The sequence below is a fragment of the Pseudomonas sp. A214 genome (genome assembly GCF_900156295.1).
GTDB lineage: Bacteria > Pseudomonadota > Gammaproteobacteria > Pseudomonadales > Pseudomonadaceae > Aquipseudomonas > Aquipseudomonas rhizophila.
On sequence record NZ_LT707062.1, the window covers coordinates 5,478,787 to 5,535,044 of the forward strand.

The following is a 56,258-nucleotide window of genomic DNA, read 5'->3' on the forward strand; positions in this document are numbered from 1 at the left end:
TATCTGGAGCCCTCCATGATCGACCTGTATTACTGGACCACGCCCAACGGCCATAAAATCTCGTTGTTCCTTGAAGAAGCCGGCATGCCCTACAAGGTGCACCCGATCAACATCGGCCAGGCAGAGCAGTTCAAGCCCGATTTCCTGAAAATCGCCCCCAACAACCGCATTCCGGCGATCATCGACCACAAACCCGCCGATGGTGGCGAGCCGATTTCGCTGTTCGAGTCGGGCGCGATCCTGCTGTACCTGGCGGAAAAAACCGGCCAGTTCATTCCAGAGAATTTGCGCGGACGGCAAGAAGTGTTGCAGTGGCTGTTCTGGCAGATGGGCGGCCTGGGGCCGATGGCCGGGCAGAATCATCACTTCAGCCGGTTCGCCCCGGAAAAAATCCCCTACGCGATCAAACGCTATGTCGACGAAACCGCTCGTCTGTATGGTGTGCTGGATCGCCGTCTGGCGGACCGTGAATTCGTGGCGGGCAACGAGTACAGCATTGCCGACATGGCGATTTATCCCTGGACCGTTTCACACCAATGGCAAAGCCAGCGGTTGGAAGACTTCCCGAACGTGCAGCGCTGGTTCAATCGCATCAAGGAGCGCCCGGCCACTGCCAAGGCCTATGCCCTGGTGGACAAGGTCAACCCGCCCAAGCCCTGAGCCCTCCTGATACACCCAAAACCCTGCTGTGGGTAAGCCTCACAGCAGGCTTTCATCGCCAAATCAACAAATAACCCCTGCCCCCGCTTGCGCGCCCTCCTCCTGCTCACTAACGTAGCGCCTTTATCGGTGTCCCCCCCTCCCGCAGGAGCTTTGCCATGGCCTCGCCAGCCTCTATTTTTCCCTTCCCCCGGCTCGGCGTTGCCGCCGCAGTGGCCAGTGTGCTCGGTCTGAGCGGTTGCCAGACCTGGAACGCCCAGGACACGGTTCCTCCGACGTCCGGCGTGCAACCGCTCAAGGGGCTGGCGCAGAACGTCTCGGTTCGACGCAATGCCATGGGCATGCCACTGATCGAGAGCAACAATTTCCATGACGCCCTGTTCAGCCTCGGCTACGTCCATGCCAGCGACCGCATCAGCCAGATGGTGACCATGCGCCTGCTGGCTCAGGGTCGTCTGGCAGAAATGTCCGGCGCCGAACGACTGGACGTCGATCGCTACATGCGTGCGGTCAACCTGAAGAAAAGCGCCGACGAGCTGTACAAAGCCTCCTCGCCGCGGCTCAAACGCTTCTTCGAAGTCTATGCCCGCGGCGTCAACGCGTACCTGTTCCGCTATCGCGACAAGTTGCCACCGGACCTGGCCGCCAACGGCTACAAACCCGAATACTGGAAACCGCAAGATTCGGCGCTGATGTTTTGCCTGCTCAATTTCAGCCAATCGGCCAACCTGCCGGAAGAAATCGCCGCCTTGGTGCTGGCCCAGACGGTCACCCAGGACAAACTGGCCTGGCTGAGCCCCTCGTACCCGGATGAACAACTGCCGATGGCCGAGGCCGATAAGCTCCAGGGCCTGCGGCTCAGCGGTCAGGTCCCGGGCCTCAACGAAGTCAGCAAGGCCAGCGCTCAGTTGTCCGAACTGAATTTGCTGAATATTGCTTCCTCCAGCAACTGGGCCATCGCCCCGCATCGCAGCCGCAACGGCAAGAGCCTGCTGGCCAGCGACAGCCATGGCCCATTGAGCGTGCCGTCACTGTGGGTTCCCGTGCAGATTCGTGCGCCCAAGTATCAGGCCGCCGGGGTTTCCGTGGCGGGCATCCCGATGATTCTGGCGGGGTTCAACGGCAAAGTGGCCTGGAGCATGAGCAGCGTGTTGGGCGACAACCAGGACCTGTTCCTGGAAAAAATCCGACGCCAGGGCAATGGTCTGTCCTACGAGGTCAACGGCAAATGGCAGCCGGTGATGGTCCGCAACGAGACCTACTTCATCAAAGGCCAGCGGCCGATTCGCGAAGCGGTGTATGAGACCCGCCACGGCCCCCTGCTCAACAGCGTCCAGGGCTCGGCCATGGCCAACGGTCTTGGCCTGGCCTTGCAGACGCCGAGCTTTAGCGACGACAAAACCCTGGACGCGTTCTTCGACTTGTCCCGAGCGCAGAATGTCGAGAAAGCCTCCGATGCCAGCCGTGAAATCCGCGCCATCGCGGTGAACATGATCTTTGCCGACGCCAGCCACATTGGTTGGCAAGTTACCGGGCGCTATCCGAACCGCCGCGAAGGTGAAGGCCTGTTGCCATCGCCCGGTTGGGAAGGTCGCTACGATTGGGATGGCTACGCCGACCCGATGCTGCACCCCTACGATCAGGATCCGGCCCAGGGCTGGCTCGGCGCCGCCAACCAGCGAGTCATTCCCGACGGCTACGGCATGCAGTTGTCCAATTCCTGGGGCGCACCGGAGCGCGGCGAGCGTATGGCCGAGCTGGCCGGGGCCGGCAAGCACGACAGCCGCAGCCTGACTGCCATGCAATATGACCAGACCACGACCTTTGCCGCCAAGCTCAAGAAAGTCTTCGAAGCCCCGGGCATGGCCCAACCGCTCAAGCAGGCGATCGACGCGCTACCAGTGGCGGACCGGGCCAAGGCTCGCGAGGCCTATACCCGGCTAATGGCTTTCGATGGCCGGCTCAGCCCAGGCTCCGCCGACGCGGCGATTTATGAACTGTTTCTGCAGGAAAGCATGAAGCAGATCTTCCTCGACGAACTGGGTCCGGACAGCAGCCCGGCGTGGAAAGCGCTGCTCGCCAACGGTCAGTTGTCCTACTCGGCCCAGGCCGATCACTTGCTCGGTCGCGAAGACAGCCCGTTCTGGGATGACGTGCGCACACCGCAGAAGGAAGACAAATCCGTGATCCTGGCCCGCAGCCTGGCAGCGGCCATCACTGCTGGCGACAGCCAGTTGGGCGGTGACCACAAGGCTTGGCAGTGGGGCAAGCTGCATCGCTACGAATGGAAGAACAGCAGCGGCCAAATCGTCCGCGGCCCCCTGCCCGCCGGCGGCGATGCCTCCACGCTCAACAGCTCGGCATTCGTCTGGGGCGAGAGTTTCAACACCACCCAGGCGCCGGCCATGCGGTTCATCGTCGACTTCGGCCAGCCCGAGCCGTTGATGATCCAGGGCGGCACCGGCCAGTCTGGCAACCCCGCCAGCCCGAACTACGTCAATGGCATTGATCCGTGGATCAAGGGGAACTATCAGAACCTGCCATTGCAGCCGCAGAACTTTGAGCGGGCGTACGGCAAGGCGCGCTTGACCCTGGTGCCCGGTAAGTAGGCTGTCCTGTGTGGCGAGGGAATTTATCCCCGCTGGGCTAAACCCCCTCGCCACATTTGTCCGCCCTGCCACCTGATCCTGCCGCACCAAACCCGATAGAACTTCTCCTCCCGCCCCCGCCTCTACCAGACAAGCCCATCTTCCCGGTGAATGCATGGATCTTGTCATTGCCCGCCCCGAAGGCCTGTACTGCCCGCCCGGAGATTTCTACATCGACCCCTGGCGTCCGGTGGAACGTTCGGTCATCACCCACGCCCACGGCGATCACGCCCGTGGTGGCAACCAACACTACCTGGCAGCGGCCCCCGGCGAAGGCATTTTGCGTTCGCGATTGGGCCAGGACATCAACCTGCAAACCCTGGCCTACGGCGAGCGCTTGCTGCATCACGGCGTGAGCTTGAGTTTTCATCCTGCCGGCCACGTGCTGGGTTCGGCCCAGGTGCGCCTGGAATATAAAGGCGAGGTCTGGGTGGCGTCCGGGGACTACAAGGTCGAACCCGACGGCACCTGCGCGCCGTTCGAACCGGTGAAGTGTCATACGTTCATTACCGAATCCACCTTCGGCCTGCCGATCTATCGCTGGCAGCCTCAAGCGCAGGTCTTCGACGAAATCAATCAGTGGTGGCGCGGCAACATTGCCGTCGGCCGGGCCAGCGTGCTGTTCTGCTATTCCTTCGGCAAAGCCCAGCGGATTCTCCACGGAATTGACGCGAGCCTGGGTCCGATCCTGGCCCACGGTGCGGTAGAACCCCTGAACCGGGTCTATCGCGAGGCCGGGATCCGTTTGCCAGCGACGATCTATGCCGGCGACATCAAAAAGAACGACCCAATCATGAACCAGGCGCTGATCATCGCTCCCCCCTCTGCCGGTGGGAGCACCTGGATGCGCCGTTTCGGTGACTACAGCGACGCCTTCGCCAGCGGCTGGATGCGCCTGCGGGGCACCCGTCGGCGACGCGGCGTGGATCGCGGCTTTGTGCTGTCCGACCACGCCGATTGGCCCGGCTTGCTCTGGGCCATCGAACAGACCGGCGCCGAGCGGGTGATGGTCACCCACGGTTCAGTGGGCGTACTGGTGCGCCATTTGTGCGAGCAAGGCCTGGATGCCCAAGGCTTCAGCACCGAATATGGTGACGATGAAGAAGACTCAGGCAGCGCCACCGACGAGGACGCGTCATGAAAGCCTTCGCCCAGTTGTATGCCGAACTGGACGCCACCACCTCCAGCAATGCCAAGCTCGCCGCCATGCAGGATTACTTCACCAAGGCCCCGCCCCAGGACGCAGCGTGGGCCGTGTATTTCCTGTCTGGAGGGCGCCCGCGACAACTGGTGCCGGTCAAGACCTTGAGGGAACTGGCGGTGCAGATATCCGGGTTGTCGCTGTGGCTGTTCGAAGAAAGCTATCAAGCCGTGGGTGATCTGGCTGAAACCATCTCACTGGTCCTGCCAGAATCACCTCAGCGTTCCGACGAAGGCCTGGCGCTGTGGATCGAAGAGAAACTCCTGCCGCTGCGCGGTGAATCGCCCGAGGTGCTGGCGGTGCGGTTGCCGGCGTTGTGGGCGCAACTCGACCGAGCCAGCCTGATGCTGTGCATCAAACTCATCACCGGCAGTTTCCGCGTGGGCGTGTCCAAGTTGCTGGTCACACGCGCGCTGGCGGCCATGGCCGGGCTGGACAGCAAACGGGTCGCCCAGCGGCTGGTGGGGTATACCGACCTGTCCCATCGTCCGACCGCTGCAGGCTACCTCAAGCTCATCGCTGCCGAATCCGCTGATGAGCACGCCCAGCGCGGCGGCCAGCCTTATCCGTTCTTCCTGGCTCATGCGCTATCGCAAGCGGTGGAGCAATTCGACACGACGCTGGGACCGGCCAGTGACTGGCAGGTGGAATGGAAGTGGGACGGAATCCGCGCCCAGGTGGTCAAGCGCGATGGCCATTTGTGGGTCTGGTCCCGGGGCGAAGAGTTGGTCACCGAGCGCTTTCCCGAATTGCACAGCCTGGCGCAGGCGTTGCCCGACGGCACGGTGATCGACGGCGAAATCGTGGTATGGAAAGCCGCGCCGCCATCCACCGCGGATGCCTTCGATCCGGATACGCCGCTGGAACCGAGGGTGCAGCCCTTTGCCCTGCTGCAACAACGCATCGGCCGCAAAACCCTGGGCAAGAAAGTCCTCGAAGACGCCCCCGTGGTGGTGATGGCCTACGACCTGCTGGAATGGCAAGGCGAGGATTGGCGCAGTCGTGTGCAGACCGAGCGCCGCGAACAACTACAGACCCTGATTACCCGCTGCCGCAGCGCGGTGCTGCTGCCCTCCCCGATCATCACCGGCAAGGATTGGTTCGACCTCGCCCGGCAGCGCGAAGCGTCCCGCAGCCTCGGCGTCGAAGGCATGATGCTCAAGGCCCGCGACGCGCTGTACGGCGTTGGCCGGACCAAGGACATGGGCGTGTGGTGGAAGTGGAAAATCGACCCGTTCAGTGTCGACGCGGTACTGATCTATGCGCAACGCGGGCATGGCCGCCGCGCCAGCTTGTACAGCGACTACACCTTCGCCGTCTGGGACAACCCGCCGGGCAGCCGCGAACGCACACTGGTGCCGTTCGCCAAGGCGTATTCGGGGCTGACCGATGACCAAATGCGTCAGGTGGACAGCATCGTGCGCAAGACCACCGTGGAGAAGTTCGGCCCGGTGAGCAGCGTCACGCCGACCCTGGTTTTTGAGCTGGGCTTCGAAGGTATAGCCTTGTCCAAACGCCACAAGAGTGGGATCGCCGTGCGCTTCCCGCGGATGCTGCGCTGGCGCCAGGACAAAAGCGTCGAGGAGGCTGACACGCTGGCGACGCTTCAGGATCTGTTGAAAGGTTGACCGTTCTCCTCCGAACAGGGCCAGCGTCGGCCCGTGTCATGACGCCCTCCACATCAAGGCGAAAATACTTTCACCCGGTACTTCAAAACGTATGCGTCCATCCCGGCACTGGACAGGGGCATCGCGCTGGCGGCTATCAGGACCGAAAAGGGCGAGGGATGGGCAGGCAGTGCCTGCGCCCTGCAGGCTGATCCGTTGCAGACGGTCGCCCTTGTTTACCCCCAGCACGCTGCGTTCGTTGCCGCGGGCCATCGCCAGGGCATCGACCTCGAACGCGCTGTTGTCCATACGCAGAACCTGATCGAGCCAGTGCGACTGGATGAATTGCTGCGCCAAGCCTACCGGTTTGAGCTCGAAGCGATCGGGTCCTGGCAGGCGGATCATGCCTTTGAGGTGGTGCGGATCGTCAGCGGCCTGAAACCAATTGAGCACGTCGAGCAAACCATCCTGGGCTGAGTTGATCGCAACCGAGGCCCACCAGAGCGATGCGAAGTGTGTCTCCTGTTCGTAGGGGCTCACGCTTGAGCCACTGGAGATATTGGTCTGGTCCAGCAACAACGCCTTGCGTGGCCGGCCATCGGCTTGCAGGCCGACGACTTCGGCAGCCCGGCGCACGGAGTCGCGGTAGACCCGTGTGGCCAGCAGGTCGCGAATCATCCACTCGTGCCAGGCCAAGGCATCGATTTGTGCTGCCGATTCGTCGAGCATTCGCCGAGCCCAGTCGATGCCACGGTGCTGGGCGCCTCGTCGCGTAAACGGGCCGTTGACGAAACGCGAGCTGGCGGGCATGGCGATGCGCACGCCGGCCTCCCGCGCCCCCGGGTAGTCGAGCACCTGACGATACATGGCGTCGAAGAAGTGCTTGTACGTCGCATAGTCGGGATAGTTGTAATTGGGTTCGTCGGCAAACGAGAGGTAGTGCGTGCCGCTACCCAGGGCCACGGTGGCCGCCAGCCAGGCGTTCAGGCCGGCGTTGCTCTGGCTGTCGGCCTTCAGGTCGGCCTTACGCCCAGTGGCGGCCAGCAAGGTGATGTTCGTATCAATGCCACCGCGTTCCAGGTAAAAACGCCTGAAGGCATCTTCGTAATGGGGGTCAGCGGCCATGATGTCGACGGCGCTGTAAAAACTGCCCGCACGGGGCTTGAGCGCGTCGAGCGCGCTGTAGCTTGCCGGCGGTGGAAGCAGGTAGGGCAAGGCCAAGCCCAGGCGCGGCGTGGGGCCCAGCATGTCGGGGTGCAGGGCCAGCTCGGTGCGGCCGCTGTCCTGCCGCAGCGGCTGCAGGTGCTGCGGGCGCTGGGCGAACAGGTTGGCGGTGCCGTCCAGCCAGAAGGCCGCTTTGCCTCTACCTTGCAGGCGCAAGCGCCAATCTTGATCCCTATCGCTGACGGGTAAGGCAACCTGGTCGAACTTCGGGTACTCCTGGTAGGGCTTGAGCCTCAGTTCGACTGTTTTGCCATCGCCCAGGCGCTCGGCATTCAGAGCCCTGACGCCGCCGAAATACTTGCCCGCCAAGATCGCCTGCTCGCCACCGCGGACCTTGAAATACAACTCGACGTTGGCGGCGGTCTCGACGCTGAAGTGCACTTTCGTCGGCGCGAACAGGGCGACGGTCTTGTCGTCGTGCTCGAAGCGATAGCGCCTGAAGCTATAGCCCGGGACTTCGACACGGTAACTGGCGGCGCTGGCGGGCAATGCCCAGTCTTGTTTGCCGCTCCCTTCGCTGGCGGGAATAAAACGCTCGTCGCGCAGTTGCCCCTGGCCGTCGAGCAAGTAGATGCGTTCTTCATTAGCGTCGGTTTGCCAGGCCGGCACCCAACTGACGCGCAAGGTGTCGTCGCGCCCTGCCTGCAAATAGAGGCTGCCGTCACGCACATCGCCCCAGCGCATTGGCGCGGCCTGGGCCAGGCTGCTGAACGCCAGCGTTAATATCACGGCGATGCGTTTCATAATGTCCTTTTCACCATCTAACTGAGGCGCGTTGGCGCTCTGCCATCATCGCTCTATACAGTAGTCGCTGTGTAACAGGCGTGAGAAAAATAGTGTGAATCGTCGATGAACGGTATTTAAAAAGTATGTATTCAGGTGGCGCTTTATGCGCCTCTAAAAAAACTATGGATGCCCCGCCCACTAGCAGTTTTTCTGACGCCGTAATTGCGTCATCAGGGTATCTATCACGACAATAAAAAACCGACTTGCTCTTTTAAAGAGCAATGCTAACGTGACATCAGAGCCCACTATTTATTTAAGTGTCTTAAACCGTCCAGATCCTGCGCCAGGCCCTTCATGCAACAGTGACGGGGATACCCTCATTCAGGGAGTGGGCAGCCGCCCTCCCAGGGTGCTGCCCCAATGACGTGGCGACCGGAGTGAAACCCAAGACGTGCCAATCGTACAAGCAAGGGAGCCTGACATGCGCGCAGAGCAGCGGTTTCATTCACTGGACAGTTTCAGGGGGTTGATGGCCATTTCAGTAATGCTCTATCACTTGCGCGTCAGCGGTAGTTTCACCGAATGGTTGTTATTCCGTCACGCTGAAGTATTTGTATCTTTCTTTTTTGTATTGAGTGGCTTTGTATTGACGCACGCCTATGGCAGCTCGGTAAAATTTAACTTTAGAAAGTTCTTCATTTCACGAACCTTCCGCTTGCTTCCCTTGCACCTCTTTATGTTGGGCGTCTTTATACTGTTAGAGTGCGGTCGATATTGGGCTGCGCAAAAAGGCATGGACTTCAACAATGCGCCATTCTCAGGAAAGTTCGCCCCTTCTGAAATCCTGCCGAATGCACTGCTGTTGCAATCCTGGACGCATTTGACTAACCCACTGTCCTTCAACTATCCGTCCTGGAGCATCAGTATCGAGTATTACACCTACATGATCTTCGCCCTGATCGTGTGTATCGCTTTCGGCATCAGGACATGGATATGGGCGACGGTGATGCTCCTGGCCTTGGCGCTGATGTATGCCGGTAATACCTTCTTCACCATCGAGTCGCTGCGCGGCCTCGCTTACTTTTTCACTGGCTGTCTGGCTTACGCCGTGTACCTGAGGCTCCCCCAGCCCAGCCGGGCCCAGACCTGGTTATTGAGCACGCTTGAAGTGGCGGCAGTGACAGTGGCGCTGATTTTCGTGATCAACGATTTTGCAGGCAAGCAGTTGTGGGCCAGCCCGTTGTTCGGTGTCATCGTTGTGATATTCGCCTTTGATCGTGGCGCCGTGTCGCGGCTGTTGGCGGGCCGTGGCTTCGGTTTTCTCGGCAAGTTGTCTTATTCCATCTACCTGACCCACGCGGCCGTTCTGTTTTGCGTAGTGTCGGCATTCATGGTGGCGAAGAAAATCGTTGGCGTTGACATTGCACCGGTGATCGACGGGACTCGCTACCTGGACCTCGGTAATGTACTGCTCAACAACCTCATCGCTTTGCTGGTAGCGGGATCGGTAGTCCTGGTGTCGATGTTCACCTACCGATATGTCGAAATGACCGGGCAATCCCTTGGTCGAGCGCTTAGCAGCCCACCCTCGCACAGCGGTCCGGTATTGAGACCTGATACCGAGGCCTGAAAAAACAGCAGAGTCCGCGCCATCCTGGTGCATCTTTTAAAGCCTGCTCATCCCCGCGCACCATCACGTCCCGCTGGCTGCCGCCAAAGTTTTTAAAACGCTTGTTCGGCACTCTGGTTCGGAAATTGCTACCTTTATGCCGTCATACCGTTCTCGCCTTCACCGGTAACAATACTTACGCGCCACAAGCGCTCATATTGGTTTTAGGGATTGAATAATGAAAAAAGCACTGCTGACCCTTTCTGCACTGGCGTTGTGCATGGCCGCCGGCGTCGCCACGGCCAAGGAATACAAGGAACTGCGTTTTGGTGTCGACCCATCCTATGCCCCGTTTGAATCCAAGGCCGCCGACGGTAGCCTGGTAGGTTTCGATATCGACCTGGGCAATGCAATCTGCGAAGAATTGAAGGTCAAGTGCCGCTGGGTCGAAAGCGATTTCGACGGCATGATCCCTGGCCTGAAGGCCAATAAGTTCGACGGCGTGATCTCGTCCATGACCGTGACCCCGGCCCGGGAAAAAGTCATCGACTTCTCCAACGAGCTGTTCTCCGGCCCGACCTCGTATGTGTTCAAGAAGGGTTCCGGCCTGAGCGAAGATGTCGCGTCCCTCAAAGGCAAGACCGTCGGTTACGAGCAAGGCACCATCCAGGAAACCTATGCCAAAACCGTACTGGACAAGGCTGGGGTCAAGACCCAGGCCTACCAGAACCAGGACCAGGTTTATGCCGACCTGACCTCCGGCCGCCTCGATGCGTCGATCCAGGACATGCTGCAGGCCGAACTGGGTTTCTTGAAATCGCCAAAAGGTGGTGACTATGAAGTCAGCAAACCCGTGGACAGCGAACTGCTGCCTTCCAAGACCGCCATCGGTATCAAGAAAGGTAACAAAGAGCTGAAGGCTCTTTTGGATAAAGGTATCAAAGCGTTACACGAAGACGGCAAGTACGCCGAGATCCAGAAGAAACACTTTGGCGATCTGAATCTGTACAGCGGCAAATAATGCGCAGCGCCCATCCGGCCTCGGATGGGCGCTTTTTTTCTGCCAAAGGCCTCTTCCATGTTCGAACAACTCCTACAAAATCTGGGGCTCAGCGCCTTCAGCCTGCAGGGCTTCGGCCCGCTGCTGATGCAGGGCACCTGGATGACCATCAAGCTGGCGGTCCTGTCTTTGTTACTGAGCGTTTTGCTCGGCCTGTTGGGGGCCAGCGCCAAGCTGTCCAGCGTCAAACTGCTGCGTATCCCGGCCCAGCTCTACACCACGCTGATTCGCGGCGTGCCGGACCTAGTGCTGATGCTGCTGATCTTCTACAGCCTGCAAACCTGGCTGACCTCTTTTACCGACTTCATGGAATGGGAATACATCGAGATCAACCCATTCGGCGCCGGGGTCATCACCCTGGGCTTCATTTATGGCGCGTACTTCACCGAGACCTTTCGCGGGGCGATTCTCGCGGTGCCCCGGGGTCAGGTCGAAGCCGCCACGGCGTATGGCCTCAAGCGTGGCCAGCGTTTTCGGTTCGTGGTGTTTCCGCAAATGATGCGCTTTGCCCTGCCGGGCATCGGCAATAACTGGATGGTGATGCTCAAGGCCACCGCGCTGGTGTCGATCATCGGCCTGGCCGATTTGGTCAAGGCCGCCCAGGATGCCGGCAAAAGCACCTACCAACTGTTTTACTTCCTCGTGCTCGCGGCGCTGATCTATCTGCTCATCACCAGCGCGTCCAATGTCGTGCTGCGCTGGCTTGAACGCCGTTACGCCGCCGGTGCACGGGAGGCGGTGCGATGATCGAACTTCTTCAGGAATACTGGCGACCGTTCCTCTACAGCGACGGCAATCACATCACTGGCCTGGCCATGACGATGTGGCTGCTCAGCGCCTCGCTGCTGATCGGCTTCGTGATCTCGATCCCGCTGTCCATCGCCCGGGTCTCCCCCAAAGTCTACGTACGCTGGCCAGTGCAGTTCTACACGTACCTGTTCCGCGGCACGCCGCTCTACATACAGCTATTGATCTGCTACACCGGCATCTACAGCCTCGAAGCCGTGCGCGCCCAGCCCCTGCTCGACAGCTTCTTTCGCGATGCGATGAACTGCACGATCCTGGCCTTCGCCCTGAACACCTGCGCCTACACCACGGAAATCTTCGCCGGGGCGATTCGCAGCATGAACCATGGCGAAGTCGAAGCGGCCAAGGCTTATGGCTTGACGGGCTGGAAGCTGTACGCGTACGTGATCATGCCGTCGGCGTTGCGACGTTCGCTGCCGTACTACAGCAACGAAGTCATCCTGATGTTGCACTCGACGACCGTGGCGTTCACCGCTACCGTTCCAGACGTGCTCAAAGTCGCCCGGGACGCCAACTCGGCCACCTTCCTGACCTTCCAGTCGTTCGGTATCGCCGCGTTGATCTACCTGACCGTGACCTTTGCACTGGTGGGCCTTTTCCGCCTCGCCGAACGCCGCTGGCTGGCCTTTCTCGGGCCGACTCACTAGGGCTTCTGTTCCAGGACATACACGCAAATGCGCCACCAGATTCATGACCTGCTGGCCCCACTGCCGGGGACCGCACGCGAGATCCACAGTTTTCACTTCGGCCCGGAAGAAGCCGTCGGCAAAATCTACATCCAGTCGTCCCTGCACGCTGATGAGTTGCCCGGCATGCTGGTGGCCTGGCACCTCAAGCAGCGTCTGGCCGAGCTTGAGGCATCCGGTCACCTGCGGCACGAAATCGTGCTGGTGCCCGTGGCCAACCCCATCGGCCTGGAACAAGTGCTGATGGACGTGCCGCTGGGCCGCTACGAAATGGAGAGCGGGCAGAATTTCAACCGCCGGTTCGTCGACCTCAGCGAAGAGATCGGCAACCAGATCGAAGGCCAGCTCACGGATGATCCACAGCACAACCTGATGCTGATCCGCGAACACCTGCGCGACGCCCTCGCCCGCCAGACCGCCAGCACGCAATTGCAATCCCAGCGCCTGGTCCTGCAACGGCTGGCCTGCGACGCCGACATGGTGCTGGACCTGCATTGTGATTTCGAAGCGGTCGCTCATCTCTACACCACCCCCGAAGCCTGGCCCCAAGTCGAGCCGCTGGCCCGCTACATCGGCGCCGAAGCGAGCCTGCTGGCAACGGATTCGGGCGGTCAGTCGTTCGATGAATGCTTCACCCTGCTCTGGTGGCAACTCAAGGAGCGCTTCGGCGAACAATTCGAGATTCCCCTGGGCAGTTTTTCGGTCACCGTCGAACTGCGCGGCCAGGGCGACGTCACCCACGACCTGGCGAGTCTCGACTGCCAGGCCCTGATCGAATACCTGATCCGCTTCGGTGCCATTGACGGCGAACCGATGCCCTTGCCCGACCTGCCCTACCCGGCTACGCCACTGGCCGGCGTGGAGCCGGTGGCGACACCGGTCGGCGGCCTGCTGGTCTACAGCGCCGTGCCCGGGGAGTACCTGGAGGCGGGGCAACTGGTGGCGCAAATCATCGACCCCATCAACGACACCGTCACCCCCGTTCATTGCTGCAATGCCGGGCTGCTGTACGCCCGCTCGCTGCGTCGCATGGCCACTGCCGGCATGGTGATCGCCCATGTCGCCGGCGCCGAAGCCTACCGCAGCGGCTACCTACTTTCGCCTTGAGGATGCATGCCCCATGTACAAACTGACCATCGAAGGCCTGCATAAGAGCTATGGCGAACATCAGGTGCTCAAAGGCGTTTCGCTCAAGGCCAGGACCGGCGACGTGATCAGCCTGATCGGCGCCAGCGGCTCGGGCAAAAGTACCTTTTTGCGCTGCATCAACTTTCTGGAACAACCTAACGACGGCGCAATGAGCCTGGACGGCCAGGCGATCCGCATGATCAACGACCGCCACGGCATGCGCGTGGCCGACGAAAAGGAACTGCAGCGCCTGCGCACCCGCCTGGCCATGGTTTTCCAGCACTTCAACCTGTGGAGCCACATGAGCGTACTGGAAAACATCACCATGGCGCCGCGCCGGGTGTTGGGCGTCAGTCAGCAGGAAGCCGAAGACCGTGCCCGTCGTTATCTCGACAAGGTCGGCCTGCCGGCGCGAGTGGCCGAGCAGTACCCGGCGTTCCTCTCCGGTGGTCAGCAACAGCGCGTGGCCATCGCCCGCGCCCTGGCGATGGAGCCGGAGGTGATGCTGTTCGACGAACCCACCTCGGCCCTTGACCCGGAGTTGGTGGGAGAAGTCTTGAAGGTGATTCAGGGCCTGGCCGAAGAAGGCCGTACCATGATCATGGTGACCCACGAAATGAGCTTCGCTCGCAAGGTGTCTGATCAGGTGCTGTTTCTGCACCAGGGCCTGGTGGAAGAAGAAGGCGCGCCGGAAGACGTGCTGGGCAATCCCAAAAGCGAGCGGCTCCAGCAGTTTCTCAGTGGCAACCTGAAATAAACCCGACAAACCTGAAAGACTGCTTCTGTGGCGAGGGAGCTTGCTCCCGCTGGGCTGCGAAGCAGCCCCCAGGCGCTGGATGACACACTGCTGGGGACGCTGCGCGTCCAGCGGGAGCAAGCTCCCTCGCCACAAAAGCGCCCTCGCCACGATTTTCTTCATTAAACCTTTCATCCCTCACCGCGGTCACTGAAAGAGGACTTTCAGGGCGCACGCGGCGGGTATGGCGACATCCAACAACTACGCAAACCAGTGGTTCAGCGCCCGCGGCTGGAAGCCGTTCGCCTTTCAAAAACAAGTGTGGGCTGCCGTCAAACGCGGCGAATCCGGGCTGTTGCACGCCAACACCGGGGCCGGCAAGACCTACGCCGTGTGGTTCGCGGCGCTCAACCGGTTCGCCCGCTCGGCGCCACCGTCGGATAAACCCCGTAAACGCAAACCAGTGACCGAACCGCTGACAGTCCTGTGGATCACGCCGATGCGCGCGCTGGCCGCCGATACAGGCAAAGCCCTCGAGGCACCACTGGCAGAGCTGCAGATTCCATGGAGCGTCGGCCTGCGCACCGGCGACACCAGCGCCAGCGAACGCGCCCGCCAGGGTCGGCGTCTGCCCACCGCGCTGATCACCACGCCCGAAAGCCTGACCCTGATGCTCGCCCGTGCCGATGCGCAAACGGCTACCTCGACGCTGCGCATGGTCGTGGTGGATGAATGGCACGAGTTGCTCGGCAACAAACGGGGGGTGCAGTTGCAATTGGCATTGGCGCGCTTGCGGCGCTGGCATCCCCAACTCATCGTCTGGGGTGTGTCCGCCACTTTGGGTAACCAGGCCCACGCCGAACAGGTATTAATCCCGCAAGGCAATGGCATCAGCGTGCAGGGGGCCAACGGCAAGGCGCTACGGGTCGATACGCTGCTCCCCCCGGCCCTCGAACGTTTTCCGTGGGCCGGCCACATCGGCCTGAAGATGCTGCCCCAGGTCATTGCTGAAATAGACGCCAGCAGCAGTTGCCTGGTTTTCACCAACACCCGGGCGCAATCGGAAATCTGGTATCAGGCCATTCTCCAAGCCAGGCCGGACTGGGCCGGGCTGATCGCGCTGCATCACAGTTCATTGTCCCGGGAAACTCGCGACTGGGTAGAGCAGGCCCTCAAGGACGGGCAGCTCAAGGCGGTGGTCTGCACCTCCAGCCTGGATCTGGGGGTGGACTTCTTGCCAGTCGAACGGGTCCTGCAGATTGGCTCGGCCAAAGGCGTGGCGCGGCTGATGCAGCGCGCCGGGCGTTCTGGTCATGCGCCGGGGCGGACCTCGCGGGTCACGCTGGTGCCGACCCACAGCCTGGAGCTGATCGAAGCCGCCGCCGCACAAGACGCCGTGGCTCAGCGGCGCATCGAACCCCGGGAATCGCCCCATAAGCCGCTGGATGTATTGGTCCAGCATCTGGTCAGCATGGCCCTGGGCGGCGGTTTCCTGCCTGACGAGCTGTTTGAGGAAGTGCGCGGCGCCTGGGCCTATCGGGACCTCAACGAAGCCGAATGGGCCTGGGCCCTGGCCTTCGTGCGCCATGGTGGGCTGTCATTGACCGCCTATCCCGACTACCGGCGGGTCGAGCCGGACGAACACGGCGTGTGGCGAGTCCCCGATGCGCGACTGGCCCGACGACATCGCATGAGCATCGGCACCATCGTCAGCGACGCCAGCCTGCAATTGAAGTTCTGGAGCAAAGGCGGTGGCGGCAAGACCTTGGGCAGCGTGGAAGAAGGCTTCATCGCTCGCTTGCGGCCTGGAGATGGTTTTCTGTTTGCCGGACGCTTGCTGGAATTGGTCCGCGTCGAAGACATGACCGCCTACGTGCGACGCAGCCAGGCCAAAAAAGCCGCCGTGCCGCGCTGGAACGGTGGGCGGATGCCGCTTTCCAGCGAGCTGGCCGGCGCCGTCGTGGCCCGTCTGAGCGAGGCCGCCACAGGCCGCTTCGAGGGCCCGGAGATGAGCACCGTGCAGCCCTTGTTATCGATTCAACAACGCTGGTCCGGTTTACCCACGCAAGAAACATTGTTGGCCGAGCGCCTCAAATCCCGCGAGGGCTGGCATCTGTTTCTGTATCCCTTTGCCGGGCGCCAGGTTCATCTGGGGTTGGCGAGCCTGCTGGCCTGGCGCGTCAGCCAACAACAGCCGGTGACGTTTTCCATCGCGGTGAACGATTACGGCCTGGAACTGCTCAGTGCCACGACACTGGACTGGACGCAGCACCTGGGGCCGGAACTCCTGAGCGTCGACAACCTGCTGGGCGATGTGCTGGCGAGCCTGAACGCCGGAGAGCTGGCGCTTCGACGCTTTCGCGAAATCGCCCGGATCGCCGGACTGGTATTTGCCGGCTATCCCGGCGCACCCAAAAGCACCCGCCAAGTCCAGGCGTCCAGCGGGTTGTTCTTTCAGGTGTTCAAGCAATACGACACCGACAACCTCTTGCTGGCCCAGGCCGGGGAAGAGGTCCTGCGTGAAGAACTGGATATACGTCGACTGGAGCAGACCTTGGAACGCCTCAATACCTTGAAGCTCGACCTGCATGCCATTAAACGCCCCACCCCACTGGGGTTTCCCTTGCTGGTGGAGCGATTCAGGGAAAGCATGAGTTCGGAGAAGCTCGCCGATCGCATCCGGCGGATGGTCAGCGAACTGGAAACGACCGCTGATCGTGGTGACGCCTGATGCCGGCGCCCTATCCCGTCAGCCTGGCCGGCGAAGAACTCTGGTTATTGCCGGAAAAAGCCCTGTACTGGCCTGCCCAGCAAACCCTGATGGTCGCCGATGTGCATTTCGGCAAGGCCGCTGCTTATCGCAGCCTAGGCCAACCGGTGCCCCATGGCACGACGGCCAGCAACATCGCCGTGCTGGACGGGCTACTGGCGAGCCTGCCATGTCGCCAGCTGATCTTCCTAGGCGACTTTCTCCACGGTCCAGGTTCCCATGCCCCAGGCACCTTGAAGGCCCTTTGTAGCTGGCGTGAACGACATCAGCACCTGGCCATGACGCTGATTCGCGGCAATCACGACAAACGTGCCGGCGACCCGCCGCCAGCGCTGAACATCCGGGTCGTGCCGGAGCCTTTGTTGCTCGGACCTTTCGCCGTACAACATGAGCCCGATCCGCATCCCAGCCGCCACGTCCTGGCGGGCCATGTGCATCCCGTCTACCACCTGAGCGGCAAAGGACGGCAACGGCTGCGCCTGGCCTGCTTCCGGCTCGCCAGCGACATCAGCCTGCTACCGGCCTTTGGCGCATTCACAGGGGGTCATCGGGTCGAACAGGACAATGACTGCAGGATCTTTGTCATTGGGGATAACGAAATATGGCCCGTCAGTTGAAGCACACGTGCTTTCCACTGACGGGCCATTTTGCGATCAGGCAACAGGCGCAGGAGGCGGCTCATCCGGCAGGGTGGGTTCACCGGGTTCGCTGGGTTCTAGGGGCTGTTCGTTGGGGGTATCGGGATCAGGCTGGCCTGGAATACCGCCCGCCGCTTCGGCAGGGTGGGCCAGCAATGACCAAGCCATGACACCGATCTGATTGGGCTCAAGCTTTGCCAGTTCGGCACTGATTCGCGGATCGATCTTCATAGAGCAACTCCTGGGCGAAGGCCCGCTGCGCTGAGGCAAAAAAACGGGCAGTACACCCCATAGAGTGCCTGCCCGCCCAGGAATTCAAACTGTTCGTCAGAATCAGGTACGCGGCAGCGTTACGCCGCGCTGGCCCTGATATTTACCGCCACGATCCTTGTAGGACACTTCACATTCCTCATCGGACTCAAGGAACAGCATCTGCGCCACACCCTCGTTGGCATAGATTTTTGCCGGCAAGGTCGTGGTGTTGGAGAACTCCAGGGTCACATGCCCTTCCCACTCAGGCTCCAGCGGCGTGACGTTGACGATGATGCCGCAGCGCGCGTACGTGCTTTTACCCAGGCAGATGGTCAGCACGTTGCGCGGGATACGGAAATACTCGACGGTGCGTGCCAGGGCAAATGAGTTCGGTGGAATGATGCAGACGTCGCTCTTGACGTCGACGAAGCTCTTCTCGTCGAAGTTCTTCGGGTCCACGGTCGCCGAGTTGATGTTGGTGAACACCTTGAATTCATCGGCGCAGCGCACATCGTAGCCGTAGCTGGAGACGCCGAAGGAAATCAGCCGATCGGCGCCTTCGCCACGCATCTGGCGCTCGACGAAGGGCTCGATCATGCCGTGCTCTTGCGCCATGCGGCGAATCCACTTGTCCGATTTGATGCTCATGGCGGTTTCCTGAAATAGCGAGGTGGAAAAAATACGTCCGGCATCTTACCGGGGCGCGAGGCCGGGTTCAAAGTGCGGGACGTAAATCTCGCCGATCCACCTTGATTTCCTGGTCCTGACGGCAATACCGCTGGCCGTCAGTCACCAAAACCGAGAAACCTTCGCAAAGACCATTGGCACATTCAGGAAAAAGGGTTAAGGTGACGTCACTGTGTTGCTTGTGTCACTGAGAATCTCTACACGATATGTTGAATTTCGATCCAACCATCTACAAGAATTTTTCCTGCTCTTTGCACTCAGTCTCGGCCAGGGTTCTTCCTGAGTCGCAGTTATCTTTGTTCAAGGAGTTACACCATGTCTAATCGCCAAACTGGTACCGTTAAGTGGTTCAACGATGAAAAAGGCTTCGGCTTCATCACTCCACAATCCGGTGACGACCTGTTTGTTCACTTCAAAGCAATCCAATCCGACGGCTTCAAAAGCCTGAAAGAAGGCCAACAGGTTTCTTTCATCGCTACCCGCGGTCAGAAAGGCATGCAAGCTGAAGAAGTTCAAGTTATCTAACTTGTCCTTGCTTTAGTAAAAAGCCCCGCCCTCAAAAGCGGGGCTTTTTTGTGCCTGTGTGTTTTTGCCCACGCACAAAAAAAATGTGGGAGCGAGCCTGCTCGCGATAGCGGCGTGTCAGTCAACGTTGATGTTGCTGATCCGCCGCTATCGCGAGCAGGCTCGCTCCCACACGGGTTGGTTGCTAGACCGGGATTACCAGGTCACGCCAAACCCGGCGGTGTAGCGCGTCTTGCTCAAGTCGCTGTCTTCGGTGCCCTCAATGACATCTTTCTCGGCCTTGAGGTTGAGCGAAGCCCAGTCGGTAACTTTGTAGCGCAGCCCCACCTCGGCGTCGTAGGCATATTCGGCAACACTGGACAGCGGCTTGCCGACTTCGCCATTGGTGAAGAATTCGACGCGCTTGCCAATCAGGTAGCGGTTGTAGTCCCACTTCATGGCGATGGAATAGAAGTTGTCGGTGCCACCGTCGCGGTATTCGTAATCGGTGCGGTTGAACAGCGAACCCAACGAGAAAGCACCCAGCTCGTCATCCCAGAACTGGTAGCCCGGACCGGTACCCACCACGCGCTGGCGAGCCAGCTCTTCGACTTTGTCGCGCTTGTAATTCAGGCGCCCTTGCCAGAACCATTTTTCCGTCAGGAAGCGGTCGAGTGAATACTCCAACCTCCAGTTGTCGGTGGAAACCACGTCATCCTGGAACTCACGGTTGTATTCGCCTTCGGCGGTATGCCGCCATCTGCCGTGGCGTGCCGAGGTCTTGAAATCGATGTCGTAGTCATCGGTATCGTTTTCCGCGCGCTGATAATCCAGTGCGGCGTCGATATTGCCCTTCCACACCAGATCCTCGACCACCGGTTTGGGTTTGAGGATCTGCTGGATACTGGCCAGCTCGACGGTTTTGGGTCCGTCGCCGTTGGCCAGGGTCACCTTGCCGTCCTCGGCAGCCTGCAGCGCCTTGGCTTTTTCGCCGGTGTAGGCATCCTGCTTGACCAGCAATTGCTGGTCGCTCTCAAGAGTCTTGACCTGTTTCCAGTCGATGGGAATCGCGCCGGCGTAATCGGTCTGGATCAGCAACTTGCCGCCATCGAAAACGGTGATCTTGCCGCTGAGCTTGTCGCCGTTCTTCAACCAAACGGTATCGGCAAGCAATGGCATGGAGGCGCTGGTGACAGCTAGGCATAGCAGGGTTCTAGACAACATAAGCGTATAAAGAGCTCAAGTTTGCGGTAAAAAGGCGGCATTATCCCCCGGGACGACACCTTAGCAAGGACTGACCGAAGTATTTGTAATGAGTTCATTTCTCAACCAACCTTGCGGGATTTAATCTACAAACGGCAATACGCCCTTGCCCAGGACACCTGAACGTGACTGATGCTCCCGCGGCCCCAGAGAACGCCGCCCAGATCCGCCGCACCACCCTGTACCTGACCCTGGCACAAGTGCCGGCCGGCAAGGTCGTGACCTATGGTCAGCTAGCCGAGATGGCCGGTCTGGGCCGAGCGGCGCGCTGGGTAGGGCGTACCCTCAGTCAGTTGCCGAACGACACAAAGCTGCCATGGCATCGAGTATTGGCTGCCGGCGGTCGGATCAGCCTGCCGGCCGGCAGCGCCTCAGGGGATGAACAACGCGCGCGCCTGCGCACGGAAGGGGTGAGTGTCCTGAATAATCGTGTTGATATTCAGCGCCATGGCTGGCGCCCGGTAGAGCACAGCGGTTAGAGTGCGCGCTTTGTTTTCGCAATTTTTGAGGCAGACTCCAGCCCATGCCCCGTAAAACCTGGCGCGCCGCCCTCGCCGCCTATGCCAGTCCCTCGACGCTCGTGCTGTTGCTGCTTGGCTTCGCCGCCGGCCTGCCCTACATGCTGGTGTTTTCCACGCTTTCGGTCTGGTTGCGCGAAGCTGGCGTGGCCCGCGAGACTATTGGCTACGCGAGCCTCATCGGCCTGGCCTATGCCTTTAAATGGGTCTGGTCGCCCCTGCTCGACCAATGGCGCCTGCCGCTGCTGGGCAAACTCGGCCGTCGGCGTTCATGGTTGGTGCTCTCCCAGGCCCTGGTGATCCTCGGCCTGATCGGCATGGGCTTCTGCGACCCGCAAAAGCACCTGTCATGGTTGATCGCCATCGCCGTGATCGTGGCTTTCGCGTCGGCCACCCAGGACATTGCCGTCGATGCCTATCGCCTGGAGATCGCCGACGACACCCGCCAGGCGGCCCTCGCCGCCAGCTACATGTCCGGGTACCGAATCGCGGCATTGCTGGCCACCGCGGGCGCACTGTTCTTCGCCGAAGGGTTCGGCTCCACCGGTTTCAGTTATAAGCACTCGGCCTGGGCAGGCACCTATCTGTTGTTCGGCGTGCTGATGGTCCCTGCGTTGCTCACCTCGCTATTCATGCGCGAACCGCCGGTGCCGCTACGCACCCAGTTGCAGGCCGGTCGCTATAGCTTCGTCCACCAGTTGGCCTCGGTGTTCGTACTCATCGTGCTGCTGGTGTCGGTACCGGCGATGTTCACCCAGCTCTATAACACCGACTTTGCCAGTGTCCTGTTCGAAGGCGTCAGCCTTCTGGACCTGCTGCTCGAAGACCGTGCCTTCCTGCGGGCCATTCTCTATATCACCCTGACAGCCCTGTGCCTTTCGGCCATGGGGCGCCGCGGGCTGGCGCCGGTGCTGACACCGGTCAACGATTTCATCCTGCGTTACCGCTGGCAGGCCCTGTTGCTGCTTGGGCTGATTGCCACCTACCGGATGTCCGACACGGTCATGGGCGTCATGGCCAACGTGTTCTACATCGACCAAGGCTTCACCAAGGACCAGATCGCCAGCGTCAGCAAGATTTTCGGGCTGATCATGACGCTCGTCGGCGCCGGCATGGGCGGCTTGTTGATCGTGCGTTTCGGTATCCTGCCGATCCTGTTTATCGGCGGCGTTGCCTCCGCCGGCACCAATATCCTGTTTTTGATGCTCGCCGACATGGGCGCCAACCTGCAGATGCTGGTTGTCACCATCTCCCTGGACAACTTCAGCTCCGGCCTGGCCACTTCGGCGTTCGTCGCCTACTTGTCGAGCCTGACCAACCTTAAGTTCTCGGCCACCCAATACGCCCTGCTCAGCTCGATCATGCTGTTGCTGCCGCGCTTGATCGGCGGTTACTCAGGGGTGATGGTGGAGAAATTCGGCTATCACGACTTCTTCCTGATCACCGCCTTGCTGGGGGTTCCGACCCTGTTACTGATTGCCTTGCACTGGTATCAGGAAAACCGCCGCCAGGGTTCAGGCTCGGCTTCGGAGCCGGAACCGACACCCACGCGACCTGCGCAAGAATCGTAGGAAACTTCCAGCAAGCGCCGGCGAAACCGGCGCTCATGCCTGGCGACCGGCCACGCGCCTGTACGCCAGGGCATCTCGCCCGTACAATGCTCCGTCACTTCTCGTCATCAGCAACCGACAACGGCCAACCATGCGCACCAGTCAATTTTTGCTCGCCACACAGAAAGAAACGCCTTCCGACGCCGTCGTGATCAGCCACCAGCTGATGCTGCGCGCCGGCATGATCCGCAAACTCGCCTCGGGCCTGTACACCTGGCTGCCGATGGGTCTGCGTGTGATGCGCAAGGTAGAAGCCATCGTTCGCGAAGAAATGAACGCCGCCGGCTCTCTGGAAGTGTTGATGCCGGGCACCCAGCCGGCCGAGCTGTGGCAGGAATCGGGGCGCTGGGAAGAGTACGGCCCTGAGCTGCTGCGCATCAAAGACCGTCACGGTCGTGACTTCTGCGCAGGCCCGACTCACGAAGAAGTGATCACCGACCTGATGCGCAACGAGTTGAGCAGCTACAAGCAGCTGCCTATCAACCTGTATCAGATCCAGACCAAATTCCGTGATGAAATCCGTCCACGCTTCGGCCTGATGCGCGGCCGCGAATTCATCATGAAGGACGCCTACTCGTTCCACACCGACCTGGCCTCGCTGCAAGTCACCTACGACCGCATGCACCAGGCGTATTGCAACGTATTCACCCGCCTGGGCCTGAAATTCCGTCCGGTTGAAGCCGACAACGGTTCCATCGGTGGCGCCGGCTCCCACGAGTTCCACGTACTGGCCGAGTCCGGCGAAGACGACATCGTCTTCAGCAACGGCTCCGACTACGCCGCCAACATCGAGAAAGCCGAGGCCGTGCCACGGGAAACCTCCCGCCCTGCACCGACCGAAGAACTGCGCCTGGTGGACACGCCAAACGCCAAGACCATCGCTCAACTGGTGGAAGGCTACAACCTGCCGATCGAACGCACCATCAAGACCCTGATCGTGCGCGCCGAAGAAGAAGGCAAGCTGATCGCCCTGATCATCCGCGGCGATCACGAGCTGAACGAAATCAAGGCCGGCAACCAGCCTGGCGTTGCCAGCCCCCTGGTCATGGCCACCGACGCCGAACTGCGCGACGCCATCGGCGCCGGTGCCGGCTCCCTCGGCCCGTTGAACCTGCCGCTGCCGATCATCATCGACCGCTCGGTGGAGCTGATGAGCGATTTCGCCATCGGCGCCAACATCGATGACAAGCACTACTTCGGCGTGAACTGGGAGCGCGACCTGCCGGTTCCGGCCGTGGCCGACCTGCGCAACGTTGTGGCCGGCGATCCGAGCCCGGACGGCAAAGGCGTCCTGGAAATCAAGCGCGGCATTGAAGTCGGGCACATCTTCCAGCTGGGCAACAAGTACAGCAAGGCCATGAAGTGCGAAGTGCTGGGCGAGAATGGGAAGCCGGTGACCCTGGAAATGGGTTGCTACGGCATCGGCGTATCCCGCGTGGTCGCCGCGGCCATCGAGCAGAACAACGACGAGAAAGGGATCATCTGGAGCGACGCCCTGGCGCCATTCCAGATTGCCCTGGTGCCGCTGCGCTACGAGACCGAACTGGTTCGCGAAGCCACCGACAAGCTCTACGCCGAACTGACGGCGGCCGGCTTCGAAGTGCTGCTGGACGACCGCGACAAAAAAACCAGCCCCGGCATCAAGTTCGCAGACATGGAACTGATCGGCATCCCGCATCGGATCGTCGTCAGTGACCGCAGCCTGGCCGAAGGCAACCTGGAATACAAAAGTCGCACCGAGGCCGAGCCGCAAGCGCTGCCGGTCGCTGACGTGCTGTCGTTCCTCCAGGCCCGTATCCGCCGCTGACACCAGATAGAGACGTCATGTTCAAGCGAAACACCTTAGGCCTCTGGGGCGCCGCGCTGTGCGGCGCCCTGCTGGTCAGCGGCTGTGCCAACCAAATGTCGCAACGCAGCGAGCACGAAGAGCGGGTCGAGCGCAAACTGCTCGACCATAGCCTGCATATCGAAGTGGGCGAGCCCAAAGTACTCGAACTGCCGCAACGTCGGGTGCGGATCAATGAGCAGAAGACCTTCGAAGTCACCGAATTCGAAGTCACCCGCCATTATGATCGCTATACGCCGTATCAGCCCTGGCGCGAAGTTTACGAAATTCCGCTGGGCGCGGTGGCAGTGGTGGCGGGTGTCGGCGCCAATGTGGTCAATGTGTTCGCCCTTGGCAACCTCCCAGAGAGCGCGACTCGAGACTGGATCAGCTACGGCTTCGCCGGGCTCAATCCATTCATGAACGTGCCGTCCCATGGCCGCGCCCAGCAGAACCTGGCCGGAATCGACGAAGTGCAACGCGACAAACGCGTCGAACACACGAGCCTGCCCTGGAGCGAACGCCCGGTACAGGTCAAGGCTGCCCGGCAAACCTTCGAACTGAGCACCGACCGCAATGGCGTGTTGCGTTTGAATCTGCTGGAAAGCCCGTTCGCCGAGCATGATCTGAGCCACTTCGGCAAGTTGCAGATCAGCGTGACGGACGCCCTGGACGAGGTACACACCGACTCGTCCCTGAGCATCAGCAGCACGTTGCGCGGCAAGCTGGTGGAAGCCCATGGGTTGATCTACGACGATCTGGAAGATGACGAGGTGAGCCAGTGGGTTCATCGGGTCAAGCGGCTGTCGGAGCTGGGGCTTGAAGAAGAGGCCAGCGAGCTGGAACAGAGCCTGATCGAACTGACCCGCAATGATCCGGAGTTACAGACCGAATTCCTCAAAGCCCTGACCAAGGATGGCGGGCGCCTGGTGGCGGATCCAGGAGCGAACTAGCAGCAAAACCTTGTGGCGAGGGAGCTTGCTCCCGCTGGGGCGCGCAGCGGCCCTCAAGCCTGCCACCTCGGTGTGCCAGATAAGTTGAATCAACTGTTTCTGGGGCTGCTGCGCAGCCCAGCGGGAGCAAGCTCCCTCGCCACAAGAGCCGGCAAAGCCTTCATGTAAGTGGCAGCCTCACCGCTCAAACAATTCCAACTGCTCAAACCCGCCTCGCAGATCCTCCAGCCGTACCCCTATCCCCAACAAACGCACCGGCTTGCCGCCGCGGTTGAATGCCTGGGTCAATAGCAACTGGTAACTGCCCAGATCGCGCCCTGCCCCGGCCTGCTCCAGGGTGGTCTGGGTGAAGTCATGGAATTTCACTTTGACGAACGGCTTGCCCGGTCGATAACTACTGTCGATCCGGGCGATGCGCCCACTCAGGGACTGCATCAGCTCCGGCAGTTTATCGAGGCAGCTTGTCAGATCAGGCAGATCGACGTCGTAGGTGTTTTCCACACTGATGGACTGTCTACGGCTGTCATTGTGCACCAGACGCTCATCAATCCCACGAGCCAGGCTCCAGAGGCGCTCACCGAAACTGCCGAATTCGCGCACCAGCGCCAGCTTGTCCCATTGACGCAACTGCAGGCAATCGACAATGCCAAGCCTGTTCAGTTTGTCGGCGGTCACTTTACCCACCCCATGCAGCTTGCTCACCGGCAGGGCCGAAACGAAGTCTTCGACCTGATCCGGGGTAATGACGAACAAGCCGTTGGGCTTTTTCCAATCGCTGGCGATCTTGGCCAGAAACTTGTTGGGAGCGACGCCGGCGGACACCGTGATGTGCAGTTGATTGGAAACCCGCCGCCGAATGTCCTGGGCGATGCGGGTGGCACTCCCACCGAAATGGGCACTTGCGGAGACATCCAGGTAGGCCTCATCCAGGGACAGCGGCTCGATCAAGTCAGTGTAATCGCTGAAGATCGTATGAATTTCCTTCGACGCCTCCCGATAGGCGTCCATCCGCGGCTTGACGATGGTCAAGTCGGGGCAGAGCTTCAAGGCGTGTCCGGATGACATGGCCGAACGCACACCGTAGGCCCGGGCCTCGTAGTTACAGGTCGCGATGACTCCGCGCCGGTCCGCCGAACCACCGACCGCCAGGGGTTTGCCAGCCAGCCGCGGGTCATCGCGCATCTCGATAGCGGCGTAGAAGCAGTCACAGTCGACGTGGATGATTTTGCGTTGCGTCATAAGAGAAGCGGATGTGCGACAAGTCGGGACGCCAGTATCGCACCGACAACTGTATATAGCACCAGTAGTTGAAAAGATCCTTCACTGCGGCTGGAAAAAGCCTACGTGAATTTATTTCTTCAATCGCAGCGAAGCGTCCAATAGAGCGCCAGCCCTTGCCAGGCTTGCGTCACAGCGCTGTCACAATGCCCAGGACTTAGGCTAAGCAATTGAAGCTGAACAGATTTTCCTGGCGCCAGGGTTGACAGCCAGCCGATCCTCTGTAGAATGCCGCCACACAGACGCGGGATGGAGCAGTCTGGTAGCTCGTCGGGCTCATAACCCGAAGGTCGTCGGTTCAAATCCGGCTCCCGCAACCAAACATCAAGAAAGGCTACTCGAAAGAGTGGCCTTTTTTGTGGCCGTTTGTTTTTGAGCAAGGCGCCGTGAAGAGAAGACCTGCGAACCTCGCCCAACCCCACGGCGACGCAATGCAGACTGCCTGCTTGTAGGACAATTTCCTTTTGATTTCTTGTGTTTAGCTCGGTTGGCGACGAATTGGCCGTTTATTTGACCTCACCACCTTTTAACGGTTGACACTCAGGCGTTCGCCTGTAGAATGCCGCCACACAGACGCGGGATGGAGCAGTCTGGTAGCTCGTCGGGCTCATAACCCGAAGGTCGTCGGTTCAAATCCGGCTCCCGCAACCAAACATCAAAAAAGGCTACTCGAAAGAGTGGCCTTTTTTGTGCCTGTCGAAAAAAGCTTTCATGACAAATATTTTGTAATTATTTTTTTCGGCAGGGATTGGTAACTGAGCGGGTTGCCCCCATCCTGTCGCGCATAGTTCAAGAGGTGATTGATGCGCGCTCACTCGTCTGCCCCACAAGACACTGTTACTGCGGTACAACCGATCAAGGCCGGGCGCTTGCGCTGGCTGGAGCGTATCAGTCAGTACCGTCAGCCTATCGGCCTCGCTGTCACGCTGTTGCTGTTCGCCCTTGCATTGATTGCCTGTCGCCACCTGCTGAGCGAGCTCGATCTGTACGCTCTGCACGACTCGATCATGCAGGTGCCGCGCTCAGCCCTGCTCGGCGCAGTCGCCGCGACGGTCGTCGGATTCGTCATCTTGCTGGGCTATGAATGGTCCGCCAGCCGTTATGCCGGTGTGAAATTGCCCGCGAAAACGCTGATCCTGGGCGGATTCAGCGCTTTTGCCATCGGCAACGCCATCGGGCTCTCGTTATTGTCGGGGGGCTCGGTTCGCTACCGGCTGTATGCCCGCCATGGCCTGGGCGCGACAGATGTCGCCCACATGACCCTGTTCGCCAGCCTATCCCTGGGCTGTGCACTGCCGCCGCTGGCAGCCCTGGCAACCCTCAGTGATCTGCCCGCCGCTTCCGCCGCCCTGCACTTGCCGGCCACCTGGCTGGGAGCGATCTGCGTGGCGGTGCTGCTGCTCACCTGTGCGCTGGCTATCGGCATCTACCGTCGGCGCCTGCCAGAACAGCCCTATCGGGACAGCCTGCTGATCAAGGCCGGGCGCCGCACCCTGCGCCTGCCGGGCCGACGCTTGACGCTCCTGCAACTGATCATCACCACGCTGGATGTCGCGGCGGCCGCCACGGTGCTGTACTTGTTGTTGCCCGAAACACCACCGTTCGGCGCATTCCTGCTGGTGTACCTGTTGGCGCTGGCAGCCGGCGTACTCAGTCATGTACCGGGCGGGGTCGGGGTGTTCGAAGCGATCCTGCTGGCGGCCTTCGCCGACAAACTGGGGGCCGCGCCTTTGGCCGCCGCCCTGCTTTTGTATCGCTTGATCTATGTCCTGCTGCCGATGCTGGTGGCCTGTGTGTTGTTGCTGATCAATGAGGCGCAACGGCTGTTCCAGGCCCGCCAGTCCCTGCGGGTAGCGTCGGGCCTGGCGGCGCCGATCCTCGCGGTGCTGGTGTTCCTATCGGGCGTGGTGCTGCTGTTTTCCGGCGTGACCCCGGAAATCGATACTCGCCTGGAGCACATTGGTTTCCTGATCCCTCATCGGCTGGTGGACGCCTCGCACCTGGGCGCCAGCCTTGTGGGCGTGTTGTGCCTGTTGCTCGCCCAGGGTCTGCGCCGTCGCTTGTCTGCTGCCTGGATGCTGACCACCGTTTTACTGTTGGTGGGCGCCCTGCTCTCACTGCTCAAGGGCTTCGATTGGGAAGAGGCCACGCTGCTGACGCTGACGGCCAGTTTGTTGGCGGTGTTCCGGCGTTCGTTTTATCGTCCGAGTCGCCTGACCGAGTTGCCATTTTCGCCGCTGTTTCTGATTGCCAGCCTATGCGTGCTCGGCGCGTCAATCTGGCTGCTGCTGTTTGCATACCAGGACGTGCCCTACAGCCATGAACTGTGGTGGCAATTCACCCTCGATGCCGACGCACCTCGTGGTCTGCGCTCACTGCTGGGCGCGGCGGTGCTGCTGGTAGTGGTGTCCCTTACCTGGCTGCTGCGTACCGCCCGCCCGGTGATCCAGCTGCCGGCGGCAGAAGAACTGGAGCGAGCCAAAAAGATTCTCATGGCCTCTTCACAACCCGACGGCGGCCTGGCCCTGACCGGTGACAAGGCATTGCTGTTTCATCCCAACGACGAAGCATTTCTGATGTATGCCCGCCGTGGCCGCAGTCTGGTGGCATTGTACGACCCGATCGGCCCTACCCAGCAACGCGCAGAAATGATCTGGCAGTTCCGCGACCTTTGCGATATCCATCATGCGCGCCCGGTGTTCTATCAGGTTCGCGCCGAGAACCTGCCGTATTACATGGACATCGGCCTGACCGCGATCAAGCTGGGTGAAGAAGCACGGGTCGACCTCAAGCATTTCGATCTCGAAGCCAAGGGCAAAGAGATGAAGGACTTGCGCTACACCTGGAACCGCGGTACCCGGGACGGCCTGTCGCTGGAGATCCACGAACCGGGCCAGGCGCCGATGGATGAGCTGAAGGTCATTTCCGACGCCTGGCTGACCGGCAAGAACGTGCGGGAAAAAGGCTTTTCACTTGGCCGCTTCAGCGATGACTACCTCAAGCATTTCCGCATCGCAGTGATTCGTTTCGAAGGCCGCCCGGTGGCGTTCGCCAATCTGCTGGAGACGCACAGCCATGAATTGGCCAGCCTCGATCTGATGCGCGCCCATCCCGACGCCCCGAAACTGACCATGGAATTCATGATGGTCGGGCTGATTCAGCATTACAAAGCCCATGACTATGCCCGCTTCAGCCTCGGAATGGTCCCCCTGTCGGGCCTGCAACCGCGACGCGGCGCACCGCTGACCCAGCGTCTGGGTTCGATGGTGTTCCGCCGTGGCGAACAGCTCTACAACTTCCAGGGCCTGCGCCGTTTCAAAGATAAATTCCAGCCTGACTGGGAACCTCGTTACATGGCCGTGCCCGCCGGACTCGATCCGCTGGTAGCTCTGGCCGATACCGCCGCCCTGATTGCAGGCGGCCTGACTGGATTGGTGAAACGCTGATGATGCAACGCTCCTGGCGATACGTAGTGGCCACCCTGCTGGTGGTGGCGGTGATTCTCGGTGGCGGTTACTGGTACTGGAACCGCCCTGCCCCGCAACCGACCCTTGAACAGCTGACGCCGGTCGACGGTGCCCCCATGACCCGGATCATTCCCGGCACCCCGCCCCGCGCCCAAGTGCTGGTGGCGGTCAACGAAGAGCAGAAACTCAGCGACACGCAATTGCTGACCCTCAGCCGCAGCGGCTCGGCGCAAATCGTCCAGGTGATCCTGCCCAAGGACTGCATGCTGCAAGGCCGTGCCCTGCAGGCCGGCCTGAAGCAGCTCCAGGGGCCGGCAACGCTGGTCAGCGGTATCGGCCCCGGAGCCGTGCTGGCCTGGCGCTGGCTGGCGGAGCAGAAGAACGACAAGGCCCAGGCCGTTTCGGTGGACCTGGCCCTGGAAAAACCCGGCTGCACCCACCTGCTGCCTAAAAGCGCGGCCCACGGCCACTGGCTGGTGGCCTGGAATGACAACCCCGACGACACCAGCGCCGGTTTCGTCCGGGATCAACCGAACGCTGAAACCAGCATCAGCAACTACGACATCAACCTGCCACAGGTGCTGAACAACGAACTGCACAAGATCCTGGTAGGCACCGACCAGGGCGGCCTGGGCATTCCCGTAGTGGAAGTGCCGGCCAGCCAGGCCCGGGACACCGTGACGCTGTTTCTCTCCGGAGACGGCGGCTGGCGGGACCTGGATCGGGACGTGGCCGAAGAAATGGCCAAGATCGGTTACCCGGTCGTCGGCATCGACACCCTGCGCTACTACTGGCAGCACAAGAGTCCGGAACAAAGCGCCCAGGACCTCACCGAACTGATGCAGCACTACCGTCAGGTCTGGGGCACCAAGCGCTTCATCCTGACCGGATATTCCTTCGGCGCCGACGTACTGCCCGCAATCTACAATCGCCTTCCGGCCAGCGAACAGCAAGGGGTCGACGCAATCATCCTGCTGGCCTTCGCGCGCACCGGCAGCTTCGAGATCGAAGTCGAAGGCTGGCTCGGCAATGCCGGCACCGAAGCCGCCACGGGCCCGGAAATGGCCAAGCTGCCCGCCGACAAAGTCGTGTGCATCTACGGCGTAGAAGAAGCGGCTGAAAGTGGCTGTACCGACAAGACCGCGGTGGGCGAAGCCATCCAGCTACCTGGTGGCCATCATTTCGACGAGAACTATCCGGCGCTGGCCAAGCGCCTGGTGGACGAAATCAACAAGCGCCAGAACAAGAACGCCGAACAGTGAGCTGAGGCTGGTTTTTTGTGAACCCTGCGAACCTAATGTGGCGAGGGATTTATCCCCGCTCGAGTGCGAAGCACTCGCACAGGTCATGAACCCAGGAAAATCCAGAGGGTTGCTTCGCAACCCAACGGGGATAAATCCCCTCGCCACAAATTGTTGTCCACTCAACCCCACGCCCATCAAAAAGCCCCCGCTGCCACAAGACAACGGGGGCTTTTTTGTTTGGGCTACATTTCCACCTGGGTCCCCAGTTCAATCACCCGGTTCAGCGGCAAATTGAAAAAGCGCAAATTGCCGTTGGCGTTTTTCAGCATGAAGGCGAATAGCACTTCGCGCCAACGGGCCATGCTTTCAAGCTTGGAAGCGATGACCGTCTCGCGGCTGAGGAAATAGGTGGTGCGCATCGGGCTGAAGTCCAGCTCATCCAGATGACACAGCCTGAGAGCCTGTGGCACGTCCGGTTCGTCAGTGAAACCAAAGTGCAGGATCACCCGGAAGAAACCTTCGCCGTAGGAATCCACCTCGAAGCGCCGTTGCGGCGGCACCCGGGGGATGTCTTCGTACACCACCGTCAACAGCACCACTTGCTCGTGCAGCACCTGGTTGTGCAACAGGTTATGGAGCAGCGCGTGAGGCACGGCATCCGGGCGAGCAGTGAGGAAAACCGCCGTGCCCTTGACCCGATGGGGAGGTTCGACACGGATGCTGCTGATAAATACCGGCAACGGCAGAGCGCCTTCATCCAACCGATCTACCAACAGTTCCTTCCCGCGCTTCCACGTGGTCATCAGAATGAACAACACGATCCCCGCCAACACCGGAAATGCGCCACCCTGCAGGATTTTCGGGACATTGGCGGCAAAGAACAGGCCGTCCACCAATAGAAAACCGACCAGCAACGGCACCGTCAGCAGAGGTGGCCATTTCCACAGCAGCAACGCCACCGCCGACACCAGGATGCTGGTGATCAGCATGGTGCCGGTCACTGCCACGCCATAGGCAGAGGCCAACGCGCCGGACGACTCGAAGCCAAGCACCAGCAGGATCACGCCAACCATCAACGCCCAGTTCACCGCGCCGATGTAGATCTGCCCTTGTTCGGCGCTGGAGGTGTGCTGGATGTACATGCGCGGGATATAGCCGAGCTGGATGGCTTGGCGTGTGAGGGAAAACGCGCCGGAAATCACCGCTTGGGATGCGATCACCGTGGCGAAGGTCGAGAGCACCACCAGCGGCACCAGCGCCCAGCCTGGGGCCAACAGATAAAACGGGTTACGAGCGGCCTCCGGGTTCTCCAACAGCAAGGCGCCCTGACCGAAATAGTTGAGCACCAGTCCTGGCAACACCAAGACGAACCAGGCCCGGGCAATCGGTTTGCGGCCGAAATGCCCCATGTCCGCATACAAGGCTTCGGCGCCGGTCAAGGCCAGTACCACGGCCCCCAGGATCGCAACGCCAACCCCCGGATGCACCATGAAAAAGCGCACGCCCCAGGCCGGGTTCAACGCCTCGAGCACCTGCGGATGCTGGACAATGCCATGAATGCCCAGGCCGCCAAGGACCACGAACCACAGCACCATGACCGGCCCGAACAATTTACCGATCCGATCGGTCCCGTGTTTCTGAATCAGGAAAAGCGCCACCAGAATCACCAGCGCCATCGGCACAACCCAGTGATCCAGCCCATCAAAGGCCACTTCCAGACCCTCCACGGCCGACAATACGGAAATGGCCGGGGTGATCATGCTGTCACCGTAAAACAACGAGGCGCCGATCAGCCCGAGAATCACCAGCACCGAACGCAACCGGGGATAAGGGGTGGACGCCCGCCGGGCCAGCGCGGTCAACGACATGATGCCGCCTTCGCCCTGGTTGTCAGCGCGCAGGATAAACAGCACGTATTTGATCGAGACGACCCAGACCAACGACCAGAAGATCAGCGCCAGAATCCCGAACACTCCGTCATGGTTGACCTGCACACCATATTGACCGGAAAACACTTCCTTGATGGTGTACAAGGGACTGGTGCCGATGTCGCCATAGACCACCCCCGCGGCGGCCACCAACATTCCCACGGGCCTGGCCGCTGCATGCCCGGTACCCGACACCTGACTCTCTGCCTGCTCCATCCAACACTCCCACTACCTGATCCGCGCTGCTGGAAAGAAGCACCCTGATTGACCTTGCGTCCAGGCCACCTTACTTCCTGTTACAGACAAATGATTGACTGTAGAGATTCAGTTGCGCTGGACGGCGCGAAGCATAGCGCAGCACTCGTCGTTTTTCCCCGTATAAAGCTGGTCAAGCGCTTCCAGCACCGCTAGAATTGCGCACTTTTTGATCAGAGGCGCGTCAAGCGTCCTGTCTCCACAAGAGACGATCTCCCCTACACCGAGGTTAGACATGTCCACCACTACCGCGCCGGCCAACCCCAAGGTTGGCTTCGTATCCCTGGGTTGCCCGAAGGCTCTGGTCGACTCCGAGCGCATCCTGACCCAGCTGCGCATGGAAGGTTATGACGTCGTATCCACGTACCAGGACGCCGACGTGGTAGTGGTCAACACCTGCGGCTTCATCGATTCGGCCAAGGCCGAGTCCCTGGAAGTGATCGGCGAAGCCATCAAGGAAAACGGCAAGGTCATCGTGACCGGCTGCATGGGTGTGGAAGAAGGCAATATCCGCGACGTGCACCCCAGCGTGCTGGCCGTGACCGGTCCGCAGCAGTACGAGCAGGTCGTCAATGCCGTGCACGACGTAGTGCCGCCCCGCCAGGACCACAACCCGCTGATCGACCTGGTGCCGCCGCAAGGCATCAAGCTGACACCGCGCCACTACGCTTACCTGAAGATTTCCGAAGGCTGCAACCACAGTTGCAGCTTCTGTATCATCCCCTCGATGCGCGGCAAACTGGTAAGCCGCCCGGTGGGTGATGTGCTCGACGAGGCCCAGCGCCTGGTCAAGGCCGGCGTCAAGGAGCTGCTGGTGATCTCCCAGGACACCAGCGCTTATGGCGTCGACGTGAAATACCGCACTGGCTTCTGGAACGGCGCGCCGGTGAAAACCCGCATGACCGAACTGTGCGAAGCCCTCAGCACCCTCGGCGTGTGGGTCCGCCTGCATTACGTCTACCCGTATCCGCATGTCGACGAACTGATCCCGCTGATGGCCGCCGGCAAGATCCTGCCGTACCTGGACATCCCGTTCCAGCACGCCAGCCCGAAAGTCCTCAAGGCCATGAAGCGCCCGGCTTTCGAAGACAAGACCCTGGCCCGCATCAAGAACTGGCGCCAGATCTGCCCGGACCTGATCATCCGCTCGACCTTCATCGTCGGCTTCCCTGGCGAAACCGAGGAAGACTTCCAGTACCTGCTGGATTGGCTGACCGAAGCCCAGCTCGACCGCGTCGGTTGCTTCCAGTATTCGCCCGTCGAAGGCGCACCGGCCAACGACCTGGACCTGGATGTGGTGCCGGACGAGGTCAAGCAGGATCGTTGGGAGCGTTTCATGGCGCACCAGCAGGCCATCAGCTCGGCGCGCCTGCAAATGCGCATCGGCCGTGAAATCGAAGTACTGGTGGATGAAGTGGATGAACAAGGCGCCGTGGGCCGCTGCTTCTTCGACGCCCCGGAAATCGATGGCAACGTATTCATCGACAACGGCAGCAATCTCAAGCCGGGCGACAAGGTCTGGTGCAAGGTGACCGACGCTGACGAATACGATCTGTGGGCTGAACAGATCGGTTGAGCTGCTGCTTCACAGACTCAATGTGATACCTGTGGGAGCCGAGCTCCCACAGGTTCCTTCACAGGCCGAAAAATTGAAGAGCCTCGCTATCCTCACAAGATGCGAGGCTTTTTTGCAGCTATCGTATGGAGATATCCAGCACAAGGAGCAGGCGGGCATGCGTCAGCATTCGGTCATCCACACACCGAAATCCAGCGACTATCAGGAACTGACCCGGGTCTGGGAGGCCTCGGTACGCGCCACCCACGATTTTCTGCCGGACAGCTACATCGAACTGTTGAAGAATCTGGTGCTCACCCGTTACCTGGACGCGGTCATGCTCATCTGCACCCGGGACACTCGCCAGCGCATTACCGGTTTCGCCGGCGTCGCAGCCGGCAAGATCGAGATGCTTTTCATCGACCCGCAACACCGTGGCCAGGGCCTGGGCAAACAGCTGTTGCGTTATGCCATGGAGCACATGAACGCCGATCAGCTGGATGTCAACGAACAGAACCCGCAAGCCTTGGGTTTTTACCTCAAGCAAGGCTTCGAAGTGGTTGGCCGTTCGGCAAAGGACGGCATGAACCAGCCGTACCCGTTGCTGCACATGCGCTACAAACAGCCCGACCTGAAGGTCCAACGCGGCTAAAAGGCAAATGGACCCGCGATTAACCGGCGCCAGGCAGGTACAATGCCCACCCTCTTTTTGTTACGGCCCTGTCATGACTGACCCGATTCGTCTCTCCAAACGCCTCATCGAACTCGTCGGCTGTTCCCGTCGGGAGGCTGAGCTGTTCATCGAGGGCGGCTGGGTCACCGTGGACGGCGAAGTGATCGACGAACCGCAGTTCAAGGTCACTACCCAGAAAGTCGAACTCGACCCCGAGGCCAAGGCCACCGCGCCAGAGCCGGTCACCCTCCTGTTGAACGCCCCGGCGGGCATGGATGCAGACACGGCGATGGCGTCCCTTGGACCACAGACCCTGAGCGAAGAACACCGCTTCGGCAAGCGCCCCCTCAAGGGCCATTTTCTGCGCCTGACCGCCAGTGCCGACCTGCAGGCCAACGCCAGTGGGTTGCTGGTGTTCACCCAGGACTGGAAGATTCTGCGCAAGCTCACCGCCGACGCCGCCAAGATCGAGCAGGAGTACGTGGTGGAAGTCGAAGGCGAAATGGTCGCCCATGGCCTCAATCGCCTGAACCATGGCCTGACCTACAAAGGCAAGGAGTTGCCGGCGGTCAAGGCCAGTTGGCAGAACGAGAACCGCTTGCGCTTTGCCATGAAGAACCCGCAACCGGGGGTGATCGCGCTGTTTTGCCAGGCGGTCGGCCTCAAGGTGGTGGCCATTCGACGCATCCGCATTGGCGGCGTGTCCATCGGTAAGGTGCCCCTGGGCCAGTGGCGTTACCTGTCCACCAAAGAGAAGTTCTAGTTTCTTTTTCCGGCGCCGCACCGAGCTGCGGCGCCCACTGCCGATTGATCAGGATTGCACACATGGTTCACAACGACGTACTTCGCAGCGTGCGCTACATGCTCGACATCAGCGACAAAAAAGTCATCGAGATCATCAAGCTGGGTGGCCTGGAAGTGCCCATGGCGGATCTGGTGGGTTACCTCAAGAAAGACGAGGAAGAAGGCTTCGTGTTCTGCCCTGACGAAGTCATGGCGCATTTTCTCGACGGCCTGGTGATCTTCAAGCGCGGCAAGGACGAAAGCCGTCCACCGCAGCCAATCGAAGTGCCGGTCACCAACAACATCATCCTCAAGAAGCTGCGGGTGGCCTTCGAACTGAAGGAAGACGATATGCACGCCATCCTCAAGGCCGCGGAGTTCCCGGTATCCAAGCCGGAACTGAGCGCATTGTTCCGCAAGTTCGGTCACACCAACTACCGCCCGTGCGGTGACCAGTTACTGCGCAACTTCCTCAAGGGCCTGACGCTGCGCGTTCGCGGCTGATTTCCCGCCGAACCATGACCTACAACGTCTCCCCCATCGGCTACGTCCGCTCCTGCTTCAAGGAGAAGTTCGCCATTCCCCGTCAACCGCAACTGGCCCCGGCCGCGCGCGGTGTGCTGGAGTTGGTGGCGCCATTCGATCAGGGCGATGCGGTGCAGGGCCTGGAGCAGGTCAGCCATGTCTGGCTGCTGTTCCTGTTCCACCAGGCCCTGGAAGACAAGCCACGGCTGAAAGTGCGCCCGCCGCGTCTGGGCGGCAATAAGTCCATGGGGGTGTTCGCCACTCGTGCCACCCATCGCCCCAACGGCATCGGCCAGTCGGTGGTGAAACTGGAGCGGGTCGAAGCCGGGCGCCTGTGGATCTCGGGCATCGACTTGCTGGACGGCACCCCAGTGCTGGATATCAAACCCTACGTGCCCTACGCAGACATCATCGGCTCGGCGCACAACAACATCGCCAGCGCAGCGCCTGAGCTGATTGCGGTGCGATGGGCCAGCTCTGCCCTGCATCAGGCCCGCGACCACGCCAAGCGCCTGGAAGAACCCCTGGTGGAGCTGATCGAACAGTGCCTGGCCCAAGACCCACGTCCGGCGTACCAGATTCCTACGCCCGAACGGGAATATGGTGCGCAGTTCTGGGATCTGGATGTGCGTTGGCACTATCCGCAGCCCGGGGTGATCAAGGTGCTGGAAGTGATTCCGGCGAAATCGTAACCGCCAGAAACGAAAAAGCCCGCGCTGCCTTCTTCAGGTAGCGCGGGCTTTTTCATGGGTAACTGCAGACCGGGTTGCGGCTATCGCGAGCAGGCTCGCTCCCACCTTTGAACTTCAGTGGCCACAAGATTTGTGTTCCCACATATTCCATTGTGGGAGCGAGCCTGCTCGCGATGGCGATCGATCAACCACCGCATAAACCGAGGGTTACTTCTCTACAAACGCCCGCTCGATCAGGTAATCACCCGGCTCACGCATGCGCGGCGAAACAGTCAGGCCGAAACTGTTGAGCACTTCGCTGGTCTCGTCGAGCATGCTCGGGCTACCGCACAGCATGGCGCGGTCGTCCTGCGGGTTGATCGGCGGCAGGCCGATGTCGCGAAACAGCTTGCCGCTGCGCATCAAGTCGGTCAGGCGGCCTTCGTTCTCGAACGGTTCGCGAGTAACGGTCGGGTAGTAGATCAGTTTGTCACGCAGCGCTTCGCCAAAGAATTCGTTCTGCGGCAGGTGTTCGGTAATGAACTCGCGGTAGGCAACTTCATTGACGTAACGTACGCCGTGGCACAGGATCACTTTTTCGAAACGCTCGTAGGTTTCCGGATCCTGGATCACGCTCATGAATGGCGCCAACCCGGTGCCAGTGCTCAGCAAGTACAAATGCTTGCCAGGCTTGAGATCGTCCAGCACCAGGGTGCCGGTGGGCTTCTTGCTGATGATGATCTCGTCGCCTTCCTTCAGATGCTGCAACTGGGAAGTCAACGGGCCGTCAGGCACCTTGATGCTGAAAAATTCGAGATGCTCTTCCCAGTTCGGACTGGCGATCGAGTAAGCGCGCATAAGCGGGCGGCCGTTGGGCTGCTGCAGGCCGATCATCACGAACTGACCGTTCTCGAAGCGCAGGCCCGGATCACGGGTGCACTTGAAGCTGAACAGAGTGTCGTTCCAGTGATGAACACTGAGGACACGCTCGTGGTTCATGTTGCTCATGTACGGGGACTCCTGGGAATGATGCCTGCGTCGTTAATTTGCGCAATTGCATCGCATTCTAATGGCGGCGACAATATCTGTTAAATGAATTATTAAGATAAGGGTTATCGGTTATATCGATATGCGATTTACTCTACGTCAACTTCAAGTCTTCGTCGCCGTCGCCCAGCAAGAGAGCGTGTCCCGTGCCGCGGGCCTGCTCAATCTTTCGCAGTCGGCGGCCAGCACCTCCATCACCGAACTGGAGCGCCAGTCCAGCTGCCAATTGTTCGACCGCGCCGGCAAACGCCTGAGTCTCAATGCCTTGGGCAAACAACTGCTGCCCCAGGCGGTGGCGCTGCTGGACCAATCCAAGGAGATCGAAGACCTGCTCAACGGCAAGTCCGGTTTCGGCTCACTGGCGGTGGGCGCCACCCTGACCATCGGCAATTACCTGGCGACCTTGCTGATCGGCAGTTTCATGCAGCGTCATCCGGAAAGCCAGGTGAAGCTGCATGTGCAAAACACTGCCAATATCGTGCACCAGGTTGCTCACTATGAAATTGATCTGGGTCTAATCGAAGGCGACTGCAGCCATCCGGACATCGAGGTCCAGAGCTGGGTCGAGGATGAACTGGTGGTGTTTTGCGCCCCTCAACATCCGCTGGCCAAACGCGGCCAGGCGACCATGGAGGAACTGACCCATGAGGCGTGGATTCTGCGGGAGCAAGGTTCCGGCACCCGCCTGACCTTCGACCAGGCCATGCGTCACCATCGCAGTGCGCTGAACGTGCGTCTGGAACTGGAACACACCGAAGCCATCAAGCGAGCCGTGGAATCAGGCCTGGGGATTGGCTGCATTTCACGCCTGGCCCTGCGTGACGCCTTCCGGCGCGGCAGTCTCGTAGCCGTGGAAACCCCGGACATGGACCTGGCCCGGCAGTTTTATTTCATCTGGCACAAACAAAAATACCAGACGTCGGCCATGCGCGAATTCCTCGAGCTGTGCCGGGCATTCACCGCTGGCGTGCAGCGCAGCGACGAAATCGTCCTGCCCCCCATTGCCTGAGCGCCGGGGCACTAGAGCAAAATCAGGCCCCACACCAAGGCAATCATGCTCAAAGCAACGAACTGAGCGGCACTGCCCATGTCCTTGGCATTTTTCGACAACGGGTGCAGCTCCAGGGAAATGCGGTCGATGGCCGCCTCCACCGCCGAGTTGAGCAACTCCACGATCAATGCCAGCAGGCAGACCGCAATCAGTAGCGCCTGCTCGACACGGCTGACATTCAGGAAGAACGACAACGGAATCAGGATGACGTCGAGCAAGACCAACTGACGAAACGCGGCTTCACCGACGAAGGCCGCGCGCAGGCCGTCCAGAGAATAGCCGGAGGCGTTGAGGATGCGTTTCAGGCCGGTTTGGCCTTTAAAAGGCGACATAAGTGGGCAACTGATCAAAAGGGGTGGAGAAGCTAATTCAAACCCGGTCAAAAAAGCGTGAACAAAACGCTACGATTGCGGTGAAATGGACTCAAGTTGCTGCAGCAGCAAGGCTGCCTGGGTCCGGGTGCGCACATTCAGTTTACGAAAGATTGCAGTGACATGGGCCTTGATGGTGGCTTCGGACACGTTCAACTCATAGGCAATCTGCTTGTTCAGCAGACCTTCACACACCATGGTCAACACGCGGAACTGCTGCGGAGTGAGGCTGGCCAGCCCTTCGCTGGCGGCCTTGGCTTCGTCGGACACGCTCACAGCTTCGAATGCCTGGGGAGGCCAGGACACATCGCCATCCAGGACCGCCTTGACGGCTACCTGGATCATCTCAAGGGAACTGGATTTAGGAATGAAACCACTGGCGCCGAACTCCCGGGCCTTGACCATCACCGAAGCTTCTTCCTGGGCCGATACCATCACCACAGGAATTTGCGGGTATTGGCCGCGCAGCAAGACCAGCCCGGAAAAACCATAAGCGCCCGGCATGTTCAGATCCAGCAGCACAAGATCCCAATCGGCCTTTTCAGTCAGCCGGGCCTCGAGTTCCGCAATACTGGCCACTTCCGTGAGTCGGACATCGGGGCCCAGCCCCATGGTCACCGCCTGATGTAACGCGCTGCGAAAGAGCGGATGGTCATCGGCTATCAGGATTTCGTATGTGGCCATTTTTCAAATGATCCTGTTTTTAATGGCAGGCCTGATGCACTCACGCCTCGCCCAAGCAACTCAAGATACCGACATGCCGCGGCATCAAAGGGGTACGTTCAACGCCAACACGTAAAAACACGGCGTTTCAAACCTTGGCCGTACCCTAATCGGCGCCAAGCATGCCCAGCGAAACCGGGGTGGTCAAGCAGCACGGCCGCTACCGTGTTCAGTATGGGCCACTATTAAGCCAACACTGGCTGCGCCGTACGAATAAAGGGCTGCAACTCAGCGTGGGCTGCAGTGGACACATCCATCTCCTGCTGTCGTTTGGCACCCAGGTAATGCTGGCTGAACACATCGAAATAGGCATCCAGGGCCGAGGCAGCGTCACTGTCCCCAGCCAGTTCCAGACATAACGCCGCCACTTCGGCGGTGCATAGATGCTCGCTGCGAGTCGAGCGGCGCAAGCGGTAGCGCGACAGCCTGTCGGGCAGCAGGCTCAGAATCGGCAAACGGTCGAAATACGGGCTTTTACGGAAAATCTTGCGCGCCTCGGTCCAGGTCGCATCCAGCAGAATGAACAACGGACGCTTGCCCTGATCGAGGTTGACGGTATGTGTGACCCGCGATGGTTCGACATACTCACCGGGAAACACCAGATATGGCTGCCATTGCGGGTCGTTGAGCAGCGCCAGCAGTTGTTCGTCGACGTCGGTGCGTGACCAGATGAACGCGTGATTGTCGCGCACTACGTCAGCAATCAGCCAACCCGTGTTGCTCGGCTTGAACACTTCCTTGTTGGTCATGATCAGGCAGACACCCGAACGAGCCTCGACGCTCGGACGCCAGGCGCACAGGCAATGGCTCTCGATCACCCGGCAGGCGCTGCAACGGGGCGCGCGCCAGCCACGGGCCTGAATCGGCTTGATACCTTCATCGATGCGCAGGTCGCGCAGACGGGCTACGGCGTTAGGGGCATGGTTCATCGCAGGCGACGCCGACAGGCAGGGAAAATCGACACGAACAAGACTCGGCAGGATAAAGGCCGGCAGTCTACCAGAGCGCGCAAACCTGTACCGTCCACCCGGCCTACCCTATAATTCGCCACCACTGAACGCACAGCCATGTGACCGGTCGAACCACCAGTCACTGAACCAGGAGAGTTTCATGCTGCGCCTTATCGTCCCCACCGTTGCCGTGCTACTGGCGACGTCCGTCACCGCACAGGCCGCTTCGCTGAAAGAACTCGAACTGAACAAGATGCTGCGCAATGTAGCCGCGCAAAGCAGCGCCGGCACGCCCCGGGCAATCAACGAGGACATTCTCGACCAGGGCTACACCGTAGAAGGCACTGAGCTGATCAATCATCTGAGCGTGCAAAGCAGCCATGCCCAGAAAATGCGGGCCGACCCCAAGGCCGTCTATTTCCAGCTGGGTGCCACCGTGTGTACCAACCCAGGCTTGCGCAAATTGATGGCCCAGGGCGCGACCATGCGCTACGAGTTCACCGAAGTTAAGACCAATCGCCCCATTGCGACTGAGCGCTTCCAGGAATCCGACTGCCCGAAACCGGCCAAGACCAAAAAATAATCAACCCGAACTGGCGCGCCGCTGCTCATCGTCGGCGCGCAGTTCCGCCACCAGCGCCTGCAGGTAGCGCGAGCGCCATGCTCGGCCTTCCAACCGGCGACAGCACTCCTCCTCGAGGCTTACCCGATTAGCATGAGCCGCTTCCAACAGCGTCAGGTACAACTGCTTGTCGAGCTCCAAAGTTACTCTGGTCATCAGTCCCGCCTCCATGCCCGATCCACTTCAATCCATCGCGCAGCGTCCAGTCCTGGACGCGCCATAGCATTGAATGCTTGCTAATCAGTTAATCAGAGCGGCACGCACCTAGTTGGCAATCTGACGAGCGGCATGACATTTGAGCGGTTGCCAACGATATTTTTTGAGCGCCATGATCAAGACAGCGAAGATCCGCGCGAGGGACTAGATTCAAAAGTATCTCTTTGCTTCAGGCAGAACGAGGCTGCCCTACCGACACCTTTGCGCGTGACAGTTCTTTCATACAAGGGAAACGCAGAACCCGCAGGATGGCTTGGTCGCCTGTCGCACGCCGCGTCGAACCAGGTCGAACGTCCAGGCACGGTCCTGGGCTGACAACGACACACGGAGTGTCGTGGCCCTGACGAATCTCTCGTTCGGGCTGGGGTTTTGCCAAGAAGGAGAAGCTGAATGCCTTACAAACCGAATGACTTGCTGAGTCGTCATTTTGAGGACCATGGACACGACCTCACCCGCAAGGTCGAAGAGCAACTCAACCTGGTCTCCCCCAACAGCCCGAACCTCCCCATCTACCGAGACATGATCCTGACCGTCCTGCGCATGGCCCAGGAAGATCACAACCGCTGGAATGCCAAGATCACGCTGCAGGCCTTGCGAGAACTGGAGCACGCTTTTCGCACGCTCGAACAATTCAAGGGCCGACGCAAGGTCACGGTCTTCGGTTCGGCCCGAACGCCCATCGAACATCCGCTGTACGGCCTGGCCCGGGAACTGGGAGCGGAGTTAGCACGCTCGGACATGATGGTCATCACTGGCGCCGGCGGTGGCATCATGGCGGCCGCCCATGAAGGCGCTGGCCGGGACCACAGCCTAGGTTTCAACATCACCTTGCCTTTCGAACAGCATGCGAATCCGACCGTTGACGGCACGCAGAATCTGCTGCCGTTCCACTTCTTCTTCACCCGTAAGCTGTTCTTCGTCAAAGAGGCCGACGCGCTGGTGCTCTGCCCGGGCGGTTTCGGCACCCTCGATGAAGCGTTGGAAGTGCTGACGTTGGTGCAAACCGGTAAAAGCCCGCTGGTGCCGGTGGTGCTGCTGGACGTGCCGGGGGGCAAGTTCTGGCAAGGCGCCCTGCACTTCATCCGTGAGCAACTGGAAGAAAACCGCTACATCCTGCCCACCGATATGAAGTTGATGCGCCTGGTGTACAGCGCTCAAGAGGCAGTAGAGGAGATCAATCAGTTTTACAGCAACTTCCACTCCAGCCGCTGGCTCAAACATCAATTCGTGATCCGTATGAATCACAAGCTGAACGAGCAGGCCCTTGGGCATTTGCAGGCGGAGTTTGCCGACCTGTGCCTCAACGATTGTTTTCATCAACACGCCTACGCCGGCGAGGAACACGACGAGGCCCGTTTCAGCCATCTGACCCGACTGGCCTTTACCTTCAATGCCCGCGATCACGGTCGTTTGAGGGAACTGGTGGATTACATCAACCTGTCGGAAAACTGGGCCCAGCCCACCACCAAGGTCCAACCCCTCACCTGGGAGCCGATCAAGGTGACCTGAGTCCATAAAAAACGGCCCGCTATCAAAATAGCGGGCCGTTGTTGTTTAGTCGTCCATGCCGCGACCGCTGAATAAACGGTTGATCATTTCCATGGAATATCCTCGATATGCCAGGAAACGTCCTTGCTTGGCTCGCTCCCTAGCATCGATGGGCAGATGCCCTGAGAACTTGCGACGCCAGGTGTCCGTCAGTTGCGCCTGCCAATCGATACCGCTTTCGCGCAAGGCCAGTTCGATATCCGGGCGCTGCAAGCCACGCTGACCGAGTTCCTCACGAATTCGCAAGGGGCCGTATCCAGAGCGAGCGCGATAAGAGACAAAGCTCTCAAGGTAACGAGACTCCGACAACAAGCCCTCTTCCGTCAAACGGTCGAGGGCCGTGTCGATCAACTCATCTGGAGCGCCGCGCTGACGCAGCTTACGCGTCAGCTCGACTCGACCGTGCTCGCGCCTGGCGAGCAGGTCCATCGCGGTTCGCCGCACCGCGACGAGGTTATCGAGTACGACGGTCATCGAATCGATCAGATGTCAGCGTCAGCCAGGTCGTCTGCAGTCTCGCGGTTAGCCACCGACTTGACGTCCGCAACTGGGCTCAGAAGCTTGTCACGCAGTTGCTTCTCGAGGGTTGCTGCAATTTCCGGGTTATCCGCCAGGAACTTGGCCGAGTTGGCCTTGCCCTGACCGATCTTGGTGCCGTTGTAGGCATACCAGGCGCCGGATTTTTCGACGAAACCGTGCAACACACCCAGGTCGATCATCTCGCCATTAAGGTAGATACCCTTGCCGTAAAGAATCTGGAACTCCGCCTGACGGAACGGCGAAGCGACCTTGTTCTTCACAACCTTGACGCGGGTTTCGCTGCCGACAACCTCGTCGCCTTCTTTCACGGCGCCAGTGCGGCGGATATCCAGACGAACCGAAGCGTAGAACTTCAGCGCGTTACCACCGGTGGTGGTTTCCGGGCTGCCGAACATCACGCCGATCTTCATGCGGATCTGGTTGATGAAGATCACCAGGCAGTTGGCGTTCTTGATGTTACCGGTGATCTTGCGCAGGGCCTGGGACATCAGACGAGCCTGGAGGCCCACATGCATGTCGCCCATTTCACCTTCGATTTCCGCTTTTGGTACCAGTGCAGCCACGGAGTCGACGATGATCACGTCAACGGCGTTGGAACGCACCAGCATGTCGGTGATTTCCAGGGCCTGTTCACCGGTGTCCGGCTGGGAAACCAGCAGGTCATCGACGTTAACGCCCAACTTGCCGGCATATTCCGGGTCCAGGGCGTGTTCGGCATCGACGAAGGCGCAGGTCGCACCGGCTTTTTGAGCCTGGGCGATCACGGACAGGGTCAGCGTGGTTTTACCGGAAGATTCAGGACCATAGATTTCAACGATACGGCCTTTTGGCAGGCCGCCGATGCCCAGCGCAATGTCCAGGCCCAGGGAGCCGGTGGAGATGGAAGGAATAGCCTGACGGTCCTGATCGCCCATACGCATTACGGCACCCTTGCCGAATTGACGTTCGATCTGACCCAAGGCCGCAGCCAAGGCTTTCTTCTTGTTGTCGTCCATTAAAGTCCTCACGTAATCAATAAGGCCTGACGGCCAACACCTGTATAAGTAGCCAGTATTATTCCACAGCGATTACAGATCGCCTACCCCTGATTTGAGATTTCTACAGCGGCATGTTGCAACAGCCCCTCTAGCGCGGCCTTCACCGTTTGTCGGCGGACCTCGTCGCGGTTACCCGGGAAGAATCGCTGCTCACTGATGACCGTCTCGCCAACGCCCCAGGCCAGCCATACAGTGCCCACTGGTTTGTTCGGCGTACCACCATCGGGGCCGGCCACGCCGCTGACCGCCACGGCAAAACGCGCCAGGCTTTTTTGCTGCGCGCCCCGCACCATTGCCTCGACCACCTCGCGACTGACCGCCCCCACCGTTGCGAACAGCTCGGCCGGCACACCCAGCTGCTGAGTCTTCTGGCGGTTGGAATAGGTGACATAACCCGCCTCGAACCACGCCGAACTCCCGGGAATGCGGGTGATCGCCTCGGCAATCCCGCCTCCGGTACAGGATTCGGCCGTGCTCACATGGGCATTGACCCGCTGCAGGCGTCGGCCCAGTTCAGCGGCCAATTCGGTAATGTCGTCCATGATGCTCTCCTGATTCGATGCAAGGGCCCTACCGTACACGAGCATTCCAGGCTTGCAAGGCTCGCCGGATCAGCGCCCCAATGCCCTGACGTACGCCTGACAGGCCTGCAGAGCGATCAATCCGCGATCCCCTTCGTCGGTGATGGCGATAATTCGTTGAGCATGCGCCGGGTCAAGTCGGGCGCGTGGGGGGCCATGATCCACGCCGCCGGCGCTGGCGGTGGCAGGCACTGCACAACCGGCGGCAACATCGTCGGCGTCGAGGAGGACTGACAGCCGGACATCGGCAGTAGCAAGACGATCGCGCAAGCGATCCTGATCACGTTGGGCATCGCTCAAGGCTCGGTAATGGGATTGTTCGCTGGCGGAGAGTTGTTGTTCCAGGGCTAGGCGCTTGTCTTGCTCGGCCTTCTGTTGAATCGCTGCTGCCTGGGTGATTTGATTCAGCGTCTGCGCCTGGACCTGGGCCGCTTGCGCCAGTTTCCGGTCATAACGCCACGCCTGGACTTGCCAGGCCAACACCGCCGGGCCGCCGGCCACCAACGCCAGCAACACAGCGACGCCAAGGGTGCGGGAAGAAAATGGCATCAGGTCGAAGGCTGACATAACACCGCCCTCGCCCGCGCCCAGAGTTGCAGACGATCCTGCAAGCCATTCAAACCGCCGTTGATACGGCGGGTGATGGTGTTGAACTGATCACGGTCGGCCAGTTCGTTCAAACCGTTCTGATTCCAGAACCAGGCGGCAGACTCAGCCGCCCATTGCGGTTGCTCCAGCAGTTGCGGCAACGCCAGCAGTCGTTCATCGCCGAACAAACCCAAGCTGCAACGTCGATAATTGTCACGCCCGGTAATCTGAATCAGGCCGCGACCACGATATTGCTGACCGTCACCGTCGGCCTGGGGCGTATTGCCCAGGCGAACGGCCAACGATCCCGTGTCGTACTTGCTGAGATATTGCTCACTGCCAAGTTCGCGCACGTAGCGCAATTGCCCTGATTCATGGCCAACCTGGGCCAGAAACGCGGCCATGCGTTTGGGTGTGTCGACACGATGGCGCGACATCGCGGTGTTTAGCGCGGAAACAAAAACGCCCGCTTGGGCGCGGGCGTTGGGCATGATGTTGATGAGTTGCTGCTGCGTAAGGTCCATGTTCAGGTTATCGACAAGTGCATGATCAAAGGTGCCCGGCCAGCCAGGACGGCGCAACCGGACGATATTCAGTGGCTGGAAAGTGCTCATCCTGCGGCCAATCCCTCAAAGCCCGGCGATAAGCCTGGAGCTGTGTGTACTGTGTTTGGTCCAGCGTCGTACCGCCGCCGTCGTCCATTTCGTCGCGATCTCTCGCGATGAGGCGGTCGGTTGTTGTGAGCTGGGCGTTGCGCCACGCATATTCATTTTCTGAAGCCTGGGCCGATGTCAGAGCAGGTGGGTCAACGAGAACGGGATAACCGTTGTCGGGGTTGGCTGAAACGCGCTTGGGCGAGATGGCGAGTTGCTGAAGCAGCGACAGCCAGTAAGCCCGAGGGATTTCGATGACATCGTCGGGAATATCAGAAACATTGATACCGGGAACATACGCTCCGCAAGTGCTTGGACTGAATAACAAAGTGAATTCATTCATTCAATAACCCTTCGCAAAATATGTAACGCCCCATCCAGCAGCGACGTGCCCAGAATAGTCTCGGACTTTCAGGCGCACGCCTTGGCGGGTGGCGGTTCCACCTACCATAATGACCATGGCCCCATCACCACCTGCATGGTTCGCCACAACCGAAACAAAAGCATTGGGGAACGAGATCGGGAACGTAACAAACACTTCTCCGTTGGCGTCGGTTGTACCGTAACCCCACTGATCGATATTTCCGCTCGCGTACTTTTGATAACCCGGATTACCCTGCTGACCTGAAAACAACGACGTATATTTCAGAAGAACAGTGCCACCTATCAACCGCCATTGATTGTCCAGCTTGACGAACTCCGCTGTTTCACCACGGCCCAGCTCCATGGGGCCAAGCGCTGAGGATGATGGCCCTAGCGTATCGGTAGGCGAGGCTGTCGATACGTTCACGACGGCCCCTACGTTGATCAGTGTCAGCGTCGCCCCATGCATGATTCCCACTGTACTGGGCAGCGTGACGTTGATCGCCGTAGTGCTGGCAAAACTGACGGCTCCACCCACATGGGCTTGTGTCAACGCCGTACTGACTGCGTACACGGAAAAGCCGGAATATTGAACACCGCTGCGTTTTACAAACTCTGTGGTTGCCACGGACCTATCGTTATCAAACTGCGGAGCAGTGGTAAATAATCCGCTGCCACGCAAGGCCGTCAACAACTGGTTATCCAATTGTTCCGACGGTGTTAGTCCTGCGGTTTGAATGACACTCAGCAACTCCTGCGTCACACCATTGCCCCAACTGGCGGGAATCAAGGATCCCGGCGTACCCGCCAAGGGATCTTCATCCACGAACCTGCCGTTCGACAGACCTGCGCTGGGCACACTTTTTGGATAATCCAACTTTTCGCTCCTGACTGACCAGCGATCAAAATGAAGGCGATATAAAGCCTCACCGTTAATGCGCAGTGGCACCATAAGATTAAGGAAGTTTTGATGGTCTGCCGTGGTTGCTTACGCGGCAGATTCTGGCATGACAGGCCAGTTGATATCGGTTGGAAAACCGACCTGATGCTGGATGCGATTCAATTCAACGCTATAGAGTTTCCACTCCATGAGCGCCAGTCGTTCCTGATCGCTCGCATCGCCGATGTCTTCGGCGTACTGGAAGGGAGCAATTCTTTGAACCGCCTCACGCAGTAATTTATCGCGTTTTGCCAAGGCTTCGCGTTTGAGATCGATCAGCTGTAGAGCCTCGTCAAATACCCAGCGGTTCTCGTGCCATACATGGTAATTGCCCGGCCACGGTTCGGCTGTGTAGGTATCTGGCAACTCACCGAACTCGGTCCACTCCAGAAGAGCGCCGTTGTCCTTGCGATACACCGAACCACGCCAGTCCACCATTTCACGAGGAACGCCATTGACCATGACCCAAGAATGATGATCTTGGGCAGCGGGCAATTCAAAAGAGAGCTGGATGCCGTTGCTTGGAATCTGGATGCCCATGCCGGGCGTTACTGGAAGCTCGACCGGGCCCGACAGGACGCCATTGTCGTCAAATAGATAGATGAACATAGTGGCCTCAGATCAACTTGATTCGAGCGGGATAGGCGATGTTTCTGGGACGAGTTTCGGTACTGAAACCTCCGATATTGCCCACAGAATCGCCACTGTTATAAGCCGCGTTGGGAAATGTCGTACCGAGAGTGCCAGACACGGGCGCGGCATTAACGTCATGCGTCAAATCCCATAGGCTGTCAGGAAGACTAGGCGTCGGACGCACAGCAGTACCTGAGCTGGTTGGCAGGAAATGGTTATGACTTTCCAAGGCATCCGCCTGCCTGCTACCCGCCAGGCGGTTGACATCCACCCCTCGCGCCTCATCCAGGACACGCAGAAATTCGCCCCGAATATCGGGTAGGCGAAAGGTGGTAGCACCGTCACCGTTAGTCCAGGCACCTTCGCTCCCTACTCGGGTAGCCTCGGTCACCATCACACCGGATGATTGAGCTAAATCGAACAACCACGGCCAATCACTACGCGACAGGAGATTACCATTGAGTACGGCATAACCGCCGGGCAGTACCTGACGCGCGCTATCAAATGAGATGCGCCCCAACGGGGTGGCATCAAACCGCCCCAAGGGCCACCAGACTCCCGTCCCGTCACTGCGCAGGTGCCACCAATCCCCGCTGCCCATTAACACCAGGAATGGATAACCATTGGCTGCCAGATGGGTATGAAACCGAACCCTATCATTACCGTCAGCCCGCACCGTCAGACGGTTACCACTGTTATCCACACGCCGCACAATCACATCGCGAACACCGAGCGCCGCATTGGCCGCAGGTAGGGTTACAGTGCTCGCACCAGCACTTGAATCGATCAGCACCAGCCCTAACTCGTCGGCGGCCAACACCTTTGATGTGGTAAGCCGCGTGACGACTGAACGCATCGGACTACTACGCCCGAGAATGGTTTGCAGTGCCTTGATCAACTGGCCGTTATCCGCTTCGGACGGCGTCATGCCGGCCGAGGAGATCACGCCGAGGATTTCTTGGGTGACACTGTTGCCCCATACCGCCGGAATCAGCGATCCAGGCGTACCCGCCAACGGGTTTTCATCCACAAACCGACCGTTCACCAGCCCGACGCTGGGAACACTTTTTGGATAATCCATATTTTATTGCTCTCTATGAGATGGGGCTCAAGCGCGAAGAGGTAGCGCCCGGATAGTCGCGAGCACATCATCAACGGCTTGGCTGGCAAGATCCGCCTTGCCTTTGGCCATGTGTGCGCGAATCTGTGCCTTGGCCTTGAGACGCAGTTCGCGAAGCGCCAGTAGGTTTGCTTCAAATTCGGCGGCCTTGGCGAGAATCTGATCCGCCGCCTGCCTGGCTGTGCGCCCTTTGACGACCCACGCAGAAACGGACAACGGAACCAATTTTTTCGGGTAGCCCTGATCCTTGAAGGCCTGCGCCTCCAGGGCGGCTTGTTGGTATTCCAAGGCACGCAAGGGATCACCGGCCAACGTGCGGCGGGCGCTGTCGGCAGCGGTATCGACCGTGGCGCACAAGCGTTCGGCTTCCTGACGCAACTGCTCGGCGGCATTCTCTTCGGTAAGCACCCACGTACCGTCCTCCCAGATATGGGCGGATGAAGGCGCAGGCGGGCGAAGTCCATCTTCGTACTGGTGCAGCTCTTGAATGACTTTCATCGGATCAGCTCCCAGGACAGGTGAACATTGACTGCGTTGATAAAGTTGACGCCGATGCCCACGCTGTAATCCGTCAGGGCCTGGTGCCCCTTGATCCCCATGCTCAATAGCAACTCGTCGCTATCGGCATTGGTGGCGCCCAATGTGTGCTCGGCCTGATACGACTGCCAAAGCGAACGCGACTGGGCATGGTCAAAACTGGCCGTGACCGTGGAGACGCTCACGTCATTGACGACGTTGTTGGAGAACAACACGCACATATACGGACTTGCGGGGTTCGCCCAGCCCACGGCATTGTTGCCAGGAGTTGTAGCGGCGGGTGACAGGTAGCTGTAGTTGCCCCCAAGCCACCCGGACTGAACAAACGACAGCGAGGTCACGACATTCGGCGCGGGTGTCGGATTACCCGCCACAAGCCGTGCTGCTCGGGCGTGGGGATCCAACGGCAGATATACCACTCCACTGCCATTCACCGTTTGCGTCCAGGTCAATTGAGCACGGTTATAGATCGTGCGAATCGTCGGCAAGGAGCCCGGCGCCCCGGTCATCACCCAGGCCAGGCACATGTCCAGGGGGGTCGACGCAAAGCCGCCGCCGGACGCTCCGTTGACAGTCCCCTTCAAGGATTCCGGCGGGAGGTCATACAGGCTTCCACGCTGCACATAGAACGTCAGTGCGCCGCCTATGACCTGTGCTCTTAGAAAATAGCTGGCGCTGGGCAACAGATCGGCGCTGCTCCACGCCGTCGTCACGTAGGTACGTGAACGGCCCAACCGTCCACTCACCACGTCTTGTCCGATGCTGATGTACACACCCGCCGGAATCGAGACGCGGCCGCCGCTGGTGGATACGGCCGTAGGCGTTACTGCCAGACGGGCATCCGCCGTTGCAATCGTCGGCAGCGACAAAGCGGCGATCGGAAGCGCGAGATCCTGGTTCCAGCCCTTGGCGGCGACTGACTGAATCGCCTCGAGTAATTGATCGTTTTGGGTTTCATCGGGCGTCAGATCCCCCGCCTTGATGACATTCACAATCTCCTGCGTCACCCCATTCCCCCAGGCCGCCGGAATCAACGACCCCGGCGTCCCGGTCAACGGGTTTTCATCCACGAACTTCCCGTTCACCAGCCCGGCGCTGGGCACACTCTTCGGATAATCCATTCATCTACTCCCTAGTCATAATTGATGTGAACCTTCGTATGCGCCGGCGCACTACGATGAATCAGGCACTCGAGCGCCGAACCCGGATTGACGCCGAAACGCTCCCCCCAATAGCTGGCGCCAAAACGTCGGCCGAGCAGCAGGCGGCCGCCGGTGTTGAGGGTCCACATGAATTGCGCCTGCCAGGTGCCGAAGTGCGCTTCGCCGAAGCGGGCGCGGCCCATGCGGGGAGCCTTGAGTTCGGTGATGGTGGCGTTGGGGTAGCCCTGGCTCTTGGCGATTTCCACGTAATAAGCGATGGCCTGACTGCCCACCGCCAACAACCGCCGACGCACCGCCAACCGGCGATCGTCATACAGCGGTGTAGCGCCGAGGCACGGGTCGGGCAGGTTCATCACCCGCTCCCAATCCGGCACCAGCTCACTCCCCCCCGCCGGGTCCATTTCGTGGAGCAGGTCGGCGGCGCGGGCGTCGAGACGCGCCAATTCCTGGGCGATGCCTTCGAGCACCTCTTCCAGTTCCGGCACACGCTCCGGGTCCCATGCCGGACCGCTGGGCAGCAGGCTGCGCAGTTGGGCCTGGTACTGCTCGGCGGTTCTTATTCCAGCCATACGCAGCCTCCGAAGGTCAGCAACTGATTGCTGGCAGCGACCACGTCAGCGATGGGTGCGGTGAGTTTGTGGTCGGTTTCGCCGGTGGCGCTGCTGATGGCTTCGGCGATGTGGGTCAGCAACAGGGTTTCGCCGAGGCCAGCTTCGCGGTTATGCAGGTCGCGCAGTTGCGCTTCGATGGCGGCGCGCACGGCGCTGGTGTCCGGGGTAATGCGCAGCCGGTAGGTCACCGGCACCTGGGTTGGCGCCAGCACATGCACCTCGGCGGTGACCGGGCGCAGCGGCTCGATATAGGCCCGGACTTCTTCCAGTTGTTCGGCGTTGGGAATCGGCAGTGGATCGTCGTCACGCATGACGAACACGCCAACGGTGCCGGGCCCAAGGTAGCTGCCGCGACACCAGGCGCGGGTGATGCCAGGGCATTCCAGGGCCCAGGTTTCATAGTCCTGCGCGGAACCGCCGTGGGGAATGATGCGGTAGGAACGGATCACCCTGGCCCGCAGGGATTCGAGGCTTTCCCGGGCGAGACCGCCGGTCAGCCCGGGCGCGAGCACGGTGAAGCTGTTGCCGATGCCAAGGATCGGCTGCACCGGCGTCAACACCAGGCCGGCATCGGCATTCCCCAGGCTACCGGCGTCCAACGCGGCGACAGTGGTGCTGTTCAGGCCATTGCTGGTGGTGCGGGCGCTGGTCACTTTGTAGGTGCGCCCATCGCTGGATTGCAGCAGCGTGTCGACATCCAGCACCGCACCCGCGGTGGCGGTGAAACTGACACTGCCGCTGGCCACCTGGGCCGCTTTGCGCGCCTGGTTCAGGCGCAGGGCGGCGATGCGCTCCAGGGTGGATTCGTCGGCCTTGTCCGGGAGGATCTGCTCAGCGATCCAATCCAGGTAGCCATACAGGCCATAGGCGGCGCCACCCAGGGTGCGGGCCAACACTTGGGCATCGGACTGGCGCAGCGAATCGCTGGCCAGGTCGCTTTGGGCGCGCTTGATCAGCACCGGCAGCGAAGGGGTTTCAAACGGCATAGGTCACCTGCCAACTGTTATCGGGGTTGATGTCCAGGCGCTCGCCGTCGGCCAGGGTCAAAACCGTGCGCAGATTCAGGCGCTGGGCGTCGAGGCGTTCGCTGATGATGTCGATGGCGGTGCAATGGCCGTCGTCGATCAGCCATTGCAAGGCTTCGCGGGCATAGAATTCGGCGTCGAGCTGGGTCTGCCGGGTCAGCTTGACCCGGCGCAACAGCCACAGCCGCGAACCGATGCGGTCGTCGGCGACGGTGGGAAAAGTGTCGCCCCACCAGCCGAAACGTTGCTCGTCATCCACGGCATCGTCGTCAGCGGCGCGGCGCCAGGTAAACAGGCTGATCAGCACCGAGCGGGTCAGCGCGGCGTGCAGGTTCTGGCTGATGAACATCATTGGCCTCCCGCCGGCACGCCGGTCTGGCCGTTACCGGCCTGCACGCCGACGTGCACATGCTTGATCTGGCTGATGCCGCCGGCGATCTGGTCGCCCTGGGAAACGAGCTTGCCGGTGTGGTTGATGACCGGGCTGTCGATATTCACCGCGCTGCTGGCGCGGATGTTCAAGGTCGCGGTGTCGATGTCGATGACCCGACCGCGCTTGAAGTGGATCTTGTCGCCTTCATCGGTGTAGATCGCCACTTCGCCAGGGGCCAGGGCCTTGAGGCGGAAACGACGGTCGGCGACCACCAGCACCACGGCATGGGAACGGTCACCGCCCAGGAACGTGGCGATGCCCTCGGCACCCGCCAACGGATTGCTGGTGAAGCCGTAGGGTTCGAAGTGCTCCATGTCGTCGTTCACTTCACCGGCGGTGAGGCGCATTTGCAGCGATTGCAACTTGGTGGCCGAATTGGCGAGCACGACAGTGCCGCGCGCCAGGAGGCGGGTCAGTAGGCTCATTGAGGTTTCCTTCGGAATCGGAAGTTTGAAAGCGGTGTTTATTGGCCATAACTTCTGTTGGCTGTACCGACGCCATCGCGAGCAGGCTCGCTCCCACAGGGGATCTGTGCCGAACACACAACTTGTATCCACTGGAGATCCCTTGTGGGAGCGAGCCTGCTCGCGATGGCCTGGGCTCATTCAACATTGAGGCAAGCTGACCCACCGCCTTCGCGAGCAAGCCCGCTCCCACAAGGAGTTTTGCGTTGGGCTCAGGTTTTGGGCGGCACCGGGTTCGCGTCGAACGTATGGGGCGGCGCGACTTGCAGGGTGGTGACGGAGCCTTGGGCGGACAGTGAATACGTCACTTTGGAGATCAGCATGTCGCCGTCAAACCCCAGCACCGGGTCGATCACTCGCACCAGAGTGTTATGTCGCCACAAATCACCATTGGCCTGACGCCAGCCCTGCACGCGGTAGGTCGTGGTCAGGGCCTTGCCAGTGCGGATGGCGCTTTCCCAATCGGCCCGTTGCTGGGCCAGCTCGAAGGTCAATTGCGCGCTTTCGCTGATCACCGTGACCCGCTTGCGCTTGAAGCCCAGGTCGGTCGCGATGCCGGAAACTTCGCTCACCGCCGCCCCGCTCTGCTCATCACTGCCTTTGTGCTGGCCGATGACCCGGTATTCGGAGAACACCTGGCTGTAGTCCATCGGTGCATTGCCCGAGAGAATGTTTTTACCCAGTTCCAGCACATCACTGGCTCGCCCGCCACTCCCGGGTTTGGCCAGCAACACGCGGCCTTCGGCATCGTCAGTGGAAAACACCCGGAACAACGTCAGCAGACGGTCGATGGATTGAAAGACCGTTTCCCCCGGCACGATGCTGTGTTCGCTCAACCGAGCGGTTTCAGGGATCTCGCTGATCACTCCCACGCCATATTGCGAGGCCAGGGCCTGGACGATGCTCAGCACCGTTTGCCCGCGCCATTGGCTCGGGCGATTGATCGCCGCGCAGTCCACCAAGTCCTGGGTCCTGGAACCACCCTCGATGCTCAGGCTGATCTGGCGCCCGTCATAACTGACCGGGGCTTTGAACACGTAGCCGCTGAGCACCAGGTCGGCACCGATGCGCACCTGACATTCATCCCCAGGTCGAATCGGCACCGACTGAGTCTGCCCCGGCCATTGCCAGGTGATGTCGAGTTTGAAGGTGCGGAACTGCCGCTCCAGGTCCGCACTGATTTCCACGCTCTTCCAGCCGCCGTAATCCAGCCCGCCGACGGTGAGCGAGACAGCGTTGTCGAGCTCGTTCATGGTTTATTCCCCCGAGACTTTCAGGTCGTTGGGCGGCAGGAAACCAGGGTGAGCCACGCCATTGCGCTGAGTCACTTCGGTGACCCGAGTGGCATCGGCAAATTGCTGATACGCCACTACCAAAGCCGGCAGGCTTTGCTTGAACGACAGGTTGATCAGCCTTACGCCCGACGACGCTACCGCCGTCAGGTGCGCGGCCATCTGCTGACGCAAATTGTTCATTGCCTGGTAGTGATCCGGATCGGCCTTGAGCGAGGCTTGCCAGATGGCCTCGTTGAGGGCATCGCGCAGGGCCAGC

General features: G+C 60.3%; 55 protein-coding genes and 2 tRNA genes (1 of these 57 running past the window's edge). 29 read left to right on the forward strand and 28 right to left on the reverse strand.

Features of this window, described 5'->3' with window-relative positions:
* Positions 1 to 15: 15 nt before the first annotated feature.
* The 4 genes from BW979_RS24460 to BW979_RS24475 all read left to right on the forward strand — a co-directional run bounded on the left by BW979_RS24460 (position 16) and on the right by BW979_RS24475 (position 6,137).
* A complete protein-coding gene (locus tag BW979_RS24460) occupies positions 16 to 660 on the forward strand; it encodes a glutathione binding-like protein (protein ID WP_047228414.1) in 645 nt (214 codons plus the stop codon).
* Between the two features lie 158 nt (positions 661 to 818).
* Positions 819 to 3,269 (forward strand): penicillin acylase family protein, encoded by a 2,451-nt coding sequence (locus BW979_RS24465; RefSeq protein ID WP_076386092.1) that lies wholly within the window; start codon positions 819 to 821, stop codon positions 3,267 to 3,269.
* Positions 3,270 to 3,423: 154 nt separating this feature from the next.
* Positions 3,424 to 4,449, forward strand: coding sequence for a ligase-associated DNA damage response exonuclease (locus BW979_RS24470; protein WP_076386094.1), 1,026 nt, complete (start codon positions 3,424 to 3,426; stop codon positions 4,447 to 4,449).
* Positions 4,446 to 6,137, forward strand: a complete 1,692-nt coding sequence (locus BW979_RS24475; RefSeq protein WP_047228417.1) for an ATP-dependent DNA ligase — start codon at positions 4,446 to 4,448, stop codon at positions 6,135 to 6,137. The genes BW979_RS24470 and BW979_RS24475 overlap by 4 nt, the downstream gene beginning before the upstream one ends.
* Positions 6,138 to 6,173: 36 nt before the next feature.
* On the opposite strand, the gene BW979_RS24480 is transcribed toward BW979_RS24475, so the two are convergent.
* Positions 6,174 to 8,084, reverse strand: a complete 1,911-nt coding sequence (locus tag BW979_RS24480) for a hypothetical protein (RefSeq protein ID WP_076386096.1) — start codon at positions 8,082 to 8,084, stop codon at positions 6,174 to 6,176.
* Between the two features lie 463 nt (positions 8,085 to 8,547).
* On the opposite strand from BW979_RS24480, the gene BW979_RS24485 reads away from it, so the two are divergent.
* The 8 genes from BW979_RS24485 to pdeM all read left to right on the forward strand — a co-directional run bounded on the left by BW979_RS24485 (position 8,548) and on the right by pdeM (position 17,479).
* Positions 8,548 to 9,696: an acyltransferase family protein gene (locus BW979_RS24485; RefSeq protein ID WP_076386098.1), complete on the forward strand. Its 1,149-nt coding sequence runs from the start codon at positions 8,548 to 8,550 to the stop codon at positions 9,694 to 9,696.
* Between the two features lie 217 nt (positions 9,697 to 9,913).
* Positions 9,914 to 10,696 (forward strand): transporter substrate-binding domain-containing protein, encoded by a 783-nt coding sequence (locus BW979_RS24490; protein WP_047228420.1) that lies wholly within the window; start codon positions 9,914 to 9,916, stop codon positions 10,694 to 10,696.
* Positions 10,697 to 10,753: 57 nt separating this feature from the next.
* Complete coding sequence (locus BW979_RS24495; RefSeq protein ID WP_047228421.1) at positions 10,754 to 11,482, forward strand: ABC transporter permease; 729 nt, start codon at positions 10,754 to 10,756, stop codon at positions 11,480 to 11,482.
* A complete protein-coding gene (locus BW979_RS24500) occupies positions 11,479 to 12,189 on the forward strand; it encodes an ABC transporter permease (RefSeq protein WP_047228422.1) in 711 nt (236 codons plus the stop codon). The genes BW979_RS24495 and BW979_RS24500 overlap by 4 nt, the downstream gene beginning before the upstream one ends.
* A gap of 27 nt (positions 12,190 to 12,216) precedes the next feature.
* Positions 12,217 to 13,335, forward strand: coding sequence for a succinylglutamate desuccinylase/aspartoacylase family protein (locus BW979_RS24505; RefSeq protein WP_076386100.1), 1,119 nt, complete (start codon positions 12,217 to 12,219; stop codon positions 13,333 to 13,335).
* Between the two features lie 13 nt (positions 13,336 to 13,348).
* Positions 13,349 to 14,113, forward strand: a complete 765-nt coding sequence (locus tag BW979_RS24510; RefSeq protein ID WP_047228424.1) for an ABC transporter ATP-binding protein — start codon at positions 13,349 to 13,351, stop codon at positions 14,111 to 14,113.
* A 223-nt stretch (positions 14,114 to 14,336) separates the two neighbouring features.
* A complete protein-coding gene (locus tag BW979_RS24515; RefSeq protein WP_076386102.1) occupies positions 14,337 to 16,823 on the forward strand; it encodes a ligase-associated DNA damage response DEXH box helicase in 2,487 nt (828 codons plus the stop codon).
* The gene (gene pdeM / locus BW979_RS24520) at positions 16,823 to 17,479 is read left to right on the forward strand and encodes a ligase-associated DNA damage response endonuclease PdeM (RefSeq protein ID WP_047228426.1); all 657 of its coding nucleotides are present in this window, start codon (positions 16,823 to 16,825) and stop codon (positions 17,477 to 17,479) included. Before BW979_RS24515 ends, pdeM begins: the two co-directional genes overlap by 1 nt.
* A 36-nt stretch (positions 17,480 to 17,515) precedes the next feature.
* Here pdeM and BW979_RS24525 read toward each other — a convergent pair whose 3' ends face one another.
* Both BW979_RS24525 and dcd read right to left on the reverse strand, forming a co-directional pair.
* The gene (locus BW979_RS24525) at positions 17,516 to 17,731 is read right to left on the reverse strand and encodes a hypothetical protein (RefSeq protein ID WP_047228427.1); all 216 of its coding nucleotides are present in this window, start codon (positions 17,729 to 17,731) and stop codon (positions 17,516 to 17,518) included.
* Positions 17,732 to 17,833: 102 nt separating this feature from the next.
* Positions 17,834 to 18,400: a dCTP deaminase gene (gene dcd / locus BW979_RS24530; protein ID WP_003184751.1), complete on the reverse strand. Its 567-nt coding sequence runs from the start codon at positions 18,398 to 18,400 to the stop codon at positions 17,834 to 17,836.
* A gap of 354 nt (positions 18,401 to 18,754) precedes the next feature.
* On the opposite strand from dcd, the gene BW979_RS24535 reads away from it, so the two are divergent.
* Positions 18,755 to 18,964: a cold-shock protein gene (locus BW979_RS24535; protein ID WP_002554837.1), complete on the forward strand. Its 210-nt coding sequence runs from the start codon at positions 18,755 to 18,757 to the stop codon at positions 18,962 to 18,964.
* A gap of 195 nt (positions 18,965 to 19,159) precedes the next feature.
* Here the strand turns inward: BW979_RS24535 and BW979_RS24540 are convergent, their stop codons facing one another.
* A complete protein-coding gene (locus BW979_RS24540; protein WP_047228428.1) occupies positions 19,160 to 20,167 on the reverse strand; it encodes a DUF481 domain-containing protein in 1,008 nt (335 codons plus the stop codon).
* Positions 20,168 to 20,304: 137 nt separating this feature from the next.
* On the opposite strand from BW979_RS24540, the gene BW979_RS24545 reads away from it, so the two are divergent.
* The 4 genes from BW979_RS24545 (at position 20,305) to BW979_RS24560 (ending at position 25,112) form a co-directional block, all read left to right on the forward strand.
* Positions 20,305 to 20,685 (forward strand): MGMT family protein, encoded by a 381-nt coding sequence (locus BW979_RS24545; protein WP_171061418.1) that lies wholly within the window; start codon positions 20,305 to 20,307, stop codon positions 20,683 to 20,685.
* A 44-nt stretch (positions 20,686 to 20,729) separates the two neighbouring features.
* Positions 20,730 to 22,295, forward strand: a complete 1,566-nt coding sequence (locus BW979_RS24550; protein WP_047228430.1) for an AmpG family muropeptide MFS transporter — start codon at positions 20,730 to 20,732, stop codon at positions 22,293 to 22,295.
* A gap of 130 nt (positions 22,296 to 22,425) precedes the next feature.
* Positions 22,426 to 24,141 (forward strand): proline--tRNA ligase, encoded by a 1,716-nt coding sequence (locus BW979_RS24555; protein WP_047228431.1) that lies wholly within the window; start codon positions 22,426 to 22,428, stop codon positions 24,139 to 24,141.
* 17 nt (positions 24,142 to 24,158) lie between these two features.
* Positions 24,159 to 25,112: a hypothetical protein gene (locus tag BW979_RS24560; protein WP_076386104.1), complete on the forward strand. Its 954-nt coding sequence runs from the start codon at positions 24,159 to 24,161 to the stop codon at positions 25,110 to 25,112.
* A gap of 177 nt (positions 25,113 to 25,289) precedes the next feature.
* On the opposite strand, the gene dinB is transcribed toward BW979_RS24560, so the two are convergent.
* The gene (dinB, locus tag BW979_RS24565) at positions 25,290 to 26,351 is read right to left on the reverse strand and encodes a DNA polymerase IV (protein ID WP_076386106.1); all 1,062 of its coding nucleotides are present in this window, start codon (positions 26,349 to 26,351) and stop codon (positions 25,290 to 25,292) included.
* 282 nt (positions 26,352 to 26,633) lie between these two features.
* On the opposite strand from dinB, the gene BW979_RS24570 reads away from it, so the two are divergent.
* From BW979_RS24570 to BW979_RS24585, 4 genes are all read left to right on the forward strand, one after another.
* Positions 26,634 to 26,710, forward strand: a tRNA-Met gene (locus BW979_RS24570).
* A 254-nt stretch (positions 26,711 to 26,964) separates the two neighbouring features.
* Positions 26,965 to 27,041: transfer RNA gene (locus tag BW979_RS24575), tRNA-Met, on the forward strand.
* Between the two features lie 152 nt (positions 27,042 to 27,193).
* Positions 27,194 to 29,836, forward strand: a complete 2,643-nt coding sequence (mprF, locus tag BW979_RS24580; RefSeq protein WP_076386109.1) for a bifunctional lysylphosphatidylglycerol flippase/synthetase MprF — start codon at positions 27,194 to 27,196, stop codon at positions 29,834 to 29,836.
* Complete coding sequence (locus BW979_RS24585) at positions 29,836 to 31,119, forward strand: virulence factor family protein (RefSeq protein ID WP_076386111.1); 1,284 nt, start codon at positions 29,836 to 29,838, stop codon at positions 31,117 to 31,119. Before mprF ends, BW979_RS24585 begins: the two co-directional genes overlap by 1 nt.
* A gap of 224 nt (positions 31,120 to 31,343) precedes the next feature.
* On the opposite strand, the gene BW979_RS24590 is transcribed toward BW979_RS24585, so the two are convergent.
* A complete protein-coding gene (locus BW979_RS24590; RefSeq protein ID WP_370695188.1) occupies positions 31,344 to 33,185 on the reverse strand; it encodes a potassium transporter Kup in 1,842 nt (613 codons plus the stop codon).
* A 334-nt stretch (positions 33,186 to 33,519) separates the two neighbouring features.
* Here BW979_RS24590 and rimO point away from each other — a divergent pair, with 334 nt between their 5' ends.
* The 5 genes from rimO (at position 33,520) to tsaA (ending at position 37,512) form a co-directional block, all read left to right on the forward strand.
* Positions 33,520 to 34,860 carry a 30S ribosomal protein S12 methylthiotransferase RimO gene (gene rimO / locus BW979_RS24595; protein ID WP_047230036.1) on the forward strand — a complete coding sequence of 447 codons (1,341 nt, stop codon included), beginning with the start codon at positions 33,520 to 33,522 and terminating at the stop codon, positions 34,858 to 34,860.
* A 157-nt stretch (positions 34,861 to 35,017) separates the two neighbouring features.
* Entirely contained in the window at positions 35,018 to 35,491 is a 474-nt protein-coding gene (locus BW979_RS24600; protein ID WP_047230035.1) for a GNAT family N-acetyltransferase, read from the forward strand.
* A 73-nt stretch (positions 35,492 to 35,564) separates the two neighbouring features.
* Positions 35,565 to 36,275, forward strand: coding sequence for an rRNA pseudouridine synthase (locus BW979_RS24605; protein WP_047230034.1), 711 nt, complete (start codon positions 35,565 to 35,567; stop codon positions 36,273 to 36,275).
* A 62-nt stretch (positions 36,276 to 36,337) separates the two neighbouring features.
* Positions 36,338 to 36,799, forward strand: a complete 462-nt coding sequence (locus BW979_RS24610) for a DUF1456 family protein (RefSeq protein ID WP_047230033.1) — start codon at positions 36,338 to 36,340, stop codon at positions 36,797 to 36,799.
* 14 nt (positions 36,800 to 36,813) lie between these two features.
* Positions 36,814 to 37,512: a tRNA (N6-threonylcarbamoyladenosine(37)-N6)-methyltransferase TrmO gene (gene tsaA, locus BW979_RS24615; protein WP_047230032.1), complete on the forward strand. Its 699-nt coding sequence runs from the start codon at positions 36,814 to 36,816 to the stop codon at positions 37,510 to 37,512.
* A 207-nt stretch (positions 37,513 to 37,719) separates the two neighbouring features.
* Here tsaA and fpr read toward each other — a convergent pair whose 3' ends face one another.
* Positions 37,720 to 38,499, reverse strand: coding sequence for a ferredoxin-NADP reductase (fpr, locus tag BW979_RS24620; protein ID WP_003184787.1), 780 nt, complete (start codon positions 38,497 to 38,499; stop codon positions 37,720 to 37,722).
* A 121-nt stretch (positions 38,500 to 38,620) separates the two neighbouring features.
* Between fpr and BW979_RS24625 the strand changes: the two genes are divergently transcribed.
* A complete protein-coding gene (locus tag BW979_RS24625) occupies positions 38,621 to 39,547 on the forward strand; it encodes a LysR family transcriptional regulator (RefSeq protein WP_047230031.1) in 927 nt (308 codons plus the stop codon).
* Positions 39,548 to 39,558: 11 nt separating this feature from the next.
* On the opposite strand, the gene BW979_RS24630 is transcribed toward BW979_RS24625, so the two are convergent.
* From BW979_RS24630 to BW979_RS24640, 3 genes are all read right to left on the reverse strand, one after another.
* On the reverse strand, positions 39,559 to 39,921 hold the full coding sequence (locus tag BW979_RS24630; RefSeq protein WP_047230030.1) for a diacylglycerol kinase: 363 nt from the start codon (positions 39,919 to 39,921) through the stop codon (positions 39,559 to 39,561).
* Between the two features lie 69 nt (positions 39,922 to 39,990).
* Positions 39,991 to 40,644, reverse strand: coding sequence for a response regulator transcription factor ErdR (erdR, locus tag BW979_RS24635; protein WP_047230029.1), 654 nt, complete (start codon positions 40,642 to 40,644; stop codon positions 39,991 to 39,993).
* Positions 40,645 to 40,868: 224 nt separating this feature from the next.
* A complete protein-coding gene (locus BW979_RS24640; RefSeq protein WP_047230028.1) occupies positions 40,869 to 41,612 on the reverse strand; it encodes a tRNA-uridine aminocarboxypropyltransferase in 744 nt (247 codons plus the stop codon).
* A gap of 181 nt (positions 41,613 to 41,793) precedes the next feature.
* Between BW979_RS24640 and BW979_RS24645 the strand changes: the two genes are divergently transcribed.
* The gene (locus BW979_RS24645) at positions 41,794 to 42,216 is read left to right on the forward strand and encodes a PA3611 family quorum-sensing-regulated virulence factor (protein ID WP_047230027.1); all 423 of its coding nucleotides are present in this window, start codon (positions 41,794 to 41,796) and stop codon (positions 42,214 to 42,216) included.
* Here BW979_RS24645 and BW979_RS24650 read toward each other — a convergent pair whose 3' ends face one another.
* Positions 42,217 to 42,411 (reverse strand): hypothetical protein, encoded by a 195-nt coding sequence (locus tag BW979_RS24650; protein WP_076386115.1) that lies wholly within the window; start codon positions 42,409 to 42,411, stop codon positions 42,217 to 42,219.
* 450 nt (positions 42,412 to 42,861) lie between these two features.
* Here BW979_RS24650 and BW979_RS24655 point away from each other — a divergent pair, with 450 nt between their 5' ends.
* Entirely contained in the window at positions 42,862 to 43,980 is a 1,119-nt protein-coding gene (locus BW979_RS24655) for a TIGR00730 family Rossman fold protein (protein WP_047230025.1), read from the forward strand.
* Between the two features lie 45 nt (positions 43,981 to 44,025).
* Here BW979_RS24655 and recX read toward each other — a convergent pair whose 3' ends face one another.
* The 17 genes from recX to BW979_RS24740 form a co-directional block, all read right to left on the reverse strand.
* Positions 44,026 to 44,493, reverse strand: a complete 468-nt coding sequence (recX, locus tag BW979_RS24660; protein WP_047230024.1) for a recombination regulator RecX — start codon at positions 44,491 to 44,493, stop codon at positions 44,026 to 44,028.
* An 8-nt stretch (positions 44,494 to 44,501) separates the two neighbouring features.
* Positions 44,502 to 45,554, reverse strand: a complete 1,053-nt coding sequence (recA, locus tag BW979_RS24665) for a recombinase RecA (protein ID WP_047230023.1) — start codon at positions 45,552 to 45,554, stop codon at positions 44,502 to 44,504.
* Between the two features lie 83 nt (positions 45,555 to 45,637).
* Complete coding sequence (locus BW979_RS24670) at positions 45,638 to 46,138, reverse strand: CinA family protein (protein ID WP_047230022.1); 501 nt, start codon at positions 46,136 to 46,138, stop codon at positions 45,638 to 45,640.
* 69 nt (positions 46,139 to 46,207) lie between these two features.
* Entirely contained in the window at positions 46,208 to 46,744 is a 537-nt protein-coding gene (locus tag BW979_RS24675; protein WP_047230021.1) for a lysis system i-spanin subunit Rz, read from the reverse strand.
* Positions 46,726 to 47,289 (reverse strand): glycoside hydrolase family 19 protein, encoded by a 564-nt coding sequence (locus BW979_RS24680; protein WP_076386733.1) that lies wholly within the window; start codon positions 47,287 to 47,289, stop codon positions 46,726 to 46,728. Before BW979_RS24680 ends, BW979_RS24675 begins: the two co-directional genes overlap by 19 nt.
* A gap of 25 nt (positions 47,290 to 47,314) precedes the next feature.
* The gene (locus tag BW979_RS24685; protein WP_076386117.1) at positions 47,315 to 47,761 is read right to left on the reverse strand and encodes a phage tail assembly chaperone; all 447 of its coding nucleotides are present in this window, start codon (positions 47,759 to 47,761) and stop codon (positions 47,315 to 47,317) included.
* Complete coding sequence (locus tag BW979_RS24690; protein WP_076386119.1) at positions 47,762 to 48,658, reverse strand: gp53-like domain-containing protein; 897 nt, start codon at positions 48,656 to 48,658, stop codon at positions 47,762 to 47,764.
* A 111-nt stretch (positions 48,659 to 48,769) separates the two neighbouring features.
* Entirely contained in the window at positions 48,770 to 49,330 is a 561-nt protein-coding gene (locus tag BW979_RS24695; RefSeq protein ID WP_076386121.1) for a tail fiber assembly protein, read from the reverse strand.
* A 7-nt stretch (positions 49,331 to 49,337) separates the two neighbouring features.
* Complete coding sequence (locus BW979_RS24700; RefSeq protein ID WP_076386123.1) at positions 49,338 to 50,435, reverse strand: phage tail protein; 1,098 nt, start codon at positions 50,433 to 50,435, stop codon at positions 49,338 to 49,340.
* A 27-nt stretch (positions 50,436 to 50,462) separates the two neighbouring features.
* Positions 50,463 to 50,972, reverse strand: a complete 510-nt coding sequence (locus tag BW979_RS24705; RefSeq protein WP_076386125.1) for a phage tail protein — start codon at positions 50,970 to 50,972, stop codon at positions 50,463 to 50,465.
* Positions 50,969 to 52,132 (reverse strand): phage tail protein, encoded by a 1,164-nt coding sequence (locus BW979_RS24710; RefSeq protein WP_076386127.1) that lies wholly within the window; start codon positions 52,130 to 52,132, stop codon positions 50,969 to 50,971. The genes BW979_RS24705 and BW979_RS24710 overlap by 4 nt, the downstream gene beginning before the upstream one ends.
* Before the next feature lie 11 nt (positions 52,133 to 52,143).
* The gene (locus BW979_RS24715; RefSeq protein ID WP_076386129.1) at positions 52,144 to 52,743 is read right to left on the reverse strand and encodes a YmfQ family protein; all 600 of its coding nucleotides are present in this window, start codon (positions 52,741 to 52,743) and stop codon (positions 52,144 to 52,146) included.
* Positions 52,731 to 53,771 (reverse strand): baseplate J/gp47 family protein, encoded by a 1,041-nt coding sequence (locus BW979_RS24720; protein WP_047230012.1) that lies wholly within the window; start codon positions 53,769 to 53,771, stop codon positions 52,731 to 52,733. Before BW979_RS24720 ends, BW979_RS24715 begins: the two co-directional genes overlap by 13 nt.
* The gene (locus tag BW979_RS24725; protein WP_076386131.1) at positions 53,761 to 54,159 is read right to left on the reverse strand and encodes a phage GP46 family protein; all 399 of its coding nucleotides are present in this window, start codon (positions 54,157 to 54,159) and stop codon (positions 53,761 to 53,763) included. Before BW979_RS24725 ends, BW979_RS24720 begins: the two co-directional genes overlap by 11 nt.
* Entirely contained in the window at positions 54,159 to 54,668 is a 510-nt protein-coding gene (locus tag BW979_RS24730) for a phage baseplate assembly protein V (protein ID WP_076386133.1), read from the reverse strand. Before BW979_RS24730 ends, BW979_RS24725 begins: the two co-directional genes overlap by 1 nt.
* A 251-nt stretch (positions 54,669 to 54,919) precedes the next feature.
* A complete protein-coding gene (locus tag BW979_RS24735) occupies positions 54,920 to 55,960 on the reverse strand; it encodes a phage baseplate assembly protein (protein ID WP_076386135.1) in 1,041 nt (346 codons plus the stop codon).
* Positions 55,961 to 55,963: 3 nt separating this feature from the next.
* On the reverse strand, positions 55,964 to 56,258 hold the 3' end of the coding sequence (locus tag BW979_RS24740) for a DNA circularization protein (RefSeq protein ID WP_076386137.1). 944 nt of this gene lie beyond the right edge of the window; only the last 295 of its 1,239 coding nucleotides appear in the window; the start codon falls outside the window, past its right edge — the gene reads right to left on this strand; its stop codon occupies positions 55,964 to 55,966.

Bases quoted from the DNA above. Each gene is read 5' to 3' on its own strand.
- BW979_RS24460 (WP_047228414.1), top strand. From the start codon at position 16: ATGATCGACCTGTATTACTGGACCACGCCCAACGGCCATAAAATCTCG.
- BW979_RS24465 (WP_076386092.1), top strand. From the start codon at position 819: ATGGCCTCGCCAGCCTCTATTTTTCCCTTCCCCCGGCTCGGCGTTGCC.
- BW979_RS24470 (WP_076386094.1), top strand. From the start codon at position 3,424: ATGGATCTTGTCATTGCCCGCCCCGAAGGCCTGTACTGCCCGCCCGGA.
- BW979_RS24475 (WP_047228417.1), top strand. From the start codon at position 4,446: ATGAAAGCCTTCGCCCAGTTGTATGCCGAACTGGACGCCACCACCTCC.
- BW979_RS24480 (WP_076386096.1), bottom strand. From the start codon at position 8,084: ATGAAACGCATCGCCGTGATATTAACGCTGGCGTTCAGCAGCCTGGCC.
- BW979_RS24485 (WP_076386098.1), top strand. From the start codon at position 8,548: ATGCGCGCAGAGCAGCGGTTTCATTCACTGGACAGTTTCAGGGGGTTG.
- BW979_RS24490 (WP_047228420.1), top strand. From the start codon at position 9,914: ATGAAAAAAGCACTGCTGACCCTTTCTGCACTGGCGTTGTGCATGGCC.
- BW979_RS24495 (WP_047228421.1), top strand. From the start codon at position 10,754: ATGTTCGAACAACTCCTACAAAATCTGGGGCTCAGCGCCTTCAGCCTG.
- BW979_RS24500 (WP_047228422.1), top strand. From the start codon at position 11,479: ATGATCGAACTTCTTCAGGAATACTGGCGACCGTTCCTCTACAGCGAC.
- BW979_RS24505 (WP_076386100.1), top strand. From the start codon at position 12,217: ATGCGCCACCAGATTCATGACCTGCTGGCCCCACTGCCGGGGACCGCA.
- BW979_RS24510 (WP_047228424.1), top strand. From the start codon at position 13,349: ATGTACAAACTGACCATCGAAGGCCTGCATAAGAGCTATGGCGAACAT.
- BW979_RS24515 (WP_076386102.1), top strand. From the start codon at position 14,337: ATGGCGACATCCAACAACTACGCAAACCAGTGGTTCAGCGCCCGCGGC.
- pdeM (WP_047228426.1), top strand. From the start codon at position 16,823: ATGCCGGCGCCCTATCCCGTCAGCCTGGCCGGCGAAGAACTCTGGTTA.
- BW979_RS24525 (WP_047228427.1), bottom strand. From the start codon at position 17,731: ATGAAGATCGATCCGCGAATCAGTGCCGAACTGGCAAAGCTTGAGCCC.
- dcd (WP_003184751.1), bottom strand. From the start codon at position 18,400: ATGAGCATCAAATCGGACAAGTGGATTCGCCGCATGGCGCAAGAGCAC.
- BW979_RS24535 (WP_002554837.1), top strand. From the start codon at position 18,755: ATGTCTAATCGCCAAACTGGTACCGTTAAGTGGTTCAACGATGAAAAA.
- BW979_RS24540 (WP_047228428.1), bottom strand. From the start codon at position 20,167: ATGTTGTCTAGAACCCTGCTATGCCTAGCTGTCACCAGCGCCTCCATG.
- BW979_RS24550 (WP_047228430.1), top strand. From the start codon at position 20,730: ATGCCCCGTAAAACCTGGCGCGCCGCCCTCGCCGCCTATGCCAGTCCC.
- BW979_RS24555 (WP_047228431.1), top strand. From the start codon at position 22,426: ATGCGCACCAGTCAATTTTTGCTCGCCACACAGAAAGAAACGCCTTCC.
- BW979_RS24560 (WP_076386104.1), top strand. From the start codon at position 24,159: ATGTTCAAGCGAAACACCTTAGGCCTCTGGGGCGCCGCGCTGTGCGGC.
- dinB (WP_076386106.1), bottom strand. From the start codon at position 26,351: ATGACGCAACGCAAAATCATCCACGTCGACTGTGACTGCTTCTACGCC.
- mprF (WP_076386109.1), top strand. From the start codon at position 27,194: ATGCGCGCTCACTCGTCTGCCCCACAAGACACTGTTACTGCGGTACAA.
- BW979_RS24585 (WP_076386111.1), top strand. From the start codon at position 29,836: ATGATGCAACGCTCCTGGCGATACGTAGTGGCCACCCTGCTGGTGGTG.
- BW979_RS24590 (WP_370695188.1), bottom strand. From the start codon at position 33,185: ATGTTGGTGGCCGCCGCGGGGGTGGTCTATGGCGACATCGGCACCAGT.
- rimO (WP_047230036.1), top strand. From the start codon at position 33,520: ATGTCCACCACTACCGCGCCGGCCAACCCCAAGGTTGGCTTCGTATCC.
- BW979_RS24600 (WP_047230035.1), top strand. From the start codon at position 35,018: ATGCGTCAGCATTCGGTCATCCACACACCGAAATCCAGCGACTATCAG.
- BW979_RS24605 (WP_047230034.1), top strand. From the start codon at position 35,565: ATGACTGACCCGATTCGTCTCTCCAAACGCCTCATCGAACTCGTCGGC.
- BW979_RS24610 (WP_047230033.1), top strand. From the start codon at position 36,338: ATGGTTCACAACGACGTACTTCGCAGCGTGCGCTACATGCTCGACATC.
- tsaA (WP_047230032.1), top strand. From the start codon at position 36,814: ATGACCTACAACGTCTCCCCCATCGGCTACGTCCGCTCCTGCTTCAAG.
- fpr (WP_003184787.1), bottom strand. From the start codon at position 38,499: ATGAGCAACATGAACCACGAGCGTGTCCTCAGTGTTCATCACTGGAAC.
- BW979_RS24625 (WP_047230031.1), top strand. From the start codon at position 38,621: ATGCGATTTACTCTACGTCAACTTCAAGTCTTCGTCGCCGTCGCCCAG.
- BW979_RS24630 (WP_047230030.1), bottom strand. From the start codon at position 39,921: ATGTCGCCTTTTAAAGGCCAAACCGGCCTGAAACGCATCCTCAACGCC.
- erdR (WP_047230029.1), bottom strand. From the start codon at position 40,644: ATGGCCACATACGAAATCCTGATAGCCGATGACCATCCGCTCTTTCGC.
- BW979_RS24640 (WP_047230028.1), bottom strand. From the start codon at position 41,612: ATGAACCATGCCCCTAACGCCGTAGCCCGTCTGCGCGACCTGCGCATC.
- BW979_RS24645 (WP_047230027.1), top strand. From the start codon at position 41,794: ATGCTGCGCCTTATCGTCCCCACCGTTGCCGTGCTACTGGCGACGTCC.
- BW979_RS24650 (WP_076386115.1), bottom strand. From the start codon at position 42,411: ATGACCAGAGTAACTTTGGAGCTCGACAAGCAGTTGTACCTGACGCTG.
- BW979_RS24655 (WP_047230025.1), top strand. From the start codon at position 42,862: ATGCCTTACAAACCGAATGACTTGCTGAGTCGTCATTTTGAGGACCAT.
- recX (WP_047230024.1), bottom strand. From the start codon at position 44,493: ATGACCGTCGTACTCGATAACCTCGTCGCGGTGCGGCGAACCGCGATG.
- recA (WP_047230023.1), bottom strand. From the start codon at position 45,554: ATGGACGACAACAAGAAGAAAGCCTTGGCTGCGGCCTTGGGTCAGATC.
- BW979_RS24670 (WP_047230022.1), bottom strand. From the start codon at position 46,138: ATGGACGACATTACCGAATTGGCCGCTGAACTGGGCCGACGCCTGCAG.
- BW979_RS24675 (WP_047230021.1), bottom strand. From the start codon at position 46,744: ATGTCAGCCTTCGACCTGATGCCATTTTCTTCCCGCACCCTTGGCGTC.
- BW979_RS24680 (WP_076386733.1), bottom strand. From the start codon at position 47,289: ATGGACCTTACGCAGCAGCAACTCATCAACATCATGCCCAACGCCCGC.
- BW979_RS24685 (WP_076386117.1), bottom strand. From the start codon at position 47,761: ATGAATGAATTCACTTTGTTATTCAGTCCAAGCACTTGCGGAGCGTAT.
- BW979_RS24695 (WP_076386121.1), bottom strand. From the start codon at position 49,330: ATGTTCATCTATCTATTTGACGACAATGGCGTCCTGTCGGGCCCGGTC.
- BW979_RS24700 (WP_076386123.1), bottom strand. From the start codon at position 50,435: ATGGATTATCCAAAAAGTGTTCCCAGCGTCGGGCTGGTGAACGGTCGG.
- BW979_RS24705 (WP_076386125.1), bottom strand. From the start codon at position 50,972: ATGAAAGTCATTCAAGAGCTGCACCAGTACGAAGATGGACTTCGCCCG.
- BW979_RS24710 (WP_076386127.1), bottom strand. From the start codon at position 52,132: ATGGATTATCCGAAGAGTGTGCCCAGCGCCGGGCTGGTGAACGGGAAG.
- BW979_RS24715 (WP_076386129.1), bottom strand. From the start codon at position 52,743: ATGGCTGGAATAAGAACCGCCGAGCAGTACCAGGCCCAACTGCGCAGC.
- BW979_RS24720 (WP_047230012.1), bottom strand. From the start codon at position 53,771: ATGCCGTTTGAAACCCCTTCGCTGCCGGTGCTGATCAAGCGCGCCCAA.
- BW979_RS24725 (WP_076386131.1), bottom strand. From the start codon at position 54,159: ATGTTCATCAGCCAGAACCTGCACGCCGCGCTGACCCGCTCGGTGCTG.
- BW979_RS24730 (WP_076386133.1), bottom strand. From the start codon at position 54,668: ATGAGCCTACTGACCCGCCTCCTGGCGCGCGGCACTGTCGTGCTCGCC.
- BW979_RS24735 (WP_076386135.1), bottom strand. From the start codon at position 55,960: ATGAACGAGCTCGACAACGCTGTCTCGCTCACCGTCGGCGGGCTGGAT.